General features: G+C 46.6%; 42 protein-coding genes (1 of these 42 cut by a window edge). 21 read left to right on the top strand and 21 right to left on the bottom strand.

The features are described from left to right. Together exeM and fkpA are read right to left on the bottom strand one after the other, a co-directional pair. A protein-coding gene (gene exeM, locus BM607_RS10370) for an extracellular exonuclease ExeM (RefSeq protein WP_071938480.1) crosses the window boundary here: on the bottom strand, positions 1–2091 show its 5' portion. It extends 522 nt beyond the left edge of the window; only the first 2091 of its 2613 coding nucleotides appear in the window; its start codon is at positions 2089–2091; its stop codon lies off the left edge, out of view. A gap of 619 nt (positions 2092–2710) precedes the next feature. Then, a complete protein-coding gene (gene fkpA, locus BM607_RS10365; protein WP_011845968.1) occupies positions 2711–3484 on the bottom strand; it encodes an FKBP-type peptidyl-prolyl cis-trans isomerase in 774 nt (257 codons plus the stop codon). 154 nt (positions 3485–3638) lie between these two features. On the opposite strand from fkpA, the gene BM607_RS10360 reads away from it, so the two are divergent. The 7 genes from BM607_RS10360 to BM607_RS10330 all read left to right on the top strand — a co-directional run bounded on the left by BM607_RS10360 (position 3639) and on the right by BM607_RS10330 (position 12758). Beyond that, positions 3639–4589 (top strand): hypothetical protein, encoded by a 951-nt coding sequence (locus BM607_RS10360; protein ID WP_012090064.1) that lies wholly within the window; start codon positions 3639–3641, stop codon positions 4587–4589. 9 nt (positions 4590–4598) lie between these two features. After that, positions 4599–4811: a SlyX family protein gene (locus BM607_RS10355; protein ID WP_006080410.1), complete on the top strand. Its 213-nt coding sequence runs from the start codon at positions 4599–4601 to the stop codon at positions 4809–4811. Positions 4812–4875: 64 nt separating this feature from the next. Next, on the top strand, positions 4876–5433 hold the full coding sequence (gene def / locus BM607_RS10350) for a peptide deformylase (RefSeq protein ID WP_071938481.1): 558 nt from the start codon (positions 4876–4878) through the stop codon (positions 5431–5433). After that, positions 5433–6836 (top strand): hypothetical protein, encoded by a 1404-nt coding sequence (locus BM607_RS10345; protein WP_011845965.1) that lies wholly within the window; start codon positions 5433–5435, stop codon positions 6834–6836. Before def ends, BM607_RS10345 begins: the two co-directional genes overlap by 1 nt. Positions 6837–6905: 69 nt before the next feature. Then, on the top strand, positions 6906–7499 hold the full coding sequence (gene lpoB / locus BM607_RS10340) for a penicillin-binding protein activator LpoB (protein WP_006080406.1): 594 nt from the start codon (positions 6906–6908) through the stop codon (positions 7497–7499). A 252-nt stretch (positions 7500–7751) separates the two neighbouring features. Continuing rightward, a complete protein-coding gene (gene pepN, locus BM607_RS10335) occupies positions 7752–10385 on the top strand; it encodes an aminopeptidase N (RefSeq protein WP_071938482.1) in 2634 nt (877 codons plus the stop codon). 480 nt (positions 10386–10865) lie between these two features. Then, positions 10866–12758 (top strand): methyl-accepting chemotaxis protein, encoded by a 1893-nt coding sequence (locus tag BM607_RS10330; protein ID WP_071938483.1) that lies wholly within the window; start codon positions 10866–10868, stop codon positions 12756–12758. A gap of 137 nt (positions 12759–12895) precedes the next feature. On the opposite strand, the gene BM607_RS10325 is transcribed toward BM607_RS10330, so the two are convergent. Next, positions 12896–14392, bottom strand: a complete 1497-nt coding sequence (locus tag BM607_RS10325) for a GGDEF domain-containing protein (RefSeq protein WP_071938484.1) — start codon at positions 14390–14392, stop codon at positions 12896–12898. Between the two features lie 294 nt (positions 14393–14686). On the opposite strand from BM607_RS10325, the gene BM607_RS10320 reads away from it, so the two are divergent. Then, positions 14687–15640, top strand: coding sequence for a DUF72 domain-containing protein (locus tag BM607_RS10320; RefSeq protein WP_071938485.1), 954 nt, complete (start codon positions 14687–14689; stop codon positions 15638–15640). Between the two features lie 73 nt (positions 15641–15713). Here BM607_RS10320 and BM607_RS10315 read toward each other — a convergent pair whose 3' ends face one another. The 6 genes from BM607_RS10315 to BM607_RS10290 all read right to left on the bottom strand — a co-directional run bounded on the left by BM607_RS10315 (position 15714) and on the right by BM607_RS10290 (position 25091). Then, entirely contained in the window at positions 15714–16562 is an 849-nt protein-coding gene (locus BM607_RS10315) for an isocitrate lyase/phosphoenolpyruvate mutase family protein (protein WP_071938486.1), read from the bottom strand. A 134-nt stretch (positions 16563–16696) separates the two neighbouring features. After that, positions 16697–18166, bottom strand: a complete 1470-nt coding sequence (locus tag BM607_RS10310; protein ID WP_071938770.1) for an inorganic phosphate transporter — start codon at positions 18164–18166, stop codon at positions 16697–16699. Positions 18167–18409: 243 nt separating this feature from the next. Further along, on the bottom strand, positions 18410–20098 hold the full coding sequence (locus tag BM607_RS10305; protein WP_006083981.1) for a glucan biosynthesis protein D: 1689 nt from the start codon (positions 20096–20098) through the stop codon (positions 18410–18412). A 425-nt stretch (positions 20099–20523) separates the two neighbouring features. Beyond that, positions 20524–20958 (bottom strand): PaaI family thioesterase, encoded by a 435-nt coding sequence (locus BM607_RS10300; protein WP_012090074.1) that lies wholly within the window; start codon positions 20956–20958, stop codon positions 20524–20526. Positions 20959–21142: 184 nt separating this feature from the next. Then, positions 21143–23308, bottom strand: a complete 2166-nt coding sequence (katG, locus tag BM607_RS10295) for a catalase/peroxidase HPI (RefSeq protein WP_071938487.1) — start codon at positions 23306–23308, stop codon at positions 21143–21145. A gap of 310 nt (positions 23309–23618) precedes the next feature. Further along, complete coding sequence (locus BM607_RS10290; protein WP_071938488.1) at positions 23619–25091, bottom strand: carbon starvation CstA family protein; 1473 nt, start codon at positions 25089–25091, stop codon at positions 23619–23621. A gap of 925 nt (positions 25092–26016) precedes the next feature. Here BM607_RS10290 and BM607_RS10285 point away from each other — a divergent pair. After that, positions 26017–26457 carry a DUF2846 domain-containing protein gene (locus BM607_RS10285; protein ID WP_071938489.1) on the top strand — a complete coding sequence of 147 codons (441 nt, stop codon included), beginning with the start codon at positions 26017–26019 and terminating at the stop codon, positions 26455–26457. A 208-nt stretch (positions 26458–26665) separates the two neighbouring features. Here the strand turns inward: BM607_RS10285 and lysS are convergent, their stop codons facing one another. Beyond that, on the bottom strand, positions 26666–28168 hold the full coding sequence (gene lysS / locus BM607_RS10280; protein WP_006080389.1) for a lysine--tRNA ligase: 1503 nt from the start codon (positions 28166–28168) through the stop codon (positions 26666–26668). A gap of 28 nt (positions 28169–28196) precedes the next feature. Next, positions 28197–29295, bottom strand: a protein-coding gene (gene prfB, locus BM607_RS10275) for a peptide chain release factor 2 (RefSeq protein ID WP_006080387.1) whose coding sequence is annotated in 2 segments (ribosomal slippage) — positions 28197–29219 and positions 29221–29295 — 1098 coding nt in all. Because the reading frame shifts where the segments join, the coding sequence is not laid out codon by codon here. Between the two features lie 539 nt (positions 29296–29834). Between prfB and fdhF the strand changes: the two genes are divergently transcribed. Further along, positions 29835–34112, top strand: coding sequence for a formate dehydrogenase subunit alpha (gene fdhF / locus BM607_RS10270; RefSeq protein WP_071938490.1), 4278 nt, complete (start codon positions 29835–29837; stop codon positions 34110–34112). Between the two features lie 168 nt (positions 34113–34280). Here the strand turns inward: fdhF and BM607_RS10265 are convergent, their stop codons facing one another. The 5 genes from BM607_RS10265 to ohrR all read right to left on the bottom strand — a co-directional run bounded on the left by BM607_RS10265 (position 34281) and on the right by ohrR (position 40504). Further along, a complete protein-coding gene (locus BM607_RS10265) occupies positions 34281–35945 on the bottom strand; it encodes a methyl-accepting chemotaxis protein (RefSeq protein ID WP_071938491.1) in 1665 nt (554 codons plus the stop codon). 127 nt (positions 35946–36072) lie between these two features. Further along, positions 36073–37221: a chromate efflux transporter gene (gene chrA / locus BM607_RS10260; RefSeq protein ID WP_071938492.1), complete on the bottom strand. Its 1149-nt coding sequence runs from the start codon at positions 37219–37221 to the stop codon at positions 36073–36075. Positions 37222–37421: 200 nt separating this feature from the next. Beyond that, a complete protein-coding gene (gene rlmC, locus BM607_RS10255; RefSeq protein ID WP_071938493.1) occupies positions 37422–38594 on the bottom strand; it encodes a 23S rRNA (uracil(747)-C(5))-methyltransferase RlmC in 1173 nt (390 codons plus the stop codon). A gap of 107 nt (positions 38595–38701) precedes the next feature. After that, on the bottom strand, positions 38702–39877 hold the full coding sequence (locus BM607_RS10250; RefSeq protein ID WP_071938494.1) for an FAD-dependent oxidoreductase: 1176 nt from the start codon (positions 39875–39877) through the stop codon (positions 38702–38704). A 129-nt stretch (positions 39878–40006) separates the two neighbouring features. Beyond that, positions 40007–40504, bottom strand: a complete 498-nt coding sequence (ohrR, locus tag BM607_RS10245) for a hydroperoxide resistance transcriptional regulator OhrR (protein WP_006080381.1) — start codon at positions 40502–40504, stop codon at positions 40007–40009. Between the two features lie 138 nt (positions 40505–40642). Here ohrR and BM607_RS10240 point away from each other — a divergent pair, with 138 nt between their 5' ends. The 3 genes from BM607_RS10240 (at position 40643) to BM607_RS10230 (ending at position 43284) form a co-directional block, all read left to right on the top strand. Next, positions 40643–41068, top strand: a complete 426-nt coding sequence (locus BM607_RS10240) for an organic hydroperoxide resistance protein (RefSeq protein WP_012588452.1) — start codon at positions 40643–40645, stop codon at positions 41066–41068. Positions 41069–41542: 474 nt separating this feature from the next. After that, positions 41543–42988 carry a cytochrome C biosynthesis protein gene (locus BM607_RS10235; RefSeq protein WP_071938495.1) on the top strand — a complete coding sequence of 482 codons (1446 nt, stop codon included), beginning with the start codon at positions 41543–41545 and terminating at the stop codon, positions 42986–42988. Positions 42989–43098: 110 nt separating this feature from the next. Beyond that, positions 43099–43284 carry a hypothetical protein gene (locus tag BM607_RS10230; RefSeq protein ID WP_006080378.1) on the top strand — a complete coding sequence of 62 codons (186 nt, stop codon included), beginning with the start codon at positions 43099–43101 and terminating at the stop codon, positions 43282–43284. Between the two features lie 85 nt (positions 43285–43369). Here the strand turns inward: BM607_RS10230 and BM607_RS10225 are convergent, their stop codons facing one another. The 3 genes from BM607_RS10225 to BM607_RS10215 are packed head-to-tail and all read right to left on the bottom strand — an operon-like array spanning position 43370 to position 44653. Next, a complete protein-coding gene (locus tag BM607_RS10225; RefSeq protein ID WP_012090084.1) occupies positions 43370–43660 on the bottom strand; it encodes a hypothetical protein in 291 nt (96 codons plus the stop codon). Between the two features lie 31 nt (positions 43661–43691). Beyond that, positions 43692–44237: a methyltransferase gene (locus BM607_RS10220; protein WP_071938496.1), complete on the bottom strand. Its 546-nt coding sequence runs from the start codon at positions 44235–44237 to the stop codon at positions 43692–43694. A 5-nt stretch (positions 44238–44242) separates the two neighbouring features. Beyond that, positions 44243–44653, bottom strand: a complete 411-nt coding sequence (locus BM607_RS10215; protein ID WP_006080374.1) for a hypothetical protein — start codon at positions 44651–44653, stop codon at positions 44243–44245. Positions 44654–45151: 498 nt separating this feature from the next. On the opposite strand from BM607_RS10215, the gene fccA reads away from it, so the two are divergent. From fccA to BM607_RS10200, 3 genes are all read left to right on the top strand, one after another. Further along, the gene (fccA, locus tag BM607_RS10210) at positions 45152–46942 is read left to right on the top strand and encodes a fumarate reductase flavoprotein subunit FccA (protein WP_006083995.1); all 1791 of its coding nucleotides are present in this window, start codon (positions 45152–45154) and stop codon (positions 46940–46942) included. A 265-nt stretch (positions 46943–47207) separates the two neighbouring features. Continuing rightward, positions 47208–48197, top strand: a complete 990-nt coding sequence (locus tag BM607_RS10205; RefSeq protein ID WP_006080371.1) for a 2-hydroxyacid dehydrogenase — start codon at positions 47208–47210, stop codon at positions 48195–48197. Positions 48198–48265: 68 nt separating this feature from the next. Next, positions 48266–49003, top strand: a complete 738-nt coding sequence (locus tag BM607_RS10200) for a dienelactone hydrolase family protein (protein ID WP_071938497.1) — start codon at positions 48266–48268, stop codon at positions 49001–49003. Positions 49004–49330: 327 nt separating this feature from the next. Here the strand turns inward: BM607_RS10200 and BM607_RS10190 are convergent, their stop codons facing one another. Next, a complete protein-coding gene (locus BM607_RS10190; protein WP_071938498.1) occupies positions 49331–49735 on the bottom strand; it encodes a DUF1801 domain-containing protein in 405 nt (134 codons plus the stop codon). A 242-nt stretch (positions 49736–49977) separates the two neighbouring features. On the opposite strand from BM607_RS10190, the gene BM607_RS10185 reads away from it, so the two are divergent. From BM607_RS10185 to BM607_RS10175, 3 genes are all read left to right on the top strand, one after another. Then, positions 49978–52686: a TonB-dependent receptor gene (locus BM607_RS10185; protein WP_071938499.1), complete on the top strand. Its 2709-nt coding sequence runs from the start codon at positions 49978–49980 to the stop codon at positions 52684–52686. 138 nt (positions 52687–52824) lie between these two features. After that, positions 52825–53490, top strand: coding sequence for a peptidase (locus tag BM607_RS10180; RefSeq protein WP_071938500.1), 666 nt, complete (start codon positions 52825–52827; stop codon positions 53488–53490). After that, the gene (locus BM607_RS10175) at positions 53487–54263 is read left to right on the top strand and encodes a PepSY domain-containing protein (RefSeq protein WP_071938501.1); all 777 of its coding nucleotides are present in this window, start codon (positions 53487–53489) and stop codon (positions 54261–54263) included. Before BM607_RS10180 ends, BM607_RS10175 begins: the two co-directional genes overlap by 4 nt. Positions 54264–54507: 244 nt before the next feature. Here the strand turns inward: BM607_RS10175 and BM607_RS10170 are convergent, their stop codons facing one another. Further along, positions 54508–55053, bottom strand: a complete 546-nt coding sequence (locus BM607_RS10170; protein ID WP_006080363.1) for a mechanosensitive ion channel family protein — start codon at positions 55051–55053, stop codon at positions 54508–54510. A gap of 106 nt (positions 55054–55159) precedes the next feature. Between BM607_RS10170 and BM607_RS10165 the strand changes: the two genes are divergently transcribed. Next, a complete protein-coding gene (locus BM607_RS10165) occupies positions 55160–55903 on the top strand; it encodes a spermidine synthase (RefSeq protein ID WP_071938772.1) in 744 nt (247 codons plus the stop codon). Positions 55904–55992: 89 nt separating this feature from the next. Further along, positions 55993–57525 (top strand): leucyl aminopeptidase, encoded by a 1533-nt coding sequence (locus BM607_RS10160; RefSeq protein ID WP_006080361.1) that lies wholly within the window; start codon positions 55993–55995, stop codon positions 57523–57525. Positions 57526–57671: the final 146 nt, after the last annotated feature.

Genomic DNA, 57671 nt, shown 5'->3' with positions numbered 1-57671 from the left:
ATCACCGATGATCAGTAAGTCGCCCTTCACGTCTTTTAGCATTTCACCCAAGACTTTGGCAGCAGATACGCGGAAAGCATTACACTTGCCCTGTTGATCGGCAGGATCGACTGACTCTTCAAAGTTAGCCCAATCTTCTAAACAGCCTGAGCCTTTAGATTTCAAATGGTTAACGACTACGGTCAGCGACTCATCATGGATTTTAAAGGTTTGCGCTAAGCTGTGACGTTGGTAAGCATCGTTACCTGGATTTGTCTCAGTTTTGCCATCTTTAGTACGAGTCACGCTGCCAGCACTGGCATGTTGCTCAGGAGTCTCGATAGCTTGAGCAGCACCAGCTAAGGTCACTTTGCCGCCACGGTATAACATGCCCACAGTGATAGCATCCGTGCCAAAATACTTGCCGTCATACTTGTCGGCGTCGGTGATTTCAACAAAGCTATAAGCGTTTTCAGGCGTTTGCTTCTCGTTCAGTGCATCGACTAAGTTTTTAATCGCACTCTTCTCACCAAAACCGTTGTTGGCAATTTCCATCAGACCGACGATATCGGCGTTCATGGCAGTAATAGCGCTAACGATTTTAGTGCGTTGTAGCACCATTTCTTCCAGCGTTAGCGCGCCACGGTTACTACCTGATGGATTGGTATCACCACCATCAACATCGTTAAAGAAGTTCAGCACGTTAAAGCTAGCCACACGCAGATCGCCCTTAGTTGCGACGCTTGGGGCATCAGTTCTGTCATCACCACGGATAAAATCACCCGCAGTAATAGTATTAGTTGCCACTAAACGATAAGCGCCGTAGCTGTAACCAATCACACCTTGCAGGTTCGTCAGTTGGTCGCCCACACGGATGTAGCCCGTTTCCACATTGAAATCAGGGAAGTATGGAATAACACCGTCGGCAGGTTTGTAATCAGATTCGATAAAGAGTTGGTTTTCGAGGTTAGATTTAACTAACGCAGTCGCTTCAGCAGAAAGCGCGGGATAAAGCTGTGTCGACTTCATTAGCGGTTCTTTATAAGACACTAACATGTTGTTGCGACGGCCAGCGTAATCATAGCTGAAGGTACGGCTGATCTTAAGATCGCTGCCCGCATCTAAAGCCACATTCATGCCTTCATAACGCTCTAATGCTTGCGCTAAGGTTTCGCCATCGGCGACATAGAAAGGCGCGGCAACTGGAACTTCACCCTTAGCGCCGACTTCAAATTTCTTATCGGCTTTAATATCGATTTGAGTTAAGCCAAAGTATTCTTTCACTTTACCTTGTACACAAACTTCAACCCCAGGTTGAATCGCTTCAGGTACCGCTTCACCTAAGAATACAAACACACCATCAGAGGTATACGGTGAGTTATCACCTTTCACTTCTTGTAGATAAAAACCTTTAAACAAGCTTTCACCACGAGCAGTCACGACACCGCGCACTGTAACTTCAGCTTCAGACTCAAATGCACCTTCTGGAACGTAAGGGCTAGACTCACCCGCACCTTGTACTTGATAAATCGGCACTATTTTAGCGCCGCTGCAGCTAAAGAGCGGCACTTCTGGCTCTGCTGGGGCTTCTAGATAACCTAATCCTGAGAAGGTATCTTTAGGTAATTGTTCCCACTGGGCGGCATTAAATACCGTATTCGCCACTAACGCATCTAATTTACGTTTTAGGGTAAGGTCTAATCCCCAACCCGTTGGTGTTGGTACATCGCCAATAATATCGACAACCGCATCATCTTTAACGAGTGCGACCGCATCACCACCATTAAAACTTAAACTGCCAGAGTAACTGTCAACACCTTGGTCAAGCGTGATCACAGCGCTAGAATTTAAAATGACTTTAGTCGTTTTAGGCGCAATGGATTGGCCATCTAATGCCACCATATCTGATGCAACAGTTGCCCCATCTTTATAACGAACCAGTTTATAACCCGCGAGATCAATTGCCGTATCGCCGCTGTTATACAGTTCAATTGCTTTATTGTTTGAGCTACCTTCAACATATTCGGTAATCATCACATCTGCGCTTGCCATCATAGGCAAAGCTGCTGCGACAGCTAAAGAAATCGCCGTTAACTTATTAACATTATCCATATCATCAACCCCATTATTATAATATTGCCGCTAACTTCTATTAACGTGCGGGCGGATTATTTCAGAGTTGAATGCTTAAAAAAAGAGGGCAAGATCGCACATTGCCAATGTAACACATTGATGAGTAAATGATTATGGACATGACACTGTTCACCTAGCAGAACAAGGTGATAATTCGAAAGTATTAGCCAAATAAAAACAAACAGTAAGAGTAATACACATATGCTCAGCCAAAGCACTAGCGCGAACAAATAATAACCAATATTTTAATGTGATATTTTGATGATATTTTTCAGTATGGGATACCCAATAAAATATAAAGAACGCGGCGCTTTAACAGATGACCGATATCATTAAAACGTAATTTAGTCTTCATCATTTTGAAATAAATCCAACGCTAAAACGGACTGGATTTAATGATTAATCTCATCCATTGGCATAGCCGATAGATATTGATGGTTGCTATACAAAACTAAACATGACTAAAGACTGCAAACCTTGTATAGCATGGCAATAAATTAAGCATTAAAACAATAATGTGATTTTTACAGACAAAAAAATACCGCCCATTTAGGAGCGGTATTTCACTTACTGCGTATTAAATGCGGCAGTTAATTCATTACTTTTTAGCTGCTGGTTCAGCGGCTGGCGTTGCAGACGCTTTCTCAACTGATTTCAATTCAACTTCAAAAACCAGTGTGGAATTTGGTGGAATAGTACCAGTGTCACGCTCGCCATAGGCTAAGTTTGCAGGAATAACAAACTTGTACTTAGCGCCAACAGGCATTAATTGAACGCCTTCGGTCCAGCCTGGGATCACGCGGTTCAGTGGGAACTTAGCCGTTTGACCACGTTTGTATGAACTGTCGAACTCAGTACCGTCGATTAAAGTACCCACATAATCCACTTCTACAGTGTCTTCTGCAGCAGGTTTTTCGCCAGTACCTGGTGTTAATACTTCGTATTGTAAGCCAGACTCAGTTGTCACTACGCCAGACTTAGCCTTATTTTCTTCAAGGAATTTTTTACCGTCTTCGATGTTCTTAGCGGAAATCGCAGTCGCTTGTTCCTGACGTTTATCGTTTAACTTTTTATCTAGACCTTGAAGAATGGTTTGCATTTCTTCTTCGGTTAATTTTAATTGGTCATTCAGACCATTAGTGAAACCAGTGACGATCAGAGTGCGATCAACTGGTAGGCCTAATTCTTCTTGCTCTTTGATATGGCCAGACATGTAACGACCGATTGAAGCGCCTACACTGTAAGCTTCTTTTTGAGCTTCTGTCGTTAATTCAACACTTGTACTCGCAGTAGCTGCTTTTTCTTCTTGATTACAAGCAGATAGGCCAATAACAGCCAATGCAACTAACGATAATTTATAAATCGATTTCATTAAAGCTTCCTCAGCATCCTCAAGCGGTTACAATAACCTAAGCGAGACAACTTTATACTAGTTATCTCGGTTATACCAACTAGATTCTTTATGGGTTAACAGTGATTAATGTCACTTGATCAAGTCTAAAGACAGCAACTTAGGGAGCAAGTTCATGAAGAAAAATCTACTGCTGGTAATTTGCACAATTTTTCTGACAGCTTGCCATCCTAAAGCGGAAGACATTAGCGTTCTCACCACGGAACCTAGCTATAGCGCGAGTCTATCGAGCAATGGACAATTCGCCTTAGTCGCCACCCAAAGTAGTGGAGTCCAATGCTGGGATCTCAGCACCCATACACTTAAATACCAATGGATACATGGCGATATCAATACTGGCGTCACAGGTACGGCGATTTCGCCCAACGGACTATTTGCTGCGTCGTTAAGCCGAGATTCAGTTGCCATGTGGAGAATAGCCGACGGAAAATCCCTAGGATGGTGGTCTTTGCCTTCATCCGGTGAAAGCGTGGCGGTAGCTGATAATGGCGCGCTACTCATTGGTTTAAATGATGGTTCCGTTATGTCACTCAATGCCGCCCAAAGTGCCTTAATCAAATTTCTGGGACATAAAGATCGCGTCAATAGCGTGGCCCTCTCCGCGGATGGCCGTTTAGCATTAACGGGGTCGAATGATATGCAGGCGATTCTTTGGCAGGCGCAAACGGGTCAGCCGCTTCATACTTGGACCTTAGGCAGCCGTATCACTAAAGTGGCGCTTAACGACAGTGGCACACTAAGTTTTACCAATGGCAGCACAAATGAAGCCAAAATCTGGGATAACACTAGCGGTAAACTGTTAAATCAGTTAGATATTACCCGTCGGCAGATGAACTTTTCCGCGGTGAGGTTTATCAAACAAGACAGCCAGATATTAACGGGAACGCCGGCGCGGGAAGTCATATTGTGGCAACGTGACTCGGGTAAGGAAATTGAAAAATGGCAGGTTGCACTCACTAAAAACAGCCAAAATCGAGGAGCCGTTGTATACTCTGTGGCAATTCGAGATACCAATAAAGTTGTTAGTATCAGTAGCCAAGGCTTAGTTGAGACTTGGCAGCAATAGAGGTTAGTCATGCAAGGCGTACAAGCACAGATTGAAGATCTAGAAACCAAATTGGCTTTTCAAGAGCTCACAGTCGAAGAGTTAAACCAAGAAGTGATCAAATTAAATCGACTTGTGGCTCACCAGCAGCACCAAATTCACATGTTAATTGGTAAGTTACAAGACATGGAACCGAGTAATATGGCGACTCAGGCTGAAGAAACGCCGCCGCCACATTACTAATACTGACGCTTTAAAATAAGACTTTGATTCAAAGACGGTTACCGCAAAATATCCAGGGAATGCGATGTTTAAACATTTGATGCCAATACAAACCCCGCCTTTATTACCCATAGCGTTAGTGGGTGAAGCTATCCTAGGGCAGACTGCAATTGCAGTGCATCATTTCGATGCCGAGCTCGCGCACCTTGCAGAGCAAATGTCTGCCAGCATGGAAGCCGCCAAAGGCGTTGGCATCGCGGCACCACAGGTTCACAGTCCCTTAGCCTTATTTATTATGGCTTCTCGCCCAAATGAGCGTTATCCAGACGCACCCAATATGGCGCCTGTGGTCGTGGTTAATCCGCAAATAATTCATGCATCGAGTGACTTAGTCGGCGGCGAAGAAGGTTGCCTGTCCGTTCCCGGTCAACGATTTAACATACTAAGACATCAAGCCATTGAAGTGCGCTACCAGAATTTACAAGGCGAGTGGCAACAGGCCGAATTAACAGGCTTTATTGCGCGGATTTTTCAACACGAATTTGATCACCTGCAAGGGATCACCTTACTCGAGCGTTCACGTATGCCTGAACAGGCTCAGTTGATTTCAGCCCAGTCCATCGAACAAGGTGAAGCCCAATAATGAAACTGTCTTTGGTTACACCTTTATCTCGCGCGTTTATCGCCCCCGCTTTGGCAATGGGGTTGGTGTTAAGTTTATCGGGCTGCGCCTACAACAGTATTTTTATTAATTACCCTTCACAGATTGAACCGCTCAAACAAGAGTTGAATAGTGCAACGCCCTTGGCCGATATCGACAAACTTGCCAGTAATATCAATGGCAACGATGGCCTACTCTATGCTCAAGAAGCGGGCCGTATTGCTCAAGTCGCCGGCGATTTTGCGGCCAGTAAAAAGTACTACCAACAAGCGGTCGATGCTTACACCGCCTTTGATGATAAGGCCAAAGTCAGCGTCAGTGATATTAGTGCCACAGCCAGCAGCTTAGTGTTAAACGACAATGCGATCCCGTATCGTGGTCCTGGGTATGAACGCATCATGCTGCACCAATACCAAGCGCTGAATTATTTATTTAGTGGCGATTACCAAGGCGCTTTAGTCGAAGTTCGTCGCAGTAACGAGTTACAAAGCAGCGAGCAAGAGCGCTATCAAAAATCGCAAAAGTCAGTGCAAGCCATGGCAAACGGGACTATCGATGCCGAGGTCAACAAGCTAGGCCAAGCCGCAGGCACTGTGACGAGTTCTTTCTTAAACGCTTACAGCTATTACACCACTGGCGTATTACATGAAGTGCTGGGTGAGCCGAACGATGCCTATATCGATTATCGTAAAGCGGCGCAAATCACCCCAGACAACACCTATTTACAGCAAGATCTGGTGCGTCTCGCCAAGCAACTCGGCATGCCGCAATATGATGAGTTTAAACGTCGTTGGGGCGATGCTAAATTACCTAATCCCAAAGATGGCCAAGTGATTTTGATGGTCGAGCGCGGCTTTGTGCCTGCTAAGCAAGCCCTCACCGTGCCTTTTACTATCCATGGCAATTGGCAAACCGTGTCGCTAGCCACTTACATGCCAAACAATACTTTTGTGCCAGAGACGCAAGTGCAAGGTTTAGGTACAGTGCTGAAAACTGAACCTATTGCCAATATTGATGCCTTAGCCATCACAGCACTCAAGGAAGATCTGCCCGCAACCTTGGTTCGCCAAGTCGCACGTGTCTATGCCAAATCTGAGATGGCCTATCAGGTTGGAAAGAGTGGCAGCCCCGGAAACAATGCCGCCGATATTGGCAGCATAGCGATGCAGATTTTTAACGTAGTAACAGAGCAAGCGGATCGCCGTAGTTGGCTGACTCTGCCTAAACAAGCACAGATCGGGCGGCGTTATTTGAGTGCGGGAGAATACACTTTGCAGTTAGATAAAGCGCCACCGGCAAAAATTGACGTTGCAGCAGGCAAAACCACCTTAGTCTGGGCAATTGATACTGGTAATTACACCCGAATTTATTCAATAATCATTTAGCCTAGCGGTTGTGGTATTTGAATAAGACGTGTGTCATTAAGTTTATACAATCACAAAATGGAACTGACTATGAAACAATTTAAACTGATTTTTGTGCTGGCTGCCGTTATGGGTCTGGCTGCATGTCAATCTAAAGTCGAATATGGCGATGCCACCGAAGTTGAAACCGTCAATGAGAACTTTGGCTCAACGGATCTACAAGCTATTGCAGCCAAGATGGTGGATAGCATGATGACTTTCCCTCCTATCGTGGCCATGACAGCCAATAGCCGTCCGATTTTATTTGTCGACAGCATCAAGAACAAAACCTCAGAGCATATTGATACTGAGTCTGTTACTGACTCTATCAGCAACAAACTATTGCGCTCAGGCAAGTTCCGTTTTATCGACATGACTAAAGTAGATTCAGTCCGTAAGCAATTGGATTACCAAAACAACACTGGCATGGTTGATCCATCAACCGCCATCAAGTTTGGTCGTCAAATCGGCGCGCAATACATGTTATACGGCAATTTATCTAGCATAGTTAAGCAAGACGGTAGCACTAAAGACGTGTACTACAAGATGACAATGCGTTTAATGGATTTAGAAACAGGCCTGATCGAATGGTCTGATGAAAAAGAAATCCGTAAGATGAAGTCTAAGTCTTTCTTAGGCATGTAATTGTCTCTTGGCGCTTACTGTCGCCAAACAGAGTTTCCAAGAAGCCAGCTTAAACGCTGGCTTTTTTTTACATTTTTAACATTGGTTATCCAAGGTAAATAAGGTAGTGTACTCGGCCAAAATACACTGCAATGATACTGGTTCAAATCGGCGCTGGCGCAGGGGATCATTTGCCACTCAGGCAACCCCAAACACCCGACATTGAAACAATATTCAAGCAGAAAACAAAACAAATTGTTGAAGGATTCAGTTGTGAACTTGTTTAAAGCCAGTTTTGTTGCCCTTGCCTGCGGCGCATTGATGTCGTGTGCCACCCAAAGCACTCTTAATACGGGTCCACGTGACGCCAGTGCTTTCATTAGCCAGTATCAGGCCGCGCTGCGCTCACAGATCATTTCCGATGTTCGCTATGAACTGGATTTTCAGCTCACAGGGGAAGCCGAGTTTTCTGCCACCTCTAAAGTGACCTTTCAATTAAGTGAAATACCAAAACAACTGAGCTTAGATTTAAACAAGGCACAGATAAAACGCTTTATCATCAACGGCACCGCCGTATATCCAAACTATAATGGCGCTTACATTAGCTTAAATACGCGTCTGCTGACCTCGGGTGAAAACACGGTTGAAGTGCAGTTTACCCGCCCTCACAGCACCAACGGCGAAGGTTTGCACCGTTTTAAAGATCCGGTCGATGGCAAGGTCTACCTCTATTCGCATTTTGAACCCGCCGCCGCGCAGCAAATGTTTGCCGTATTCGACCAACCGGATATCAAAGCCAACTATCAGATTACGGTCACAGCGCCCAAAGATTGGCAAGTGATTAGCACTATGCGTGAAAGCCAAATCACTCCAGCGGGCGCTTACAATCGTTGGACCTTCCCTGATACGCCAAAACTCAGTCCGTATAACTTTTCTATGCATGCGGGCCCTTACCACATGTGGCAGGACAACTCGGGCCGCTATCCGATGCGCCTGTTCGCCCGTGAATCAGTGGCGAATCAAGTCACACCGCAGGATTGGTTTAACTATACCAAACAAGGGTTAACCTTCTTCGATAACTACTTTGGTATTCCGTATCCCTTTAAGAAATATGATCAAATTCTGGTGCCTGATTTCCTCTATGGCGCCATGGAAAACGCGGGGGCTGTGACCTTTGCCGAGGATCATTTCCTCTATAAAGCAGCCATGACGGCAGATCAAAAACAAAGCCTAGCCGGCGTGATCATGCATGAAATGGCGCATCAATGGTTTGGCGATCTCGTGACCATGAAATGGTGGAATGGCCTGTGGCTCAATGAAAGCTTTGCCTCCTTTATGGGCACGCTTGCGACTCAGGAGGCGACCGAATTCACCAATGCTTGGCGCACTTTTTACGCCAAAGGCAAACAAAGAGCTTATGAGCAGGACAGCTTAGTCACTACGCATCCAATTGAAGTGCCAGTGGCAACGACCCAAAACGCCTTCGACAATATCGATGCGATCACTTATCAAAAAGGCGCATCGACACTGAAACAACTGCGCCACTTGCTGGGCGACATGGTGTTTCGCCGTGGAGTCAGCAATTATTTAAAACAATATAGTTATCAAAATGCCGAGTTAGATGATTTTATCAATAGCCTAGGCAAAGCCGCTGGTCGTGATTTAAGCGCATGGACTCAAGAATGGCTCTACAGCGCGGGCGTTAACACCATCAAGGCGGAATATCGCTGTGAAGGTAACCGTATCAGCGACTTTAGCCTGATACAGCTCCCTGCAAGCGCTGAGCTGCCAACATTACGCGAACAAAAAGTCCAAGTGGCACTTTTTACCCAAGGCCGCTTCGATTTGCGTCATGACGTCAAAGTGCCAGTCACTTACAAGGGTGAGCGTACCGAAGTCAAACAACTGATTGGTGAGCGCTGTCCAGACTTAGTCTATCCAAACTTTGATGATTGGGGCTTTGTGAAAGTCGAGCTAGATGACAAATCCTTTAACACCGCAAAACAGCAGTTGAGTAATGTGTCAGATCCACTGCTGCGCTCTATGCTGTGGCAAAGTCTGTGGGACAGCGTTCGTGAAGGTAAATTGAGCTTAGATCAATACCTAAGCACAGTGTTTGTTAACGCACCTGCTGAGACGGACTACACGATTGTCGGTCAGATCATCGATAGCATGTTGCGCTCGAAGCAGTATCTCGCACAAATCGCACCTATTCAGCAAAACTACGCTGAGAATGCAATCAAAGGCTTAAGCCAGATGAGCCTTAGAAAAGCGATGGAAAGCAAAGGCGATAATGACTTCCAACGTATTTGGTTCGATGCGTATGTCAGTTTAGCCAGCGACAGGGATTCATTGCGCCATTTAGCGCAACTCGTTGACGGTGAAGCAAAAATTAAGGGGTTAACCTTAGATCAAGATTTACGCTGGGCGATCATCACCCAGCTCAATCGCTATGATTTCCCTAACGCGCAGCAACGTTTAACCAAAGAAGCGGCCAAGGATAATTCGGACTCAGGCGAAAAAGCTGCGCTTGCGGCGCAAGTGATCCGCCCAGAAGCGGCGGCCAAACGTCGCTGGTTAAGCAAGGTTCATCAAGACAGCCTGCCTTTCTCTAAGCAACGGATCATTATGGAAAATCTTTATCCTGCGGAGCAGAAACTATTGAGCGCGGCTACGGCGGAAGAACGTCTGGCGAGCTTGAGGGATATGGATAAAAAAGGCCCTGTGTTTATGCGTAACTACGCTCACAACTTGATTCCTACTGATTGTAACTACACTAGCATAGCGGCATTGGATAAAGTGCTTGATAGCCAAACTGGATTATCGAATCTCACCCGCCGCAATCTATTAGAAACCCGTCAAATTGAACAGCGCTGCGTGCTGATCAAAAATAAAATGACCCAATGAGATTAAGGCCATTTTAGAATTAACAAGGAGCTTCTAGGAGCTCCTTTTTTATGTGCCGTAATAAATGAAGCCTAAGCACGAAGCAGAACAACAAGACTCCCCACAGAAACTTAGCCTTCAAATAAACAAGTTGTCATTCTGAATAATAACTCGTAAAACGGTAACATATTTAATTATATCGTTAGCGAGAACGAGTATATTTTAACGGTCTACTGACGATAAAGAATGATATTTGTCATTTGTAGAATATTATTCATCCCTCCTCGATTCAATCTTCTCAGTTTTATCGAGTAGCCATTAATAAAGAATGGCTCACTCAATCGTTATTAACATAAAAATCATGTGATTATAAAAATTTTAAATTATGGGAGTCACTTCTAAATTTATTACTATAATTCACTCATGGTTTAATGTTTTCCCCCTTGCTGCCGCTATACTAAAACAACGTTAGAGAGCTAACGGAATATAAAGGAATAGATTATGCGATCGACACTCAAAACACGGCTGCTGTTCAGCAGTCTTTCCGCTGTACTGATCACTATTGCTGTACTCGTAAGTATCTCAACTTATTTCATTAGAAATAATGCGTTAGAAAATACCCAGAATGAAATAGACCAACTGGCGAATACCTTTTCATCCGGCATTGGTCAGTGGATGCAAGACAGAAAAATGGCCATTACCAGCCTAAAACAAACCATTGAAGCCGATCCGAGTACAAACGTTACCCCTCATTTATTGCAAGCGCACACTGCGGTTGACTTTGCCCTCACCTATTATGGCGACGAGCAAGGCAACATGTATCGCCAAGATCCGTCTCTGAATACTGCGAATTATGATCCCCGCGTCCGCCCTTGGTATATGGACGCTAAAGCTGCCGGTAAAATGATCATGACGGCACCCTACGTCAGCGCCACACTGAAAAAACAAGTCGTGACCATTGCCGAACCTGTAATGAGTTCGGGCCAGCTGATAGGCGTGGCAGCAGCGAACTTAACCATAGATCAATTGACCGATGCGGTGCAGCGCCTCGAAGTACCGGGCGAAGGTTATACCTTGATGGTCGATAATGCGGGACTCATCATCAGTCATCCCAATAGCCAGCTCAATACCCAACAACTCACGAAAATTGATAGTGATTTTAGTAATAGTTGGTTATCACAGCGCACCAATGCCAATACCATGGAAGAACGCACCCTCGATGGCGCCACTAAGTTAGTTTATGTGGCGGCAATTCCCTCGACAGACTGGGCGCTGATTTTCGTGATGGATAAAAAGGAAATCATGTCACAGGCAACCGATCTTGCCTGGTGGATGTCGGCCGTAGGTGTCGCCCTATTAGTGCTATTTGGCTTGATTTTAATCGCGATTTTCAAAATCCAATTCAAAGATCTCGAACGCGTTGCCCAAGCACTCAATGATATCGCCGAAGGTGATGGCGACCTGACTGTGCGCATTCATACTGCCAACAGTCACGATGAAATTGGTATGTTGGCATCGGGCTTTAACCGCTTTGTGGAACGTCTCCATGGCATGATTTCCCGTATGCACAAGATTGCAGGTCAATTGGAGCATCAAGCCCAAGGCAGCAGCGCTTCGGCCACAGATAACAGCCAACGCATTGAAGTCCAACAAGATGAAGTGACTATGGTCGCCACGGCTGTCACTGAAATGGCCAGTGCCACCGAAGAGATTGCCAGCAACGCCGAGCACACAGCACAAACGGCGCAAAATGCAGTCGGGCTTTCGAATCATGGCCACAAACAAGTCGCCCAGAGTCAGCAATCTATCCGTAATTTAGCCAGTGAAGTTGAAACTGCCGGCCGAATTATCGGTGAGCTGAATGAGCACTCACAGAAGATCAACAGTATTCTGTTAACGATCAGTGGCATCGCCGAACAAACCAACTTACTCGCACTCAACGCGGCCATTGAAGCCGCGCGTGCGGGTGAACAGGGTCGCGGTTTTGCTGTGGTTGCCGATGAAGTTCGAGTACTGTCACAACGCACTCATTCATCGACCCAAGAAATTCAAGCGATGATCGAAACCCTCCAACAAACCGCCGGTAAAGCTGTTAAATCTATGACTCAGAGTCATGAAATGGCAGAAACCAGTGTGGCCGACGCCAATTCCGCCAGCGAAAGTTTGTTGCTGATCAGTAAAGCCATTAATGATATTTCAGATATGGCGAGCCAAATTGCCACGGCAGCTGAAGAGCAAACTTCAGTCACCAGCGAAATCAACCGCAATACTGAGTCGATTCGTGAAGTGTCAGAGAATCTGTCGATTGAGGCGCAAACCTCTATGGTGCAAGCGCAGGAACTCGCCCACTTAGCCGCGTCATTACAGCAAGAAGTGAATCGCTTCAAACTGTAGAGTCATCACGGACTCTATACCCTGATACCGTAAAACCGCTACATACAATAATGCCCGCGAATGTCACTGACATTCGCGGGCATTTCTTTACACATTCCAGTAATTCAAACTCTTGCGCTTGAACGTCTCAATCGAACTCACACTATCTTAGTCACCTTGTTTTCAAGGTTATTTAACTCAGTGTCTTTTAATTCACGGTCTTCTAACTCAGTGTCTTTTAACTCAGCGCTCTTTAACTCAGGAGCCGCTGTGAAAGGATCTGCATGCAGGTTTCTCAGCCCTTGATAGCCCATTTCAATGCGATTGCCCCCATTCTTCTTGGCCTTATACATGGCCGCATCCGCACAGGAAAGTAACTGTTTTTCGTCCGTGCCGTGCTCCGGATACAGGGCAATACCGATACTTGGCAGAATATGGATTTGCTGATCGGTAAGCTCAAAGGGTTGATTGAGGACTTGTAATATTTTTTGCGCTGCCAACAGGGTATTTTGTGCCGAATCAACGCGCTCAAGTAAGATGACAAACTCGTCGCCCCCAAAACGCGCTACGGTATCAGAGCCCCTTACACAACTGACAATACGTTGTGCTGTCACTTGCAGCAATAAATCGCCCACACTATGGCCAAAGGTATCGTTCACCCACTTAAACTTATCTAAGTCTAAATAAAGTAAAGAGAAATAACTTGATTCCCTATGGGCTCGGGATAGTGCCTTTTGAAACCTGTCGTAAAAAAGCTCACGATTGGGCAACAGGGTTAGCTGATCATACAGCGCAATATGCTCTAATCGCGCAAGCATTTGTCGGCGTTCAATCGCAAAGGCAATTTGCGTAGAAACAAACTCCAATAGCTCACGGTCTTGGTGCGTATAAGAAGCCGAAGTGGGCAAGCTATGCATCATCAAGGCACCGATAACACCTTTTTGCAGCTTTAGCGGCACACCCAGCCAACTTAAATTGCCATTACCCAGCTCTTCGCGAATCGCTTGAGGATACTCAGATAAGGTCACGGGACACAGGAGTAAAGATTCTGCACTGTGGATCACTTGTTCGGTAAACAAGCTGAAACTTGCAATATCGACCAGTGAATTATCACCCGCAGCGGCTTTGTAAGGGAAACTGAGTTCATTTAAATCTTGATCGTACAATGCGATGGCAAAGTTTGCCGCGGGCAGCAATTTTGCAATGATTTCATGGATGCGGCGATATAGGGCTAGCAAGTCCTCAGCGACATGCACAGCTTCAGAAATCTCATACAGTGCAGCTTGTCTGCGTTCGGCGTTTTTACTCTTAGAGATATCTCTGGCGACCGCGACGCGTTGTTGGTAAGCATCGGACCAGCGTGCGGACCACAAAATATCGACAATGACGCCGTCTTTACGCACATAACGGTTTTCGAAATCGACCTTATAGCGGCCAGTCATAATCTCATTGGCGGTTGCGAGTGTGCGCTCTCTATCCTCAGGAATAACAAGATCGAGCATCTGCATGCCAATCATTTCTTCTGGGGTATAGCCAAAAATGCGTTCTGCCCCGGCACTGACAAATTCAAACCGCCCCGCTTTATCGACGACGCAAATAGCATCCAAGAGAAGGTCGATAAAATTGCTTAGGGAAGTGTAGCCATCATTATTCACGCAGTTCTCCAATAAACGTCTGTCTTTGGCTAAGTCTTAAACTCGATCATAAGCATAAAAAGAGTAATAACGCACTATTAGAGTAGGTTAATTTTCAATGTCATTCCAGAGTTGGCCAAGTTAAGTCCAGCTTTTACAGGATTAAATGCACAACAAAATCAAATACAATACCTCAAGCCATCAGCGGCTCGATTTGACTCTAGACTATTAGTATCGGCACAATGCCCCCAAACCCTAGCCTACATAAGGCTAGGGTTTGGGGGCAAATGTGAATAAAATTTAAGGAATTTATTTTTGGATGAGTTGCGTTCTGGGTTAGATAAACCCAGCCATTTTCGCCTTGGCCTAGCCATGTGGTCACACTCGAATTGGCAAGAGAGTGTTTATGGCCATGGGATTAAACAAGCGGAGCGACTCGCCCGTTACGCCACGATATTCAACACTGTCGAAGGTAATACCAGCTTCTACGCGACGCCTGCACAGCAAACCGTGATGAACTGGCACAGTGCCACGCCCGATGATTTTCGCTTTACTTTCAAGCTGCCGCAAACCATTACTCACCAAAGACTATTGCAACACTGCGGCCAAGAGTTGAAGGATTTCTTCCAAGTAATGGCGCCATTAATCGATAAAACGGGGATCTGGAAAATTCAACTTCCCGCCCATTTCGGCCCAGAAAACTTACCTGTGTTAGCGCAATTTCTCAATCAAGTCCCCCAAGGATTAACCTATGGCGTTGAAGTCAGGCATGCAGCGTTTTTTGCGAAGGGAGAAGCCGAGCGTGCACTTAATCGATTACTTATCGATAAAAAAGTGAATCGCATCATCATGGATAGCAGACCCTTGTTTGCCCTGCCGCCCAGCAACGCCGCCATTATCGACGCCCACAAGAAAAAACCGCGGGTGCCAGTGCATGCGATTGCCACCGCCAACAATCCTGTGGTGCGCTTTATCGGCCAACCAGACGATGCCGTAGCACAACTCGCGCAGCAAGGCGTAAGCGCTTTGCCTAAGGATAACGATGCCTTTTTTGATAATTGGCTCACCCAGCTCCCGCTGTGGCTCGCAGAAGGTCGTGAGCCCTATCTGTTTATTCATACTCCCGATAATGAAACCGCGCCTGAACTAGCCATCCGTCTCTATCAAACATTGCGCAGCCAAATTGCAGCGCAGATTCAACTCGCCGAGTTAAGCCTACTTGAGAAGATACCTGAGGAGACAAGTACGCAGATGGGACTTGCTTGGTAAAAGGGCGCGAGGTAAAACGGACGTAAGAAGGAACCCACAGCAAGCTCGCCGTGGGTATAGATTAAAAACAGCTTTAACTCGGGATAAATAAGTTATTCATTTGCTCAAAATCAAGGGCAATGGCTTTAGGTATTGAACCGTTATCAACGGCAATAACCGCATCTTTTGGCTGCAGCTGAAACGGCTTTGCCTTAATTGAATTTAACAAAATTGGATTAAACAAAGTGTCATAGGCTTGTAAAAATGAAGCCGGACCGGTGGAAAAACGCTGCACACCTGCGGCAAATAACTCGCCGATATCCATCTGCTCATTCAATAGCATAAAATTCAGTGGCATATCCACAGCGGCAGACAAGCGCTTAGCGGTCTCGACCTGATTAGCGCCAGGGATAAAGCCGCCATCAGCGCCCGCAGCCTGATATTGAGTTAACCTATCGATTGTCATAGCGACCGCGGCATCACCACTGGCTAAGCCCAGTAAATACACATCGGTTCGCGCATTAATAAATAATCCTTGGCAACGAGGATGTGTGCGAATAGCCTGAATTTTTGCCACCATCTCAGCAACACCTGCACTGCCATCCTCAATATTAATCCCTGCTACACCAAGCTCAGCGAGCTGTGCAACAAAAGTAGCAACCTCATCGGGATCTTGGCTATAACCAGATTCAATATCTATCGTCACGGGCACTCGGCTCAGCCGTAGGATATGGTTCACTGCGTCCAATAAGGCCGCTTTAGGTAGCGCTTGGCCATCGGGATAACCGAGCGACCAAGCCAATGCCGCGCTACTGGTCGCAATCGCACGGGCGCCCGATGCTTGGATGATGGCCGCACTGGCGGCATCCCAAGCGTTAGTGAATATCAGCGGCTCTGATTGTTGGTGTAGTGCTTTGAAAAGTATTCTAGATTGCTCAGCCATCTTATGTCCTTGTTAGTGTTGAAAGCTCAACTCTAACAAGATGGCTTAGGTCATTATCGCGGAAAACGGCACTGAACCTAAACGCCAAGCGCTCAAGGCTTGGCTATGTGAGCATTCAGCTTGAGTATTCTTAGCTAACCCCAAAGTGCATTGGCAAGGATAAACACACACGCAGAGAGCAACATAGTGATAGGAAGCGTCAGCAGCCAAGCGAGCATGATTTGCTTGATTGTTTGGATCTGAAGCCCCGAACGATTAGCCACCATAGTGCCCGCAACGGCGGAAGATAAAATATGAGTCGTCGACACTGGCATGCCCGTCATACTGGCAATCCCAATCGATACGGCAGCGGTGACCTGTGCGGCAATGCCTTGGCTGTAGGTCATACTCGATGAACCAATTTTCTCCCCCACGGTATACACAATCCGTCGCCAGCCCACTAACGTGCCGCAACCCAGCGCAGTCGCAATGGCAATAATCACCCAAAGAGGCGCATATTCAGTGGTGCGGGTGAGATCCTTGCGCCATTTAGCCAATGAAGTCAGATCTTTAGCTGGGAGATCTAACTTCGCCACTTGGCGGGCAGTATCATCGATACACAAGAGTAATCGTCGCACCTCGCGCCGCTCTTGTACATCCATGTCTTTGTAAGTCGAGACTTTTGCCAAGCGGCGGTCAAGTAGCGACATCGCAGGTAATACATTTTCAGATGAGCAATGGGCCAGCATATATTCGGGGACGTTTGCTGAAGCGCTAAAGTCGATCACATCCACGATCACGGCTTGGTTACGATCGTAAATCGCCATAATGCGCCGATTGGCATCTTGAGTTCGTTCCAAATCATAGGGTTGACTGCCCATGTCCAAGGCAAAATACGCCGGAGCCATACAAATCAGCACTAGCATCACTAGACCTATACCCTTCTGGCCATCGTTCGAACCATGGGCAAAACTCACCCCCATAGCAGAGACAATTAAGCTCGCCCTTGCCCAAAATGGCGGGTGTTTTTTGCCATTAATCTGCATCTGCTCATCGGGAGTGCGGTGAATTTTATGTTTCTGCCAGACGTATTTCATGATGAGTAGAAAAATCCCTGCCATCACAAAGCCTAAGGTCGGCGAAATAATTAAGGACAACATGATCTGCGAGGCTTTAGAGACATTAATCCCCTGCAAGATAGGCTGATGATTCATCCAAGCGAACGCGCCACCCACGCCCATTATCGAGCCAATCAAGGTATGAGAACTCGATGCCGGAATACCGAAATACCAAGTGCCTAAGTTCCAGATAATTGCCGAAAACAGCAAAGAAAAGACCATCAATAAACCTTGGGTCGAATCCATGCCGAGCAAGGAATCTACGGGCAACAAATGCACTATCGCATAGGCCACACCTAAGCCACCTAATAGCACACCTGCAAAGTTAAAGAGCGCAGAGGTAACGACCGCAAGATTGGCTGGCATAGCCTTGGTATAAATAACCGTAGCCACCGCATTGGCCGTATCGTGGAAGCCATTAATGAATTCGTATGCCAATACAAACAGTATCGCAAGCACTAAACCCACAGACCAAGCAAAGCCTAACGTTGTGAACATTTCAAACATAAAATACTGACCCATGGCGAGAACGCCCACAGATTACGCCCAAGTTTGGCCTCTTTTACAGTGAAAAATTATTTAGATTGTCAAAAAGTGAATTAGTCCTCAATAACTCAGTAGCATGCTTGCAATTAACACTGGCTTGATTTTTTAGAGGCAAATAGCGGCATTCACCGCATCTTGTTCATCGCCAAAACAAAAACGCCAGCTAAGTTAGCTGGCGTTTTAGATTAATGACTCACTAATCGCTTATTGCAGATGACCCGCATTGTGCAATTCACGATCATCCTTAGCAGGCGGATTCCACTGATACATCCAAGTTTCAGACAATGGCTGGCCATCAACTTCTAAATAGACTCTCAGGTTAATCGGCTCAGTACCGTCTCCGGGTGGCACTACGTCAAACATAGCGCGGTAACCATTAATGGACGCTAGAGGACGGGCAGATTCAATTTCGACTTTGCCTTCAGATGCAGTGATCACAGCTTTTACTTGGGTGTCTTTGCCTATCATAGGCAAAGTGCCGCCCGCGAAATCCACCACAAAACGCTTACTGTAGTATTTGCGTTTCTGGCCAACTACGCCGCCAATCCCGGTGAAGGTATCAACAACGCGAGCACGGGGTGATTGAACCGGTGGAATGCCGCCCCAATACATGTTGTAGCTATACAACAGCTCTTGACCCGGAACAATCGGCTCAGCAGGATTCCAGAATGCAACTATGTTATCGAAGGTTTCATCCAGTGTTGGGATTTCAACTAACTGCACCGAACCTTTGCCCCAACTGCTGGTTGGTTCAATCCACAGACTTGGGCGTTTATCGTAAAACACGCCGTCATCCTGATAGTGATCGAAGTTACGGTCACGTTGCAGTAAACCAAAACCTTTTGGATTTTCATCGCTATAGGCGTTGAATCGCAGGTTTTCTGGGTTACCTAGCGGACGCCAAATCCATTCACCATTTCCCGTGTGCATGGCTAAGCCATCGGTATCATGGATTTCTGGACGCCAGTCGTAACCGGTGCGGCGATCGTTCTCACCCACCATAAACATACTGGTCAGTGGCGCTACGCCTAAACGTTCAATCGCTTTACGTGGATAAACAGCCACATCCACTTTCATTTTTAAACGCTCACCCGGCTCGATATCAAAACGGTAAGCACCTGTCACACTCGGTGAGTCTAACAAGGCATACACAGTCGTGATATTCGATCCTGGCTTAGGTTTTTCTAACCAGAAGTCGGTGAACATTGGAAACTCTTCAGGTTTTGGCAGCGCAGTATCCACCGCTAAACCACGAGCCGACAGGCCGTATTGCATCTCATGACCCACAGCGCGGAAATAACTGGCGCCAAGGAAAGCGACAACGTCACGTTCCCAATCGGTATTGAACTGCATACGGAAACCCGCAAAGCCAAGATCCTTAGGCAACTGACTGCCTTTCACCTTTGACTTGCCGTAATCGAACATAGAAGGCGAATAGTCGATTAACTTAGCCTTGCCTTCATTCAATTCATAAATGTGAATTGGCGTGTCGAAATACAGCCCTAGGTGGAACAGCTCGGCACGAAACTCCGAGTCCTGATCGCGCCACAGTGCGGCTTTTTTCTTAAAGTGGAATTGTTGGTAATCATCCCAGCTCATGCCCTGAAGGCTTTTAGGCAATTCGCCTTTATGGCTTTCATAGGGTTGTGCAGCCATAGTACGGGCATAGCCCTTAAGCCAAGCGTAACTGAACTCTTCACCTTCTTGTGGTGACGCCTGCTTACCCGCCGCACACGCCGAAAGACTCAGCAATACGCTACAGGTTAACAATACGCTGCCAACCATGCGCTGCAAACGGCCGCGACGAGAGGAGGATTGGGCTTCAATCGAAGGTACTGTCACCATCGATTGTTGGTAAACGTTTCTTTGTTCGGGAAATAAATTGGGTTGCATAAGCAGACTCTGAATTGGTGTAACTTCCTGACACTTCCCTGCAAATCTAACCAAATTGCAGTGATGGCCCTGTGGAGAACTGTTGATGACAGAGGTAACAATACAGCGATCAGCAACAATTCGCCAGAATCTAGCATACTTTCTGTCGAATGGAATATCGCATGCTAGCTATTTTCAATCTTGAAGCCTATTTATGAAAATATGATGAAAAAATTCCGTTATTTACTGAATTAACATCTATATAAATCCTTACAGCTAACAAGGCAATTGTCGATTTGATTGCAGATGCTAGCGCTCAGATTCGGCATGAGTTAACTCATCAATCCATGGCTTAAACTCGAAGAGGCCGTATCGCCGCAGCACGCGATGGAAAAGCCAAGGCAAAGTGCAGCACAGATAAGATTGCATAAGCGCATTGAATCGGTTTACGGCCTTAAAATCATGCAAGTCGCCGTGGCGGTAGCCAGTAATTTTCCATCCTGCGTTTTTAGCGTGCCTTCCGAAATCCCTAAGGACTTAGACAGATTAATCACTCTGCCCTCGGCCACTAGCACTTGATGCTTAGGCACAGGTCGAATCATTTTAATATTCAAATCGATAGTGCCGTAACCCACACCCGCTTCGAGCAAAGTGTGCACAGCGCAGCCAGTAACAGAATCCAGTACAGTGGCAGCGAAACCACCATGAACGCCGCCCAGCGGATTCAGATGCTTATCATCGGCTGTCGCATGAAACAGCACTGAACCTTCTTCGGCTTGAACCAAGGACATAGGCATAGTCTGGGTGATCGAAGGTGCGGGCAATTCGCCCTTTGCCATTGCCTGTAAAATAGCTAAACCCGACATTTGCTGAATGTTCATATTCCTACCCTAAATTGATAAACACCATTACAGACTAATAAAAATGACCGCTTAACCACGGAGGGTTAGGCGATCATTTGACTGAAAATCCACTTAAGCGCTAAGCCAACCTTCAACACTACAAGGCTTAAATTGGATCCATTAACGACTAAAATAAGACTAACAATATCAGTTAAAGCTAAGCTCAGCGGAGATCAAACCTGTCTAAGTTCATCACCTTAGTCCAAGCCGCGATAAAGTCATCGATAAATCGCAGCTGCGCATCGCTGCTCGCGTACACTTCTGCAAGCGCACGCAGCTGCGAGTTAGAACCAAAGATCAAATCAACCCGCGACGCCGTCCATTTGGGCTGGCCGCTAACGCGATCCACGCCCTCAAACCTATCTTCCGCTTTTGAGGTGGGTTTCCACGTCGTGCCCATATCCAGCAAGTTAACGAAAAAGTCGTTGGTCAAAAACTCAGGACGCGCTGTCAATACACCCGTCTTAGATTGATCAGCGTTAGTATCTAACACCCGCAACCCACCGATGAGTACCGTCATTTCCGGTGCAGTTAAGGTCAGTAATTGTGCCCTATCGACCAATAACTCCTCCGCAGATACCGAAAATTGAGTGGGATGATAATTTCTAAAGCCATCGGCGACCGGTTCCAGCACCGCAAAAGATTCCACATCCGTTTGCGCTTGCGTGGCATCCATACGACCCGGCGTAAATGGAATCGTCACTTCAACCCCCGCATTTCTGGCTGCTTGGTCAATACCGACACAACCTGCCAGCACAATCAAATCAGCAAGGGAGATTTTTTTACCGCTTTTGTTGAACTCAGACTGAATACTCTCAAGTACTTTCAGCACCTTAGCAAGCTGTTCAGGCTGGTTCACTGGCCAATCTTTTTGCGGCGCGAGACGAATTCGCGCACCGTTCGCACCACCGCGCATATCAGAACCGCGGTAGGTCGAAGCAGAGGCCCAAGCGGTTGATACAACTTCTGAAATCGTTAATCCAGAGCCAATAATCTTAAGTTTAAGATCCGTGACATCCTGCTCATTAACCAAGGGATGATCAACCGCTGGAATGGGATCTTGCCAAAGAAACGCTTCTGCTGGTACTTCAGGACCCAAATAGCGTGTGCATGGCCCCATATCCCTGTGCGTCAACTTGTACCAAGCCTTTGCAAAAATCTCGGCAAACTCATCGGGATTTTCAAAGAGTCGACGCGATATTTTCTCGTAATCAGGATCGAAGATCAGTGCAAGGTCAGTGGTTAACATGGCCGGCACATGGCGTTTTGAAGCGTCGTGCGCATCGGGAATCACCCCTTTACCCGCGCCATTTTTAGGTATCCACTGATGCGCGCCAGCTGGGCTCTTAGTCAGTTCCCATTCATAACCGAATAGATTTTCAAAGAAATTATTACTCCACTGGGTGGGAGTTGAGGTCCAAGTCACTTCAAGACCGCTGGAAATAGCATCGCCACCTTTACCGCTTTTGTAGCTACTCTTCCAGCCTAGCCCTTGCTGCTCAATACTAGCGGCTTCAGGCTCAGGCCCGACTAATGCAGCATCACCAGCCCCATGGGTTTTACCGAAAGTATGGCCACCGGCAATCAGCGCCACGGTTTCTTCATCATTCATCGCCATACGGGCAAAGGTTTCGCGGATATCAACGGCGGCAGCGAAGGGATCGGGATCACCATTGGGTCCTTCTGGGTTGACGTAAATCAGCCCCATTTGCACTGCGGCGAGGGGATCTTCAAGATCCCGTTCACCAGAATAACGCTTATCGTCTAACCACTTATCTTCGGCTCCCCAGTAGATATCGGCTTCGGGTTCCCAAATATCCACCCGCCCACCGGCAAAACCTAAGGTTTTGAATCCCATAGATTCCAGCGCGACATTGCCCGTGAGGATTATCAAATCGGCCCAAGAGATTTTATTGCCATATTTTTGCTTTATCGGCCAGATAAGCCTGCGGGCTTTATCGAGGCTGACGTTGTCAGGCCAGCTATTTAACGGCGCGAAACGTTGATTACCACTGCCCGCTCCGCCGCGCCCATCACCAGTGCGATAGGTGCCAGCGCTGTGCCAAGCCATACGGATAAATAGTGGTCCATAGTGGCCAAAGTCCGCTGGCCACCAGTCCTGTGAATCAGTCATTAATGCGAGGAGGTCTTGCTTTACCGCGGCCAAATCGAGGGATTTAAAGGCTTCAGCATAATTGAAGTCATCACCCATAGGATTCGACAAGGAAGAGTGCTGGTGCAGAATATCGAGCCGCAGCTGTTTAGGCCACCAATCTCGATTCGTGGTGCCACCAGCAGAATGATGCATAGGACATTTGTTCTCAGACATAACGTGCTCTCCTTCTGTTCGCAAAAAATATTCAAGTAAATAAAAACTAAATGACTTTTGCTGCATGTTTGTACTGCATAACGTTCTCTATCACCGACTAATCGTTTCAATAGAGAAACAAAAACCAGTCTAACGACCTTACCTTACCTCTAGATGAAACGCGATGAATCATCCCATTAAATAATGTTCAGCAAACATTCCCCTTTATAAATTAAGATATTAAAGGATAGTCAAGTTACTGCAGATCATAAAAAACAAGGGCTGCAAAATGCAGCCCTTGTGTCTATCGGGTCCAACTAAGCGTAACGGACTATTTCACGTCTGCCACAGGTTTACGTCGGTTGTGCGCAATGATCAGCGCAATTAAACAGATAACCCCGACTGCGATACCCACAGGCTGGCTCAAAGGTTGTGGTAAACCCAGACCAATACCCGCAGTCATAATGTAAGAAACCGTGACACAGGTGCCGCCAATGGCTGGCAGGCTGACAATCCAATGGAAGGTCCCGCGGTCGAACAAATACTTAGTCGCTAACCACAATACACTGGTTGATAGCAGCATATTTGAGAAGGCAAAGTAGCGCCAAATCAAGGAGAAATCGATCTTCGTCATAAAGTACGCAATCGTGAGGATAGGTACCGCGACAAGTAAACGATTACGCATACTTTGCGGGATATGGAAGGCGTCGATAATCGTCAGTCGCAGCGAACGGAACGCGGTATCACCAGAGGTGATCGGGAAGATAGCCACGGCCACAATCGCCATAATGCCGCCCACCACACCGAGATAAGTCGTCGCCACTTGGTTAACCACTAAACCTGGGCCACCTTGGTCGAGCAGACTCTTAAGCTCAACATAACCACCAGGGAAAGCCGCAATACCGGCCGTTGCCCATACACAAGCAACAATACCTTCAGCAACCATAGCGCCATAGTACACGGGACGCACATACTTCTCGTTGGTCAAACAACGGGCCATGATAGGCGCTTGGGTCGAGTGAAAACCACTGATAGCACCACAGGTAATAGTCACAAACAACAGTGGCCATACTGGTAAACCGTCTGGATTTGGCTCAAGTAACTCATTGTTGTAATGGCTGTGATCAAAATAAGCAAACACATCGCCCATTTCAGGTAACTGCGGCGCATTGAGCATCAGGGCAACTGCGATAGAAACCGTCATCACTATCATCAACAAACCAAATGCGGGATACAGTTTAGTGATGATTTTATCAATCGGCAGCATAGTCGCCAAAAAGTAATAGGCTAAAATCACTAACACCCAGAAGGTGTTATTGCCAAAGATGGTATCTTTGAAATAATCGAGATTACTCAGCAAACCTGCTGGGCTCATGATAAAGACCACGCCCACAAAAAATAGCAGCATGGCGGTAAACAGCAACATTACGCCTTTAAAGTAGATATTAAAGTAGTGGCCAGCGATCTCAGGCAAACTCTTACCGTCTTCTTTAATGCTGAGCACGCCAGAAAAATAATCGTGCACCGCACCGCCAATAATGTTCCCCAACACAATCCACACTAAGGCAATGGGACCGTACAAGGCACCGAGGATCGGACCAAATATCGGTCCCACACCTGCGACATTGAGGAATTGGATCAGAAACGCTTTAGCCGGATGAACCGGAACATAATCGACGCCATCTTCGAATCTCGCCTGCGGCGTCTTGGCTTTAGGATCTATACCCGCTTGACGTTCCACAAAGGGGCTATAGAACTTGTACGCAAGCACTAAGAGTGCGATACAAATAAAGAAAATTAACATTATTTAATTATCCATACTTTAGTAGGAGGTGATTTAATGGAGAGTTTCATTGAGTTAGCTACTGAGGTCAAGCAACACCCTATTAGACTAATGTCGGGTTGATTATCTGAAACAGCCACAGGAGTGGGTATAGCTGAATAAATGCGTTTAAAAAAGTTCAATTATGTCAGTACCTCCAGACTAAAATCGAGCTTAGCTGCACCATGATTATTTGAACGCTATAAATTATAAAAACCTAATATAACAAGACAGCGCTCATTACGTTAGCCTTTGGCCAATTTTCCCTTAAAACCGAGTATTTACCCCATTAGTGATTAAATGTTCACACAGAAATTGCATTAATTTTATTACGTGATCTAAAAATAACCCCTGCTAATTCATATCAACTACTTTCAACTCCAGAAAGCCTAATTTAGCTAAAAACAATCACAAGATACTCGTCGTTTATTACCACATTATTTATCTAGCCGATTCAATCAATAAATAATACATATAACAGAACTAAAGACTACAAAATAGATAATTAGTAGATTTAAAAATGGAATCATTAAAAACAGTAACAAAAATAATTATAACTGCCTTTTAAAATTTAAAAATAAATGCTTAGCGATTCAGTAAAACTTCAGTTATATTTATAAAAATTAATGAGAAGATTCAATGCCGTCTCTGAGCTTACATCATTAAAGCTGATTCCTAGGCTGCTGGGTTAAGTTTACTCTTATATCTGGGTGATAACATTCATTACGTGAATAGTTGTAAAACAAGTTCTGATACAACAGCTTTCTTCATCATTTATAAAATATCCCAAAGGAGAAAAAACAGTTAAAAATTCATTTAATAAAAAAATACCACTAGATTTTTATACCTCTATTAAAAAAACGTGCTTCACCATTTGAAAAACAAAACATTAATTTAAGGACAAATCATGTTTAAAAAAATTCTAACTCCTATACTAGCTGTTTGCCTTTTGCTATCAGGTTGTGCCACTGTGCCAATGGCTTCGAAAGAGGAAGATACAAGACTAAAAACATTCCAAAAACCTGCTGAAAATAAAACGGGAATTTATATATACCGCAACAGTTTTGTTGGTCAGGCTCTAAAGAAAAGCATCTACATTAATGGTGAGATGATTGGCGAGTCAGCAAACAAAGTATACTTCTATAAGGAAGTTGAACCTGGCGAACAAACACTTTCTACCGAGTCAGAATTCAGTGAAAATGATTTAAAACTATCCACTGAAGGTGGAAAAAACTACTTCATCGAACAATATATAAAAATGGGTGTTTTTGTAGGCGGTGCCGGATTGAAGTCGGTAACTGACGGTGAAGGCATGAAAAATATTAAAGAATGTAAGCTTGCCAAATAATTTATAATCGATGTGTACTTGTATAACAAACAAGTGTCAGATTAATTAGTTGGCAACAACATCTCCTGTGCAGTTAAATATTTGATGATTACTACACCTTTGCTGCTCTAAAAAACAAAAAACCAGCCAAATGGCTGGTTTTTTTATGGGCATTTTATCGTCGTGATGCTCAGGTCATACTTAAATCAATCACTGCAAACTTAACCTATTACGCCTGTGGGCGCATCGCTGGGAACAGGATCACGTCACGGATAGTATGAGTGTTAGTGAACAACATCACTAAACGGTCGATACCAATACCTTGACCTGCCGTTGGTGGCAAACCGTGCTCTAGTGCAGTGATATAGTCTGCATCGTAGAACATAGCTTCATCGTCGCCAGCATCTTTCGCGTCAACCTGCGCTTTAAAGCGGTTGTCTTGATCTTCAGCATCGTTGAGCTCGCTAAAGCCGTTAGCCACTTCGCGGCCACCGATGAAGAATTCGAAACGGTCAGTGATGAAATGGTTGTCATCGTTACGACGTGCCAGTGGTGAAATGTCTGCTGGATAACCAGTGATGAACGTCGGTTGCATCAATTGCCATTCAGCAGTTTCACCGAAGATTTCTTCAAGTAGCTGACCACAAGTCCAGAACTTTTCAATCTTCATGCCTAAGCTTTTCGCTAGATCGCGCATGAATTCAACATCTTTCACTTGCTCATAGGTCATAGCTTGGATAGTCGCGTTATCAGGATTGTACTTCTGAATCGCTTCTAACATGCTTAAACGTGCGTATGGGCCACCGAAATCGACTGTGTGCTCGCCGTATGGCATTTGCGCACTGCCAAGCAGTTCGATAGCAATCGAGCTGAGCATTTCTTCGGTTAAGTCCATCAGATCTTTGTAGTCTGCATAAGCCATATAGAATTCCATCATAGTGAATTCTGGGTTATGACGTGGCGACAGACCTTCGTTACGGAAGTTACGGTTGATTTCGAACACACGCTCAAAACCACCAACCACTAAACGCTTCAGATATAATTCTGGCGCGATACGCAGGTACATTGGCATGTCTAAGGCGTTGTGATGAGTGATGAAAGGACGGGCCGAAGCACCACCTGGGATCACGTGCATCATAGGGGTTTCAACTTCCATGAACTCTTTTTTGATCATGAAGTTACGAATTGCAGAAACCACTTTAGAACGCATGATGAAGGCATTGCGCGAATCTTCGTTAACGATCAGATCTACGTAACGTTGACGGTAGCGCATTTCTTGATCGGCGAGACCATAATAGTCCGCAGGCAATGGACGCAGCGCCTTGGTCAGCAACTCGTACTGTTCCATGTTGACGTATAAGTCGCCTTTGCCAGACAAATGCAGCTGACCGGTTACACCTATGATGTCACCGATATCCAGACCTTGAAAACGCTCTTTCAAATCAGCTTGTACGCTTTTTTCAGCATAGGCTTGAATACGGCCAGACACGTCTTGGATCACTAAGAAAGGACCACGTTTTGCCATGATGCGGCCAGCAATGCTGGTCTTAAAACCTAAGGCTTCGAGTTCTTCTTTAGTATTTTGACCATACTGTGCTTGCAGTTCAGCCGCTTTATGGGTGCGACGGAAGGTATTTGGATGCGCATTAGCACTACAGTTTGGGCGGATGCTTTCTAGCTTGGCACGGCGCTCGGCGATCAGTTTGTTCTCATCAATTACTTGTTCAGTCATCTTATTTCTCGTCTATACCTTGAATTAATTACAGCCCAGATTTCAAACTGGCTTCGATAAACTTATCCAGATCGCCATCGAGTACCGCTTGAGTGCTACGGTTTTCAACGCCTGTGCGTAAGTCTTTAATGCGGGCATCGTCTAATACATAAGAGCGAATTTGACTGCCCCAGCCGATATCAGACTTAGCGTCTTCTGCGGCCTGTTTGTCGGCATTTTGCTTGAGCATTTCTAACTCAAACAGTTTTGCTTTCAGCTGCTTCATCGCAGCGTCTTTGTTCTTGTGCTGTGAACGGTCGTTCTGACACTGCACGACTGTGTTAGTCGGTAAGTGGGTAATACGAATCGCCGATTCTGTTTTGTTAACGTGCTGACCACCCGCGCCCGAAGCGCGGTAAGTGTCGATACGCAGATCCGATGGGTTGATATCGATTGTGATATCGTCGTCGATTTCTGGATAAACGAACACAGAGCAGAATGACGTATGACGACGACCCGATGAGTCGAATGGCGACTTACGCACTAAGCGGTGCACGCCCGTTTCGGTACGTAACCAACCGAACGCATATTCGCCAGTGAACTTAATGGTCGCGCCTTTAATACCGGCCACGTCACCATCGGTCACTTCCATCAACTCTGGGCTAAAACCATGGGCTTCGCCCCAACGCAGGTACATACGCAGCACCATGTTGGCCCAATCTTGGGCTTCGGTACCACCACTGCCAGACTGAATGTCTAAATAACAGTTTGACGCATCTTGCGGGCCGGAGAACATACGGCGGAATTCGAGATCGGCAAGGCGGCTTTCGAGATAATCCAGCTCTTTACTGGTTTCGTTGAACGTGTCTTCGTCTTCCTCTTCAATAGCCAGCTCGAGTAAGCCTTCAACATCTTCAAGACCTGAGTCCATATCGTCTATGGTTTTGACCACAGCTTCTAGGCTGGCGCGCTCTTTGCCTAAGGCTTGGGCGCGCTCTGGGTCATTCCACACTTCTGAACTTTCAAGCTCACGGGTAACTTCTTCTAGACGCTCATTTTTGGCATCGTAGTCAAAGATACCCCCTAAGAAGCTGCGTGCGCTCGGCAAGCTCCTTAATTTTGAATTTTACTGGATTAACTTCAAACATGAATTTTCAACTTTCTTTATTTGGCCGCTTTAATTGATCTTCCACTAAAAGAGGCGATGATTAACAGTATTTGCAACCGCGCATTTTAACCTAACCAGGCTGGTAAACCTAGGGGGGCACTGTTCATTAAATGGGATAACAAGGATTATTTTCCGGCCTAAAAGACCACATTGCCACAACCGAGACTAACAAAAAGCGCTGACTTAAGACTGTGATCTTACTTAAATTTAGCCAAGCTAAGTGATTCAGTAGGCCAAACGCGCTCCAAAGTACCACTTACCTGCCAAGAAAACATTCGTAATATCAATGAAATTACCACTAAAAAGCCCAAATACCACCAACCTAATCACGGCTCAATTCGAACAAACATTCATCAGCGCACAGTCTGCACTAGGTTTGTGATTCAAGCTGCAATTCTGCTGCAAACTTCCCTCGCTCATAAGCGTCTTCTAAAGCTGTCTAGGTATACTCGAGACAACCTAAGCCTGCAGCCCCGCGCTATAGCAGCTAAGCACCCTACATATAAAAAAGGCCATGGGATGATAGAACTTCGAATTGATGACCAAGTGTTGTCGGTTAACCCGACCGATAACCTACTGCAAGTGGCACATGCCGCGGGCATTGCCATACCCAGCTTATGTGATCCCAGCGCGGCCTCGCAGCAATTAGGCACTCATGCACACACTCACGCACAAGCAGACAAGCAAGCCTGCAATTTGTGTGTCGTCCAAATTGAAAATGCCGATGCCAGTTTGCGCTGCGTACGCGCCTGCGAAACGCCTATCGCAGCGGGCATGCGGGTGATAACTCAGTCCGAATGGTTAAGTCAACAGCGCAAACAAGCACTGACAGCGATCTTGAGCGATCACTTCGCCGATTGTGAAGCCCCCTGCCAACAGGCATGCCCTGCGGGCGTCGATGTGCAGAGTTACCTGTATCACATCGCCCAAGGCAACCATACCGAAGCCGTTAAAGTCATTAAACAAACCTTGCCACTGCCGCTATCTATTGGCCGAGTTTGCCCCGCTTTTTGTGAGGCACAATGTCGCCGCGGACTGGTCGATGAGCCCATCGCCATTCGTCAACTCAAACGCCACGCCGCCGATCTCGATCTCGCCGATGGCGAAAAGGGCGGCACGAGTTATGTGCCGCCACGCCAAGCCGACACGGGCAAAAAAGTCGCGATTATTGGGGCGGGCCCAGCAGGATTAAGTGCAGGATATTACTTATCAAACCAAGGCCATAGCGTTGAGATATTCGAAGCTATGCCACAGGCTGGTGGCTGGCTGCGCTATGGCATTCCTGAATATCGTTTACCTAAGGCGATACTCGATAAAGAAATCGAACTCTTGTGCCATAACGGCTTAACCATACACACAGAAATGCGCCTCGGCCATGAGGTGCATTTAAATCAATTAGTTGAAGATTTCGATGCCGTCTGTCTTGCGATCGGCGCCCAAAAAGCCGTGCCTATGGATTACCCCGGCAGCACGCTCAAAGGTTGTTACTTAGGCGTTGATTATTTAAAAGATCATTGTCTCGAAAAGACACTTGTTTTAGGTAAAAAAGTCGCCGTCATTGGTGGCGGCAATACGGCTATCGATTGCGCCCGCACTGCGGTACGTGAAGGCTGCGATGTCACCTTAATTTACCGTCGCACCCGCGCAGAAATGCCCGCCGAAGCTTACGAAGTACACGAGGCCGAAGTCGAAGGGGTGAAATTTCATTTCTTAACCAACCCAATTGAAAACCATAGCGATACGCAAGGCAGAGTCCACGCCGTCACCTTTGCCAAAATGGCGCTCGGCGAAGCCGATACCTCTGGCAGACGCGCTCCCGTTGATACCGGTGAAACCTTTACTCAGGATTTTGATACTGTGATAGCCGCAGTATCGCAAACTCCCGACATGAGTTTTATGCAAGATCCCGCGAGTCCTTTAAGCCAAGGCACACTTGCCCTTAGCCGCTGGAATACCTTCATTGGCTGCGAGCACACTATGTCATCCGGGGTTGAAAAACTCTTTGTGGTGGGGGATGCGCGCCGTGGTCCTGCCACCGCAGTTGCCGCCATAGGTGATGGCCATAAAGCCGCCATCGCCATAGATAAATTACTCAAACAAGGTCTAAGTTGCGAGCTGCATGCCGATGCATTTAATTCCGCTAAAGCCATCAGCAAAGCGGTGACACAAAACTTGCCCGCAACCGATCTTTATCCCGCCGTACCGCGTAAAGCCCGTTTAACCATGCCCGAACTCAGTGCGGTGCAGCGTTTACTCAATTACGGCGAAGTCGAGCTGGGCTTTGCCCCCGATGCCGCCATGCAAGAAGCGGCGCGCTGCCTTGAATGCGCCTGCCAAGCCAATACGGATTGTAAGTTAAGGGACTATGCGACCGACTACCATGTCGAGCCTAAGTCACTCAACACTCAAAGCGCGCGTAAGTTTTCGGTCGATAAATCGAGTCCTTTCATTCAATTTGATGCAAATCGCTGTATTAGCTGCGGTAAGTGCGTTGATGTGTGCCAGCTACAAAGTGGCCATTGTGCGATTCAATTTGCCCATGATTCCTATCAAGCACTGCCGCAGGACATTAGCGAAACCATCGAACGCCGCGCACCGAGAGTCGGCTTTAGCGCCAGCATGGCCGATAGCAAATGTGTGCAATGCGGTAACTGTGTGCAGGTTTGCCCAACAGGCGCACTCGTCGATGCGCGGGATAAACGCCAAGGCGATGAAAAGCCACTCAAAACCGCCTCAACGATTTGTACCTATTGCGGTGTTGGCTGTCGGCTCGACCTTAAAATCAATGCCAGCACGAATCAGATCCGACATATCGAAGGCAATAAAGAGTCTGTGGTTAACCAAGGCATGCTCTGTGTCAAAGGGCGATTTGGTTTCGATTTTATTCACAGTGAAAAACGCCTCACCACGCCACTCATTCGTAAAAATGGCCAGCTCACGCCAAGTAGTTGGCCTGAAGCCATCGCCTATGTGGCCGAACATTTACAGCAAATAAAACAGCAACATGGCAGCAATGCACTGGCAAGCTTGGCCTCGGCAAAAGCCACCAATGAAGAAAACTTCCTCCTGCAAAAATTTGTCAGAAGCATACTCGGCACCAACAACATCGACCACTGCGCCCGTCTGTGTCATTCATCTACGGTAACAGGCCTGCAGCAGAGTATTGGTAGTGGCGCTATGACCAATGACATTCCGAGCATTCAAGCATCGGATGTGATTTTTATCATAGGCTCAGACACCAGCAGTGCTCACCCGATCATCGCCTCGAAAATCAAACAAGCCGTGGCTTTGCATGGTGCGAGACTAATAGTGGCCGATCCTAAACGTGTCGCCATTGCCGACAGTGCACAGCTTTATGTCGCCCACAGACCCGGCACTGACGTTATGCTACTCAATGCGATTATGGCGGAAATCATCCGCAACAACTGGCAGGATAAAAGCTACATTGCCGCACGCACCGAAGGCGTGAATGCCCTCTACGCTGAACTCGCAAAAGCAGATTACAGTTTAAAAAACGCGGCCTTGATAACTGGCGTTAAAGCCGAAGATATCGCCTGCATCGCCCGCACCATAGGCACGGCCGACAAAACCGCAGTCTACTATGCCATGGGGATCACTCAGCACACGACGGGACACGACAATGTCACCGCCATATCCAATCTACAACTTCTATGCGGCAATATTGGGGTTGAGGGTGCGGGGATTAACCCACTGCGGGGGCAAAGTAATGTGCAAGGTGCCTGCGACATGGGCGCACTGCCTAACTTCTTTAGTGGTTACCAAAAAGTCACCGACATTCATGCCAGAATGCGTTTCGAGGCACACTGGCAAACGCCGTTATCGGGGGAGATTGGCGTAACCGCAACCCACATGATGCATGATATTTCCAAAGGAACCATTAAAGCTTTGTATGTGATGGGCGAAAACCCCGTATTGAGCGATCCTGACCAAGCCCATGTGCTTAGGGCCCTTAACGCTATCGACTTTTTAGTGGTGCAGGACATCTTCCTCACCGAAACCGCCGAGCTTGCCGATGTGGTTCTGCCCGCCGCCGCGTTTGTCGAAAAATGCGGTCATTTCACCAATACAGAACGGCGAGTGCAGCGACTCGAACAGGCCCTGTTACCGCCAGGCGAAGCCCTGCCCGATTGGCAAATTGTCCAAGCCATTGCCAATGCGATGGGCGCCGCTTGGGATTACCCCAATGAAGAAGCGATTTGGCAGGAAATCAATGAGCTAACACCACAATATCGTGGTATTACTTGGCAGCGATTAAGCACTGGAGATGACGGCAAAATTCCCCAAGGCATTCAATGGCCTTGTCCAGATGCAATCCATCCGGGAACGCCTATCATGCACCAAAATCAATTCACCCGCGGCTTAGGTAAGTTCACGCCTGTGAGTTATCGCTTACCCGCAGAAATGCCCTGCAGTGAGTACCCGCTCACCCTCTCAACCGGACGTTTACTGGAACAGTTCCACACAGGCACCTTAACCCGTAAAACAGCGGGGCTCGACTTACTCGGCTCGCCTAAAGTAATGATTTCAGTCTATGACGCTGAGCAACTCGGGATAGGCAATGGCGATAAAATCAAACTCACTACCCGTCGCGGCGAAATTGAAATCGACGCCTTTGTGACGAAAAGAGCGCAAGCTGGCGTGCTATTCCTGCCCTTCCATTTTGTTGAGGCTGCTGCGAATAAACTCACCATCAATGCGCTCGACCCTGTGGCTTTTATCCCAGAATATAAGGTCTGCTCTGTGAGGGTAGAACGGGTTGCCGAGAAGATTGATTAAGGCGAATGGGCTAACGTACATTGACTAGAGTGAATTGACTTACTTGAATTGTCTAAAGTGAATTAGCTTGGATGAATTCACCCAGCTGAATTAACGCTTAAAAAATAAACGAGCCAAATAAAAACGGGAGACCTTAAGTCTCCCGTTTTTTTATTTAGATTGATGTAATTAAATCCTAAACTGCCCCACTAATTTACCTAAGTTAATGCCTTCCTCTGATACCGTCAGACTCACTCTGGCCGCATCTTCACTGGAGTGCAGTAGCTCATTCACAATCTCTTGGATGGCATACACGTTGCGGTTAATTTCTTCAGTTACTGAGCTTTGCTCTGTCGCCGCGGCCGCGATTTGGGTACTCATATCGTTAATCGCAGTCACAGCCGAAGTCACTGAACCCAGACTGTCGGAAATCGTGCGAGAAGAATCCACCGAACGCACGCAGCTTTGTTGACTCTCTTCCATCGCTTTCACGGCTTGGGTCACTAGCTTATGTAATGCCGATAACATCTCATTGATTTCTAAAGTACTCGCTTGAGTGCGGCTGGCTAAGTTACGTACCTCATCGGCGACCACAGCAAAACCTCGGCCCTGTTCACCGGCACGGGCCGCTTCGATGGCGGCGTTTAATGCCAATAGGTTGGTCTGCTCGGCAATACCACCAATCACTGACAGTACGCTGTTGATTTTCTGAGATTGCTCGCTGAGTGATTTGATACTGCCCGCCGCATTATTGATTTGCGACATTAAAGACGCAATTTCTTCCAGCGAAGCATCAACACAGCGCTGGGCATTGGCCACATCACCCGTTGCTGCGTGGGTGGCCTCAGCCACTTGAGTAGTGTTTTTAGCCACTTCGCTAGCGGTGGATGACATCTCAGTAATCGCCGTCACCACCTGATCGGTTTCATTGTTATGACTGACTAACTGACTCGACATGACTTTAGTTTGCGCATGAATCGCATTGGCTGCGGTTTTCACTTTAGCGGTCGCGGTCGCCACATCGCCGATAATATTTTGTAGCTTATCGACAAAGAGGTTAAATGAACGTCCAAGTTGAGCAATTTCGTCCTCCCCTTTTACGGCGAGTCGTTTGGTTAAATCCCCTTCACCCTTAGCGATATCATTCAAGTTATCGGCCATATTCTTGATTGGCACAACCATACGGTGGGCGGCGATCATGATGATAAAGCCGGTAATACCCGTAAGGAACAGTGCTATCAGTAAAATGGCGAAGGATTTATCTGCCATTTGTTCTGTCACTGTGGCGCGGTATTCCTCAACAACGGCATCGATATCATCAATATAGGCGCCCGTACCTAACATCCAGTCTGTACCCGGGATCATCATGGCGTAGCTGATCTTCTCAATCTGCTCATTGGTATTAGGTTTTTGATAGTAGTAGGAGAAACTACCATCGCCACGTTTAGCGGCGTCGAGCAGGCCGACGATAATTTTAGTGCCGCGGGGATCTGTCATATCCATCTTGTTTTGCCCTTCTAAACTAGGGATTAGGGCATGAAAGATATTTTTACCTTGAGAGTCATACATGAAAAAGTAACCTGCGCTACCAAAACGTATGTCTCTGAGTGCTTGATTCACATTGCCTTGCTCTTTTAGTGATAATTGATAATTCACTATGCCTGCGGCAATTTCGGTGGCTTCTTTAATTTGTTGTTTACGCTCACCGACGAGCTTAGTTTTAAAAGTGACTACTTCAGCGGCAAGTGCATCTTGTTCGACATAATAGGAAACCGACATCAATATGAGTAATGCGAGGATCAAAGGGAACAGCGATAGCAATAGTAATTTATTGCGTAAACTCAACTTAGACATGCTTGAATGCTCCAAAGGAATACAACTTGTATCTTTGGAGTATAGCTAACATTGTTATTTTTCTATGCGCTTAAAGTAACAAAATCTTAATCTTGCTCAAGAAACCTGCAATTAATCGCCCCTCAGTTCACAGCAGATTTAGCAAGATCCCACACAAGCTAAAGCCTAAAACCAGCACCAGCATGGGTGGTTTAAATAACTTTAATGCACCAAAACCGAGCAATACCAAGGCCATATCCTTGCCCGAGAATACCGCCTGAGAAAAAACCGGTTGATAAAACGCGGCCGCGAGTAAGCCAACAACGCAGGCATTGACGCCAGCAATCGCACCAGCAATTTTCGGTCTTGCCGCAATCGCATGCCAACTCTTCAGGCCCACCAGCATAAGGAGAAATCCGGGTAAAAAAATGGCAGCAGTCGCGATGCAAGCCCCCATGAAAGGTTTATCTAGCATGACTTCGGCGCCTAAAAAGGTCGCGAATGTGAACATAGGCCCAGGCACAGCTTGGGCAAAGGCATAACCCGTCAGAAAACGATCGCCGCCCATGGTATCGCCCACTGCTGTTTCTAGCAGAGGTAGCACCACATGACCGCCACCAAACACTAAACTCCCTACGCGGTAAAACTCACTGAAGATCCAAGCCTCAGGTCCGAAATCCACCATAAAAAAACTGCCGATGAGCAGCACGAAAAAGAGCAGTAAATAGAGATAATTCAAGCGAATCGGTGCAAGCGGCGCAGTGTCATCTTGCGTCGCACTCAATTTATAAATACCGATAGCCGCAGCGCCGAGTAACAGGAGGATTTGCGTCCACATAAATGGCGCAATCAAAATCGCCGCAGCGCTGACTAGCATTAACAAACGGGCGGATTTGCGTTGGCAGAATTGTTTAAACATGGCAAGAACGGCATCGGCAACCACAACGACGGCCATCAATTTAAGCACATAAATCATTCCTTGAACATAATGATTAGCGAGCCACGCCGACGTTGTTACCGCCAGTAAGTACATCAAAATAAAGGAAGGTAGCGTAAAACCAGCAAAGGCAGCAAGCGCCCCCACCAGTCCACCTCTTTGATAACCAATGGCAAAGCCCACTTGGCTCGACCCTGGCCCCGGCATAAATTGGCTTAAGGCGACGAGACTGGCGTAACGCTTATCATCGAGCCAACCGAGTTCATTAACAAAGGTCTGGCGAAAATAACCAATGTGCGCCGCAGGTCCGCCAAAACTCATCAAGCCTAAGGTAAAAAAGCGTAGGAAAATCTGTAGCATAAATCGCCGCCATTCAATGCATAAAGTGCTGAAGATTATGCCACTAAAAAGACATTTTGATGAAGTTTCACGCGAGCAACGCAGATAAAAGCATAACAAGGGCCCCACACAGCAGAGCCCTTAAGATAGTTTGAGCGGATTTCAAGAATCATAAAGCGAGTGAGTACAGATGCTTAGAGATACATTGATGAGCTAAAAGATTAATCCTTCACCAACATAACCAAAACTTCGAAGTGATCCGTATGGGGAAACAAATCAAATAGCTGCACCTTGGTTAAGTGATAACCTTGAATATGCTCGAGATCTTTTGCTAAGGTTTTGGGGTTGCAGCTGGAATAAAGAATCGCCTTAGGCGCAAACTCGCTTAATGACTGGCATAAAGCCTCGCCAATGCCACGCCTTGGCGGATTAACAATGATCAAATCCGGCTTATCGGCAGCACTTTTGCCCTTGGCAAAGTCGGTGGAATCGAGCGCCATAAATTGCACGTTGTCTAGCCCCATCATTTGCGCTGACATTTGCGCGCAGGCAATCGCCTTGGCTTCAATCTCAATCCCTGTGAGTGTAATGTCTTTGGATGCGCAGTGCAGTCCGAAACCACCCACACCACAAAACAGATCCCATAACGAGCGAGGAGAAAACTCGGCGACCCACTCACGGGCGGTTTGATATAACTGAGCCGCAACCTGCGGATTGGTCTGGAAAAAGCTCTTGGGCCGAATGAACAAAGGCACATGATTAAAACGTTCTTCGAGACGGGTATTCTCAGTTAAGAAAATCTCCTCATCGCCCTCAAGGATTGCCATATGAACTGGTTGGATATTGACTGACACGACTTTTATCTGCGGATATTCGGCCAATAATGCAGGTAATTCGCGTTCGATACGTTCAATGCCATTTTGTGATCGCAGCACAAAACGCAGTAGATACTCCCCGCGTACTTGGCTGCGGGTCAGCAGAATAAACTTAAGCTCACCCTTGGCTTTATCAACCCGATAGGGAGGAAGCCCCGCCTGCTGCACAAAGCGGGTTAAACGGTGTAGCAAGGCTTGCATATCAGCTGGATATAACAGGCAGTCGCAAAGATCTACCGCCTCACCACTTGGGCTTACAATCCCCAACACGGGTTCATGGGCGGCGCCGAGTACTACCATTTTGGCTTTATTACGAAAGCCGCTGTCATCGCCAGTAATGGGAGGCAGAAAAAGTTCTGCCGAATTTGCGGGAATAAAAGGCGCGAGTAATTGCTGTAACGTTTGGGTTTTAACCGCCACTTGCTGCACTAGAGGCTGCTGAATATGCCGGCAAGAAAGGCACTGACCTTGATTAAAATAACCACATTGCTTAACGGCATTCACAATAGCAGCACTCACGACAGATCCTAGATTCAGTAAAAAAGCGCCACACTGTAGCGGTTTTACGGGTAAAAATCATCTCGAAACACACTCAACCAGTACCAAGGACGCAATTTTAGGTTTATTCAAGACAAGCTGAGTTTATCAACATCGGCAATCGCCTCGCGCTTACCTAGGGCCTTTTCAATCCATTCAAGTACTTCTGCCGAGGTGCTGCGAAAAGTCGTTAACTTACCGCCGTATAAACTGAGGATGCGCGGATGGGAAATTGATGTTTTCATCAAAGTATCCCGCGGCCGCTCAAAGGCTTGGCTATTTTGCTTAGGTAAAACCCGAATGCCGCAGAAGGTCTGGGTTATCTTTGTCTTAAGCTCATCAATCTCCGGGGTTAGCGGGAAGTAATGTTTATAAATACCAAGCAGATAATTAATTTCAGACTCAGTTGCTTGGGGTAGTTTATCCAAAGACGCCAGTTCCGTTTCTGTGGTGCCAACCAAGGTTTGCCCATACCAAGGCATCACAAATATGACCCGCTTATCGAAGCAAGACTCTAAATACAAGATGCCATCGGGCGCAGGAATATCCAGTAGCACATGGGCGCCTTGCACCCAATCGAGTTCAACACCCGCAAGTGGAGGCAAGACTTTGCTTAAAACCGCATTCACCCAAGGGCCTGCAGCATTGATCACTAGACTCGCTTCGGCTTTATGGATTTCGCCCCTGTGGCTAAAACTCAGCTCACAAGTTTCGCGCCTATGTTCCAGCTCAAGAAATTCAGCCTCGGCATAGACTTCGGCGCCCAATGCCTGCGCGCTGCGCGCCACCGCTTGAGTTAACAACTTATCGTCGGTCTGCGCATCCCAATACTGAAACACCGCCTTTAATCCTTTGAGTTTCAAACCTTTAAAACGATGCCAATGCACGGCAGGCACAGACACAAATTGACCCAAGGGATCAAACTCACTCAGCAGCGCATACATGCTTAAGCCCGCGCGAATAGTCCAGGGACTGCGCTGACTGTTGTCATACACTGGAATATAAAAAGGCACAGCTTTAACCAGAGTGGGCGCAAGATTGAGTAAATGGCGCCGTTCAAGCAAGGACTTACGGACTAAATTGATTTGCCCGGTTTCTAAATAGCGCAAGCCGCCATGGATAAGCTTGCTGGAATTAGCCGAGGTTTGGCCGCCAATTTCGCCCCTTTCAATCAGCAAGGTGGAATAGCCCGCCGCTGCCGCATATTGGGCAATGCCGACACCGCTGATCCCACCGCCAATAATGGCTATATCGAAACTGGCCATAACTCACTCTCGCTAACGTTCCATAGACGACCGACCTACTGAGCCTCATTCAATCAAGCTCAGTCGAACAGCTAATAAGCGTTAATATGTCAATAAGTTAGTCTTAAATCAAATCTCGACGATAAGAGTTTAATCAATACTGGCATGTAATTGTTTAAGTGCTTGATCGCACATGGCCTTTAAGGCTTTTAACTCGCTCGCCTCGCCGCCGACTTTGCAACGCATTAAATGGGGGATTTCACTTGCCTGCGTTTTGAGGGCAATTCCTGCGGCCGTTAAGGCGAGCACTCTCACACGCTCATCTTGTTCGCTGCGACCGCGAGTCACTAATCCCTTGGATTCTAACCGCTTTAGCAATGGCGTTAACGTGCCTGAATCGAGGAAGAGTTTATCCCCTAAGGTTTTGACACTAATGCCCTGCTCTTCCCATAACACTAGCATGACCAAGTATTGCGGATAGGTTAGATCCAATTTATCTAACAAAGGGCGATAGGCTCGCACCATAGCATTCGCGGCGCTGTAAAGTGAGAAGCACACTTGGTTTTCAAGGCATAAGGCATTATCTGCACTGGTATTTTCGGCCATATCGACAGGATTAACACGGGTGTTGGGTTGAGTTGTTGCCATAGGAAGATCCGACAAATTAAATATATTGTGCACAATATACTTGCATTCACACCAAAGATCGAATTATAGTTTATCGCAATTGAATTGCGCACAATTAAAATCAATTTACTTAATCCTTAATCTAAGAAGGTCAATATTATGAAAACACTTTATGAAACACGTGCCACAGCAAAAGCGGGTCGTCAGGGTCAAGTTAGCACTGATGATGGTTTACTGGATGTGGCGTTAGCCTATCCAAAAGCCATGGGCGGTAGCGGACTTGCCACTAACCCAGAACAACTGTTTGCCGCAGGTTATGCTGCCTGTTTCTCAAACGCCGTTTTGCATGTTGCTAAAATCGGCAAAGTGGATATTACCGAAGCGCCAGTCAGTGCGGTTGTTGGCATAGGTGCCAATGATGCCGGCGGTTTTGCATTAGCGGTTGCTTTAGAAGTCACCTTAGATTTACCACAAGAAGCCGCTGAAGCATTAGTGCGTCACGCGCATCAAGTTTGTCCATACTCGAACGCTACACGTAATAATATCGACGTGAAACTGAGCGTAAATGGCGTAGCCTTAGGTTAACCCCATCATCGAGCCAGCAATAAAGCACCTTATATTTTGTAGGGTGCTTTATCTTTATTAATCAATAACGATTCTGGCAGAGTCAATACGACTCAGGTTGTAAAAGCCTATATGAAAGCCGCTGTCTAAGTCGGTGTGAAAGCGGCTAACCGCAGATCAGCCTGAGAGTGCCAAACCTAATAATAGTAACCCAAGTTCGAAGACCAGAATGTGGCCCGCTAAAGTGTGATGAGCCAAAGTGAGCAGCACACTATTTCTACCCTAATTCTGCCCTAAATTTCTTTCTGCCCTAGAATTTCTGCCCTAGCTAAACGTTTACCAAAGATAAACTTGTTTCAGTTCCCAAAAAATTGTTATTCGCGAGTTAACTAACACTTCTTAATATCTAATTTAATCAAAATGATTGATTTAAGTAGAGTAAGAGTTAATTGAACCGTTTGACGATACTTAAACCCACTCTCAGTGGGAGGCGCTATGACAACATATCTATCTAAAATCTCGCTGTTTTGCTCTCTATTATTCCTCTTTGCCTTTTCCATCCCGAGCTGGGCCGAAACAGCGCCAGCAAGCTCAGCGGATCAAACTTGGCATTATGTGAATGCTCAAGGTGAACTCAAAATTAAACTGTATTTCTTCTGGTCCAAAACCTGCCCACATTGTGCAGAGGCCCATCCTTTTATTGATTCATTACCGCAAAAATACCCTTGGATTGAACTCGAATCCCATATGGTGTCAGATCCAGGCGTGCAGGATATTTGGCAAACTATCGCCGCAAAAACCACGACAGAGGCGCGTTCTGTGCCCTATATGGCCAGCTGCGAAAAAGCCGTGGTGGGCTATTCGAGCGAAGCAGTAACGGGCGAGTTTCTCGTCAATCGACTGAAAAATTGCTATTTATCCCTTGGCGGTAAACTCAGCGAAGCAGATTTACCCACCAAAGGCGTTGTCAGTACGAGCGCGAGTACAGAAACCGATGCGCCGCTATTTGGCACCTGCGGCACAGATACTGGCGAAGGCACCTGCGATGCCACCAGCTTGGGTGACGCTACAGAAGCATCACAAGCGCAATCTGAAGTCCAGCCCGTTGAGTTGCCTTTAGTGGGCGTAGTGACACCTGAGACTATGTCTTTACCGCTGCTCACCTTAGTGCTCGCAGGCGTGGATGCCTTTAACCCCTGCGCCTTCTTCGTTTTACTGTTTTTATTGTCGATCATGGTTAATGCCAAGAGTCGCAGCCGCATGTTGCTCGTCGGCGGGATTTTCGTGTTCTTCTCTGGCTTTATCTATTTCTTGTTTATGACCGCATGGCTGAACATCTTCCAGCTGTTGGGCGCTGGCAGTGATGGCGGCATGATCATCTTAGCGGCGGGTTGTTTGGCCTTAATCGCTGGGGTCATCAACATTAAAGATTACTTCTTTACTAAGGGGGAAGTGACGCTGTCGATGTCGGCGGAAAATCGGACGAGTTTGATAAAGCGCATGGGTAAACTGTCAAATTCGAGTAGCTTAGGCGCCTTACTTATTGGATCGACCGTACTAGCAGTCCTCGCCAACGCCTATGAACTGCTCTGCACCGCGGGCTTCCCGATGATCTACACCAGCGTGCTATCTATGCACAATCTGCCAGACATTGAACGCTATATGTATTTGGTTTTATATAACATTGTTTACGTGATCCCGCTGGCGATTATCGTTATCGTCTTCAGCGCGACCTTAGGTAAACGTAAACTGACTGAAAAAGAAGGCCAAGCCCTAAAACTCATGTCAGGTGTGATGATGTTGGGTATGGGTATCGCGCTGGTTATCGACCCTACCGCACTGCAAAATGTGGCGCTGGCACTGGGGTTGATCTTAGGCTCATTGGGGATTACAGCCATTATTGTCATCGGCCGCAAACTGTTCTCGGCTAAGGCCAAGTAACTGGCGAAATAATTGGCAAAATAATGGATGATTGGCAAATTTATGGCTAACGACTAAAGTTAACCTTGGGTTTGCCGATAAAGGGATCCAGCTTACAATCGAGGTTAGTTATGTCTATTTCACTGAACACCCAAGCTATCGCACCTAATCTAGAAAATGGTGCAGTTGGCGTTAAGGTTGCTCAATTAGCCAAAGAGCAGCAAAAAGCCGAAGGTAAAATCGCGGTAGATTTAATTGCAGCTGCGGCGCCAAAACCGGTAGGTAATGCAGGCCACAACATCAACACTACGGCCTAATTGTTAGCAATACAGCATTTAAAAAAGCGCCTCTGATTATCAGGGCGCTTTTTTTTGTTATTTTTCTATAAAACGTCAGGCGAATTTAAGAAAAAGCGTTGCCATTCACATGCATAATTGTAAATGTCCACACCACGAACGCCAGTGGGATATGCACTAAGGCATAGAAAAACTGATCGAGTCGTCCCATTCCTTTTGCTAACCAAATCAAATACAAGTGTAATCCAATTACCAGCGGGAACAGGGCTAATAGCGGATACAGAGCGACAGGGCTGGCATCGGAAAACAGGCTATGACTTAATAAAGCCCAAGCCACCATGACAGCGGTCGTTAGCGGTGGTGTTGCAATGCGATATTGCTCTGGATAGGGAAACATCCTACGACCTCTTGAGTCTCAATCGGTAAACTTACGTTTTAGATTTTCGCGCAATCAACTGTGCTTTATAACTGCTGTGAGTGGACTGCGGATCACATAATCGACCTTCAAAGTAATGTAAAGGTTGCCAGTTAGCAAACACTGATTTGAGTTCATTTTCAGTGAGTAAGAAATCGGGGTTACGTGGCCGCCCACTCTCAGCTTGTTGTGTGGTAAAGGTTTCATAGACGATAAGGCCTGTAGCCTTAACCGCCTTGGCAATTTGCGGCAATAATGGCCGATGCAGATAATTGAACACTAAGACAATGTCGTACTCTTCAATCGGTAGCGATGGCGCAGCCTCGGCTTCTAAATCCCATTGATATTTGCGGGCGTTCACATGCTCAATGTGCGACATGGCAGACAAATCCCTGTCGATAAATGTCACCTCAGCCCCTTGCGCTAAAAACCACAAGCCATTACGCCCAGAGCCGCAGGCAAGATCGAGCACTTTAAGTCCATCGAAGCGAGAAACAGGCCAAGCAAACTCAGTGATTAAGGCTGCGGGTGTCACGATTGGCGCATGGATTACAGACATTAGAATTAGCCCTTAATTTCTTTTTTCGAGTCGATTTGCCGACGATGCACAATAGAATAATGCCTCAGTCCAGCAGGACCATGGGACACAATCACGGACAAAAAGAGTATCACGATTAACAGCTCAGGCTTGAAATTAGCCAGGGGTACAAACAGACCAAGTAAGCCTACTTTTACTAAGGTTAACACACCCTTAAGCTGAATTAACCAACGCCAATCACGCACAATTTCCCACAACATTAATATGCTGCCCGTCGTCATGGCGAGATACCAATAATTCAGCCATTGCGTTTTATCTACACTTAATAAAATGCCACCGCCAACACCGACTATTCCTAAAATATGCAATGCCCTTAAACTGGTTTTACTCAAACGTTGAATCCAAAAACGTTTTTCTGATATGCCTTGTTTCTGCATTACATCCCCTTAAGAATCAACTACGTAACATTTAATTAAACTAATAATATAATTCTATACAATAAAGGCTGGATAAATAACATTATTTATAGAATACTCAAAAATAACTAATTGAAATTATTAATGTGCAAAGTCACATTATAATATCTATAAAATACAATTAGATAAAATACCTCGCAAAACCCACAATCAATACCATTTTTATTTCATAAAGTTAAATCCAATCCATTCAATATGTTAACTCGCGCAAGTTATACCGTATTCAATCAGTGATTAGCTTCAACTTGATTCATATTTCCCGCCCTATTGCACATTTTAAATATGTTATTTCCGTTGTAACAAAGGTTATGTGACCTGAACACATATATACCTCTTTAGATAGTGATAAATTTGCAAATGGAGAATGCTCTAACAGTGCGTGAATGACGTAAAAAATAAATATCACGCCACGATGAATAACCCTTATTAAGTAGATGAATGTACGGCGGAGGAACTACCATGTTCACAAGAAAGATTCAAAAAACAGCACTAGCCATGCTGATCTCTGGCGCAATGGCAGGAACTGCCTATGCTGCACCAGAAGTGCTAGCCGATTTTCACGGTGAAATGGGCAGTTGCGACAGCTGCCACGTCTCAGACAAAGGTGGCGTCAGCGATGACAACCTTAGCCATGAAAATGCCCAATGCGTTAGCTGCCACGGCGATTTAAAAGAACTGGCCGCCGCCGCACCTAAAGACAAAGTCTCACCTCATAAATCTCACTTGATTGGCGAAATTGCTTGTACGAGCTGCCATAAAGGTCATGAAAAATCAGTCGCCTATTGCGATGCTTGCCACAGCTTCGGCTTCGACATGCCTTACGGCGGCAAGTGGGAACGTAAGTTTGTTCCTGTTGATGCTGACAAAGCGGCACAAGATAAAGCCATTGCTGCTGGCGTAAAAGAAACCACTGATGTGGTTATTATCGGTTCAGGTGGTGCGGGCCTTGCTGCTGCAGTATCAGCCCGTGATGCTGGCGCAAAAGTAATCCTGCTCGAAAAAGAACCAGTCCCAGGTGGTAACACTAAACTGGCAGCTGGTGGTATGAACGCTGCCGAAACTAAGGCGCAAGCTAAGTTAGGTATTGAAGATAAGAAACAAATCATGATCGACGACACCATGAAAGGTGGCCGTAACATTAACGATCCTGAATTAGTGAAAGTGCTTGCGAATAACTCTTCTGACTCTATCGATTGGTTAACCTCTATGGGTGCCGATATGACTGACGTAGGCCGTATGGGTGGCGCAAGCGTTAACCGTAGTCACCGTCCAACCGGTGGCGCTGGCGTAGGTGCACACGTTGCGCAAGTGCTGTGGGACAACGCAATCAAACGTGGTACTGACATCCGCTTAAACAGCCGTGTTGTCCGTATTATTGAAGATGCGAAAGGCAATGTGACTGGCGTACTCGTTAAAGGCGAATACACTGGCTACTACATAATCAAAGCCGATGCAGTGGTTATTGCTGCCGGTGGTTTTGCGAAAAACAACGACCGCGTAGCTAAATACGATCCTAAGTTAAAAGGCTTTAAAGCCACTAACCACCCAGGTGCAACCGGTGATGGCTTAGACGTAGCACAACAAGCTGGTGCAGCAACTCGCGATTTAGAGTTCATTCAAGCTCACCCAACTTACTCACCAGCAGGTGGCGTGATGATCACCGAAGCGGTACGTGGTAACGGTGCTATCGTGGTTAACCGTGAAGGTAACCGCTTTATGAACGAAATCACTACCCGTGATAAAGCGTCTGCCGCGATTCTGCAACAAAAAGGCGAAAGTGCTTATCTAGTGTTCGATGACTCAATCCGTAAGAGCTTAAAAGCGATTGAAGGTTATGTGCATCTGAATATTGTTAAAGAAGGCAAAACCGTCGAAGAGTTAGCAAAACAAATTGATGTGCCCGCCGCTGAACTGGCTAAAACCATCACGGCATACAACGGTTTCGTGAAATCAGGTAAAGATGCGCAATTTGAACGTCCAAACCTACCACGCGAATTAGCAGTAGCACCTTTCTACGCATTAGAAATCGCACCTGCTGTTCACCACACTATGGGTGGCGTTGTGATTGATACTAAAGCCGAAGTGAAGAGCGAAAAAACCGGTAAACCAATCCAAGGCTTATATGCCGCAGGTGAAGTGACTGGCGGTGTTCACGGTGCTAACCGTCTAGGCGGTAACGCAGTATCTGACATTGTGACCTACGGCCGTATCGCCGGTGCTGAAGCGGCTAAATTCGCTAAAGATCACTAGTCACAAACCGTATCAGGGTTAACGGACTAACCCTTGGCTCTCAAAGCACGCCTTTAAATGCGAGAGTCCAGCTTGAACAACTCAAGTACAGGCAGTCAATCCATAAGCGAGCCATCAGGGCTCGCTTTTTTTATCAACAGTTTTAGCCAATTGATGACAAAGCTCACTCTTTTAATAGGCAATTTTCTAAGGCTGAGGACAAAAAGCCCTAACTCACTTACACTCTTTGGCTGATAACTACATCAAAATCCGTTAGGTGACTGAAATGAGAATTGGATTCTTTAGCGCAAAACATTACGACATGCAGCATTTTAACCGCACAAATGCCGCGTTTGGTGCACAAATTGAGTATTTCGATTATCGCCTCTGCATGCAAACAGTGAAACTTGCTGAAGGGTTTGAAATCGTTTGTGCCTTCGTTAACGATTCACTCTGTGAAGAAGTCCTCGTTGAACTCGCCAAGGGCGGCACAAAAATTATCGCCATGCGCTGCGCTGGTTTTAACAATGTCGATTTAGTCGCCGCTAAACGCTTAGGCATGCAAGTCGTCAATGTGCCCGCTTATTCCCCAGAATCCGTTGCCGAACACACAGTCGCGCTGATGTTGACGCTGAATCGCAAAATCCACAAAGCCTACCAACGCACCCGCGATGCCAACTTCTCCCTCGAAGGTTTAGTCGGTTTTAATATGTTCGGCAAAACTGTTGGCGTGATTGGGACGGGTAAAATCGGCGTGGCCACCATTAAAGTCTTGCTCGGTTTTGGCTGTAAAGTCATCGCCTACGATCCCTTTATCAATCCAGCGGTTGTCGCGCTGAATGTGGAATATCAAGATCTCGACGCGATTTATGCCAACAGCGATATCATCAGCTTGCATTGCCCGCTCACGGCCGATAACCGCCATTTGCTCAACCAAGCCAGCTTCGCCAAGATGAAACCCGGTGTCATGGTGATCAACACCAGCCGTGGTGGCTTACTCAATGCCTTCGATGCGATGGAAGCCTTAAAACTCGGCCAAATCGGTTCACTCGGACTCGATGTGTATGAAAACGAAAAAGGTTTATTCTTCGAAGACAAATCGAATGAGATCATTCAAGACGATGTATTCCGTCGATTATCTGCCTGCCATAACGTGATTTTTACCGGTCACCAAGCCTTCCTCACCGAAGAAGCCTTAGGCGCCATTGCCCAAACAACCTTGAGCAATGTAAAAGCGCTATGTGCAGGGGAGCTCTCAGGTAACGAATTGTTTTAACTGACAGATAAAATCCTGACTGCTAAAGTGAGGCTTCAACGTTTGAAGCCTCACAGAGAGAACTAAATATGTTAGTCACTCAGGAAACTCAGGATATCTCCACGCCTTCAGGGCTAATGCGCACCTATATCTACCGCCCAGAAGCACAGGGGCAATTTCCAAGCATCGTTTTTTATTCCGAGATATTTCAGCAAACTGCGCCTATTGCGCGCACTGCGACAATTCTTGCTGGCCACGGTTTTGTCGTGTTTGTGCCGGAAGTGTTCCATGAACTCAATCCTTTAGGCACAGTGCTCGCCTACGATGAACCGGGTAAAGACAAAGGCAACGCCGATAAGTTTGCTAAACCTTTAGAACACCACGACAGCGACACCCAAGCATTAGTCGACTTTGCCCATCAACAAGCTTACTGCAATGGCAAAGTGGGCAGCATGGGCGTGTGTATCGGCGGCCACTTAGCCTACCGCGCCGCACTCAACCCCTCTATTTTAGGTGCATTTTGCCTCTATCCAACCGACATTCACTCTAACACCCTGCCCTGCGCCTACGGCAATGACTCTCTGAGCCGCAGCGGTGATATTCAAGGGGAATTAGTGTTAGTGTTTGGTAAGCAAGATCCCCATGTATCGGCGGAAGGTCGAGTGTTAATCCACCAGCAATTAATGGCGCTGAACCGTAACTTCACTTGGCTTGAAGTCAACGCTCAACACGCCTTTATGCGTGATGAAGGCGATAGATACGATCCGGCTTTAGCGCTGCAAATGTACTTACAAGCGACGGCATTTTTTCAGCGAGTGTTGCGATAGAAGAGTTAAATAAACAACAAGGAAGTGATTATGAGAGAGCGTATTTTTAGATGACTAGCTGGAATACTCAGTGTAAGCCTGTTGCTTGCGACTGGCCAACAAATCAATTCTGCGATGCTTTCAGCCATTGATATTGGGATATATCTCGCGATTTGTGCTGTGTTGTTATATTTTTCAATCAAAGGTAACGCTGGATTTAACTATCCAAGACTGCAATTTTTTGTCAAATCAATCGACAAAAATAAGTCTGCTTCGTTACCGCAAACAGGTAGCACCTTAACTAAGATTTAGGTGCTACAGCTTCTGTCAAGTTGGTTCCCAGTCGGTTTACGCACCTAATAAAGGTAGATGTTTGATACTTTTGTATTTCAACGATAATTCAATACATTGAGAAATTGCGGTTATTGGCAGAGGATCATGGATACTTAACACTATGGCTCGATTCCCTTCAAACTGCAGCACATCGGAATGCAGCTCTCGAAATGTATCAACCAGCTTAGTTTTACAATTAAAGAATAGGCAATATTGTTCGGGATATTGAGGCTTCCAGTCAAATCTTACTGTGCTGCCCTTTTTAACTGAATAACTCGGCTCGCCCCATTTTAAGCTCTCTTCCACCGCACCTAAATCCTGCGCTTCGGCAATCGCAAAAACCAAGGTTCGGATCCGTAATAGCAAGGGCGTTATATGCTCAGGATAGCGTTCAAACTTGTTCTGCACTTGCGCTTGCATGCTCTTATCCTCCCATTTACACCATGCCGAATCATCATATCTGTAAAACAAAAAACCACGCTGCGGGCCCACATGGTTGAACTTACAAACCCTTAGTGAGCGACGATTATATCAGCACTTTATTATAAACCGCGCATTAGGGGTGTGACACAGTGTCGCAGGTCGTTGAGTTTTTATTGAGATACCCACTTAATCCTATATAAAACATACCATTATTTAAACAAACCTTTCATAGGCTTATTATGACCCGCTCCGCAGTAATGACTTCAATGGCAATATCCCTAGCAAGCATGGCCACTTTTTCAGGGATAGCAGCCGAAACTGAAATAATGTTGCCAGCATCTGCAATTAAACCTCAAGTATCGACTCCCACGGCTATCGAAAGGATTGCCATTACAGGGAGCCGAATTCAAAGGGAAGAGATGGCTTCCACCGCGCCTATGACCGTTTTTACCGCGCAAGATATCGAGAAAACCGGTGCCACATCAGTTGAAGTATTGCTGCAAAGAATGACAGCCTCTGCGGGGTTTGCGGGTAATCAAACGAATGCCTATTGGACTGAAGGTGGCTATGGTTCAACCCAAGTCAACCTGCGTGGATTAGGGGTGAATCGCACACTCGTACTGCTCAATGGTCGACGTATGCTGAACAGTGGCACTGGGGCAAACTCCTCCGTGGATCTTAATACTATTCCCATTAACGTGGTTGAACGAATCGAGGTCTTAAAAGATGGTGCATCCGCCATTTATGGTGCCGACGCGGTTGCTGGCGTGGTCAATATTATCACTCGGCAACAAATCGATGGGGTTGAATTTCAAGCGAGAACGGGCATAACCGAGCAAAATGATGGTGAACAGTACAAGCTCGACCTTGCCCTCGGTCATGTCGGTGAGCGTGGCAATGCATATGTGGCAATGAGTTACGATAAAACCCAAGCCGTCGATATGCTGAGTCGCGCACCTTGTCCGCTTGAGGAGATTAATGGTGAGCTAGTGTGTAGCGGTAGCTCGGCGCTGCCGGGAGGCAGAGGCCATTTCATTGATGCCAATGGTAATCCAATCGGCGATCCGTTAATGCTTTTACCAACAGGAAGTGCCCCTTACACAAGCAGCCATAAAGACAATACTTATCAGTATTTTAACGCGGTTCAGCCTAACGAGCGAGTCAATCTGTTTGCCTACGGTGAATATGACTTAACGGCAAGCAGCCAAGTGTTTGCTGAGGCCATGTACACTCACCGTAGCTCCCAATTACCCGCTTCCCCGCAATCGGTGTCAGGAATAGTCATCCCTGCTTGGCATGAGTCAAATCCCACCGATGCAGACTTTCTGCTCCAGAGTCGCAGACTGGCAGAAGCGCCCCGACAATTTAATATTCAAGCGGATACATGGCGCTTAGTGACAGGTTTTAGAGGGGATTTAGATAACGGTTGGCAATGGGATGCTGCGGTTAACTTCGGCAGTAACCGTGGTTCCTATGAAGTGACCAATGTCATTAATAAGGCTCGTCTTGCCGAGGCGACTTACTATAGCAGTTGTAATATTGATCCTAATGTCCCCTGCGCAGACTTTTGGGGAGCTGGTTCACTCACACCTGAAATGCTGGACTATTTTCTGTTTAACATGCGTGATAGCGGCGGTAATGAGCAGTTTAGCCTAACAACGAATATCACAGGCGATCTATGGCAGTTACCCGCGGGCATGATGAGTTTTGCTGCAGGACTAGAGCACAGAAACGAGAAAGGATGGAATGATCCCGACCCACTTAAAATCAGTGGTGAAGCGAACACTGCCCAGCAAGATCCGATTGATGGTCGTTACACTGCCGACGAAATCTATCTTGAAACCTTGTTACCTATTTTAAGCGGCCTGCCCTTTGCCAAGTCGGTCGAATTAACTGCGGCGTTGCGATATTCCTATTTTGATACCTTCGGTGGCGATACCAATTATAAAATGGGGCTGCTGTGGGTCGTCAATGACGCAGTGACGCTGCGAGCCACCCAATCCACGGCATTCAGAGTACCGAATATTCCTGAGTTGTTTGGCGGCATAGATCAAGGTTCCATGAATACCACAGATCCTTGTAGCGAGTGGGTTAAGCTCGACCCTAGCTCGAATCGATACGCTAATTGTATGGCATCAAACGTGCCAACGAATTATAAGCAAGAAGGCACAATATTAACCGACCGTGGTGGCAATGCTGAACTTGAACCAGAAGAAGCCAATACCTTTACTGCGGGTATTGTTTGGGATCTGGAATTTATTGAAGGGCTCAATATCACGCTCGATTACTACAAGATAGAGATTAATAACGCCATTAACTCAGTCAATGGTTCGAGCAAATTAGCCGCCTGTTACGACAGCAAAGGGATGACGCATCCTTTCTGTAGCGACGAGCACTTTGTGCGAGACGCGATGACAGGCAACATCACCTATTTACAAACACAACTGGGCAACGCCGCCAACGAAGTGGTTTCAGGTGTTGATATGGCGATGTTTTACCAGAAAGAGATAGGCAACGTTGTGACTAATACGACTTGGGAGCTGAGCTATTTAGATCAATACGATCTGCAAACCTACGCCGGTGCCCCCGTTGAATCTCGATCTGGCACCATTGGTTATGATGGTAGCTATACCAAATGGCGCTCAAACCTCTATTTTGATGTCACTAATGACAATTGGCGCTTTAGCTACAACATTCAGTATATTGGCGCGGCGGATGATCAATATGCCAATGCTGGAGATATAGGGGACTCAGTTGATGCGATCACTTACCATAACGCACAGGTTCATTATCAAATGGACAACAATATTGCGTTCACAGCAGGTATCGATAATCTGTTCGACAAGCAAGCGCCATATCATCAAAGCTATACCGACGGTAATACCAACACTATGACGTACGACCTAATGGGACGTCGTTACTATGTCGGGATGAAATGGGCTCTGTAGTGCTTTGGGCTTAAGGGGGCTGCCCCCCTTAAGCAAGCTGGCTAAATTAGTTCACAAAATAAAAGGTGAGTCATCAACTTGAAGCGGGTTCACACACTTAAACGAGTCTCATCGGCGCACTTTCTGCACAGATGGTTGATGTTATTGTTGGTACTGCCGATTGGGATCTGGTCAGTCACCGGCAGCTATTTCGTCTTAATGGATCTTGGGTTTATCCGTGGCGATCATATTAAAGTGCAAGACTCACGGCATATCGATCCCAGTCAGATCCATTACCCAATCGCAGCGGTTTATGAGCGTTTCCCCAAGGCTCAAGCAATCACGTTAACCTCAGTCACTGATACCCTCTACTACCGGATTAAACTGATCGATAAGTCCATTCTCGTGAACGCAGATTCGGGTGAGTTATTGCCTTCGATAACGGAGAAACAAGCCCGAATGATAGCTTCAAACTATCAGCATCATGGCTCTTTACCCATAGAGGCTAAGCTTGTTAGTGCAACCCTGCTCACAGATATCGCCCCTGCAGAATTAGCGCCGCGATACTTGCCCGTTTGGAGAATGGATTTTAACGATAGCGCTGCTACAAGCCTTTACCTATCAGCGACAACGGGAGAGTTAGTCACGCGCAGACATGACTATTGGCGTTTGTTCGATCTCTTTTGGAAATGGCACATTATGGATTACGACGAAGGTGAAGCCATCGACAATCTTCTACTACTGAGTTCGGCTCTAGTCTCTATTGTGGCTGTGTTAGCTGGCTTCGTTTTACTGTGGCAGCGCAGAAGGAGGTATCTGAGATGATGCCGAAACTTAAATCTAAACCTAAGCCTCAAAGTAAACGCTTCAAACGCTGGGTCAAAATCGCTCACTATTGGCTCGGTGCCATAGTTAGCATTCAACTGCTACTTTGGCTGGTTACTGGGGTCTATTTCAATTTGACGCCCCATGATGAACTCAAGGGAATGGAGTACCAACAGAGCCATCATCCTGAGCCGCAAAGGCAAGCGTTTGATCCACAAAAGCTTGTGGATATAACTCCCTTACTGGCTAAGCATACTCAAGTAGAAAGTCTGACATTAGTGGCGATCGCAGGTAAGCCCGTTTATGTACTCGATGCAAAGGTGCAGCGCTATGCACACCAGTGCCAACAGCAAACCTTGATTGATGCCTATACAGGCAATGTCTTACATATTGATAAACAAAACGCGCAACAACTGGCGCTTGAAAGTTACACAGGGCCGGGCAAGATTAACCAAGTTAAGCAAATCTCAGCCCCCATTAGCGAGTGGCCAACCCAGTGCAATTCACTGTGGCAAATAGGTATGGATGATGACCTGTCGACGCGGATTTATATCAATGCGGTTAATGGCGAACTAGTTGGCCATAAAAATGACCACACAGACATCGCCGACTTGATGTTTAAATTGCACTTTATGGATTACCTCAATCAAGGCAGCTTCAACAACCCCTTTAGCTGGCTGCTGGGCATACTGACCTTGTTGCTATCCCTATCGGGCGTGTATTGGGTTGTTGAGAATCTTGTACTCAAGCGCTATCGATTAAGCCTGAGTTGAGTCTTAGTCAGGTGTTAGTTAAGTGCTATTTAAGCGTTAGTTAAGTGGCTAGAACGGCAATAGCGATTTCATTCATCTCATCGTACGCCGCTACTGGTTAGTCAGTTGCTATTTATTAGCCAGCCGCTATTTGTTCATCAATAGTACGTACGCAAGCACACCTAATGACACGATAATTGGACTAAGCGCCCGCGAGCACTCAACACAGCTCGATAATCGATACACAGCGGCGTCGTTATATTCACTACTCAGGATCAAACTTCTTCTTGCCTTCGAGTAACGCCTGACGTTCGGCTAAGGGAGTCTGATCGGCGAGCTTTAACACTGCCTTTTGCAGCATCAAGTTATTGGGATAAGTAATGGTATCGCCATTATCGCGATGGATCAGCACATGGAATAACGCGATTTCGATGATCACGCCGCTAATATCTTCATCCTTATCAACCACTCGAATACGCTCACCGATACGATAGGGAAACACGAAAAAGATCAGTACGCCTGCGGTTAAGTTACTCAATATCGACCACTGGGCGACTAATGCTACGCCCATTACAGCGAAGGCAGATGACACAAATAGCGACACATCTTGATAGCCCAGCCCAAGCGAGACCGCCATCAGTGACAAGGTAATAAAAAACATCACATAGGAAATAAAACGGGTGACTAAACTGGTCCGCGCCACACTCACTTGCTTCATTTGCGCCAGTTTTCTCACCCAATGGGTTAAGGCGCGCTGTAAAAAGAGAAACACTGCAAGATAAATACAGGCAAGCAGGATTTGATTTGTCATAATAGCGACTCAATTAACTAAAACTGTCTGAATTCTAACTTTTTTGCGCAAGTAGTTATAGCCTGTGCAAGCGAGCCAAACAGCTAAACCGAGTAATAAATCCAATATGGCCGACTCTACCCTCTTACATGAAACCCAAGACGCACTAGGCCCAATCCGCGTAATCGATTACGACGACTCACGGATCCTGTCCTTTGGGGATAACGACGAGCAGAGTAAAATCCTCAAGGCTGCGCCCCATATTCCCCAGCACACTTATGTGCAAGCCATGTTGTTGGTTTTGCTGTTTTGTAAGCCTAAGAGCGCCATCGTTTTAGGTTTAGGCGGCGGCTCGATTATTCACTCTCTGCGCAATTTCGACGCGGCAATAAAGTTGACGGCGGTGGAATTACGCCCCGCGGTGATTGAATTAGCTAAGCGCTATTTTCAACTGCCGATAGGTAAAAAGCTCAATCTTATCAATGATGATGCCATCGCCTTTTTGGCCGCAGGCGATCATAAAAAAGTCGATGTGATTTTTGCCGATATCTACACAGCCAAAGGCGTTGAAACGGGACAGCTTTCGCCAGTATTCCTTAAGCAATGCACTAACCTCATTAAACCCAACGGTTATTTAGTGCTGAACTGCTGGAAAGAACATAGCCAAAATCGCGAGTTATTAGCCGACTTACAACAGCACTTTTCCCATGTGAATGCTTGTCTCACTGGCGGCGGTAATTGGGTGATATTTGCGAGCCAATCGCCACAGCTTTTAGGCACGTCGGCCCTGAAAAGTCAGGCTCAATCTTTGTCGCAACAATTGGGTTTTGCCCTTGAGCGATCACTGACACGCTTTGGGCCTTGGATTTAATATTAATATCAGCAAAATAGCTTAAATTAGTTAACCCTAAGGCTGAGCTTTGATATTCTTCTCACACTCCTATGATATGAGCTGTCACCATGAAAAATAAGCACAAATTTATGTTAAGCGTTATGGCTCTGGCGTGCCTTAACTCTCTCAATGCTAACGCCGAGATTTTTAGTTTTGACACTCGTAGCTCACTGAATTCAGATACATTAGTGCTATTCCAAAGCGCTGATTCCACTACCTATGGGATCGACTTTTTACCTCAGTCGACCCAAGACCAATTAAACCTAGCGACGGCTGATAACAGCTTTTCCGGTAAGCAAGGTGAAATCCTCGAGATTTTAGTACCGAGCGAAATCGATGCTAAGCGAGTTTTACTGGTCGGCATTGGCGATGCTAAAACCTTAACGCCCGGTGATATCAATACAATCGGCGGTAATGTTGCAGCCAAACTCGATACCGTTCCCCAAGCCACAGTGCGCGTACTCACCCAAGGTTTAACGGCCGCGCCGTTATTTGCCTCAGAGCTAGCACACGGTATTGAACTGCGCAGCTATCGTTACACTCAGTTCAAGGCGAGTACCCATGCCGAGAAGAACTACCAAATCGCCGTCGATGATTTAAGTGGCAACCAGAAACACCATAAAAATCTGCAAGCGGTTGAAGCTGGTGTGTTTTTAGCCCGCGATCTTACCAACGCGCCCGCGGGCATTATGTATCCCGACAGCTTTGCCAATGAGGCGAGAAAACTCAAATCCCTCGGCGTTAAAGTCACAGTATTAGAAGCCAAAGATATCGAACGCCTACAACTGGGCGCCTTGGCGGCAGTGGGTAAAGGCAGCGAACGCCCACCTAAGTTAGTGGTCGCCCATTGGCCGGGTAGCAAAGATGCGCCAATTGCGCTGGTCGGTAAAGGTATCACCTTCGACTCTGGCGGTTACAACATTAAGGCGACGGGCACTTCTATCGCACGGATGAAGTCAGACATGGCGGGCGCTGCCACTGTGCTTGGCACCATTAAAGCCATGGCACTCCAAAAGGCGCCAGTCAACGTAGTCGCGATTATGCCGATGGCGGAGAACATGATCTCTGGCCACGCGATGATCCCAGGGGACGTGATTAAAACTGCCCAAGGGCTCACCGTTGAAGTGCTCAATACCGATGCCGAAGGTCGCTTAGTACTGGCCGATGGTCTCTGGTATGCCAGAGAAAACTATAAGCCTTCCATCATAGTGGATGTCGCGACCTTAACGGGTTCTAAAGTCGGCGCACTCGGCAGCGTATATGCGGGATTGTTTACCGACTCTGAGACCTTGGTTCAGCAGTTAACCTATGCGGGACAACAGGTTGGCGAGAAAGTGTGGCGTCTACCCTTAGATCAAGCCTACGATGATGAGCTTAAATCCACTATCGCGGATCTGAAAAACACCGGAAAAGAAGGCAGCGCAGGCGCTTCCTCTGCGGCCATGTTCTTAAAACGCTTTGCGGGCGAACAGCCTTGGGCACATCTCGATATCGCGGGTAATGCCTTAACCGCCACCGATACCGCCGTTGTGCCTGCGGGCGCCACAGGTTACGGCGTGCGTTTGCTCAGCACTTGGTTAACTCAACCTAAAGCTAAGTAACCTGAGCTCGGGATAAGCAGAGCCGCTGAATAGGCATCTTTTCGGGCCTCTCTGCGTTGCTCTGTCTAACCATAGCTCGCTATGGCGTACGACAGAGCGCCTTGATATGCGCAAAAATCTGCGCATTCAGTCAGGAAATAGATTTT

Source organism: Shewanella sp. SACH, from assembly GCF_001887095.2.
Classification (GTDB): domain Bacteria; phylum Pseudomonadota; class Gammaproteobacteria; order Enterobacterales; family Shewanellaceae; genus Shewanella; species Shewanella baltica.
The sequence above is the reverse complement of the archived record's forward strand: the minus strand, read 5'-3'. Positions and strand labels throughout refer to the sequence as shown.

Coding starts and splice junctions, on each gene's coding strand:
- fkpA (WP_011845968.1), bottom strand. CDS start 3,484: ATGAAATCGATTTATAAATTATCGTTAGTTGCATTGGCTGTTATTGGC.
- BM607_RS10360 (WP_012090064.1), top strand. CDS start 3,639: ATGAAGAAAAATCTACTGCTGGTAATTTGCACAATTTTTCTGACAGCT.
- BM607_RS10355 (WP_006080410.1), top strand. CDS start 4,599: ATGCAAGGCGTACAAGCACAGATTGAAGATCTAGAAACCAAATTGGCT.
- def (WP_071938481.1), top strand. CDS start 4,876: ATGTTTAAACATTTGATGCCAATACAAACCCCGCCTTTATTACCCATA.
- BM607_RS10345 (WP_011845965.1), top strand. CDS start 5,433: ATGAAACTGTCTTTGGTTACACCTTTATCTCGCGCGTTTATCGCCCCC.
- lpoB (WP_006080406.1), top strand. CDS start 6,906: ATGAAACAATTTAAACTGATTTTTGTGCTGGCTGCCGTTATGGGTCTG.
- BM607_RS10330 (WP_071938483.1), top strand. CDS start 10,866: ATGCGATCGACACTCAAAACACGGCTGCTGTTCAGCAGTCTTTCCGCT.
- BM607_RS10315 (WP_071938486.1), bottom strand. CDS start 16,562: ATGGCTGAGCAATCTAGAATACTTTTCAAAGCACTACACCAACAATCA.
- BM607_RS10310 (WP_071938770.1), bottom strand. CDS start 18,166: ATGTTTGAAATGTTCACAACGTTAGGCTTTGCTTGGTCTGTGGGTTTA.
- BM607_RS10305 (WP_006083981.1), bottom strand. CDS start 20,098: ATGCAACCCAATTTATTTCCCGAACAAAGAAACGTTTACCAACAATCG.
- BM607_RS10300 (WP_012090074.1), bottom strand. CDS start 20,958: ATGAACATTCAGCAAATGTCGGGTTTAGCTATTTTACAGGCAATGGCA.
- katG (WP_071938487.1), bottom strand. CDS start 23,308: ATGTCTGAGAACAAATGTCCTATGCATCATTCTGCTGGTGGCACCACG.
- BM607_RS10290 (WP_071938488.1), bottom strand. CDS start 25,091: ATGTTAATTTTCTTTATTTGTATCGCACTCTTAGTGCTTGCGTACAAG.
- BM607_RS10285 (WP_071938489.1), top strand. CDS start 26,017: ATGTTTAAAAAAATTCTAACTCCTATACTAGCTGTTTGCCTTTTGCTA.
- lysS (WP_006080389.1), bottom strand. CDS start 28,168: ATGACTGAACAAGTAATTGATGAGAACAAACTGATCGCCGAGCGCCGT.
- fdhF (WP_071938490.1), top strand. CDS start 29,835: ATGATAGAACTTCGAATTGATGACCAAGTGTTGTCGGTTAACCCGACC.
- BM607_RS10265 (WP_071938491.1), bottom strand. CDS start 35,945: ATGTCTAAGTTGAGTTTACGCAATAAATTACTATTGCTATCGCTGTTC.
- chrA (WP_071938492.1), bottom strand. CDS start 37,221: ATGCTACAGATTTTCCTACGCTTTTTTACCTTAGGCTTGATGAGTTTT.
- BM607_RS10250 (WP_071938494.1), bottom strand. CDS start 39,877: ATGGCCAGTTTCGATATAGCCATTATTGGCGGTGGGATCAGCGGTGTC.
- ohrR (WP_006080381.1), bottom strand. CDS start 40,504: ATGGCAACAACTCAACCCAACACCCGTGTTAATCCTGTCGATATGGCC.
- BM607_RS10240 (WP_012588452.1), top strand. CDS start 40,643: ATGAAAACACTTTATGAAACACGTGCCACAGCAAAAGCGGGTCGTCAG.
- BM607_RS10235 (WP_071938495.1), top strand. CDS start 41,543: ATGACAACATATCTATCTAAAATCTCGCTGTTTTGCTCTCTATTATTC.
- BM607_RS10230 (WP_006080378.1), top strand. CDS start 43,099: ATGTCTATTTCACTGAACACCCAAGCTATCGCACCTAATCTAGAAAAT.
- BM607_RS10225 (WP_012090084.1), bottom strand. CDS start 43,660: ATGTTTCCCTATCCAGAGCAATATCGCATTGCAACACCACCGCTAACG.
- BM607_RS10220 (WP_071938496.1), bottom strand. CDS start 44,237: ATGTCTGTAATCCATGCGCCAATCGTGACACCCGCAGCCTTAATCACT.
- BM607_RS10215 (WP_006080374.1), bottom strand. CDS start 44,653: ATGCAGAAACAAGGCATATCAGAAAAACGTTTTTGGATTCAACGTTTG.
- fccA (WP_006083995.1), top strand. CDS start 45,152: ATGTTCACAAGAAAGATTCAAAAAACAGCACTAGCCATGCTGATCTCT.
- BM607_RS10205 (WP_006080371.1), top strand. CDS start 47,208: ATGAGAATTGGATTCTTTAGCGCAAAACATTACGACATGCAGCATTTT.
- BM607_RS10200 (WP_071938497.1), top strand. CDS start 48,266: ATGTTAGTCACTCAGGAAACTCAGGATATCTCCACGCCTTCAGGGCTA.
- BM607_RS10190 (WP_071938498.1), bottom strand. CDS start 49,735: ATGCAAGCGCAAGTGCAGAACAAGTTTGAACGCTATCCTGAGCATATA.
- BM607_RS10185 (WP_071938499.1), top strand. CDS start 49,978: ATGACCCGCTCCGCAGTAATGACTTCAATGGCAATATCCCTAGCAAGC.
- BM607_RS10180 (WP_071938500.1), top strand. CDS start 52,825: ATGTTATTGTTGGTACTGCCGATTGGGATCTGGTCAGTCACCGGCAGC.
- BM607_RS10175 (WP_071938501.1), top strand. CDS start 53,487: ATGATGCCGAAACTTAAATCTAAACCTAAGCCTCAAAGTAAACGCTTC.
- BM607_RS10170 (WP_006080363.1), bottom strand. CDS start 55,053: ATGACAAATCAAATCCTGCTTGCCTGTATTTATCTTGCAGTGTTTCTC.
- BM607_RS10165 (WP_071938772.1), top strand. CDS start 55,160: ATGGCCGACTCTACCCTCTTACATGAAACCCAAGACGCACTAGGCCCA.
- BM607_RS10160 (WP_006080361.1), top strand. CDS start 55,993: ATGAAAAATAAGCACAAATTTATGTTAAGCGTTATGGCTCTGGCGTGC.